The organism is Vibrio sp. TRT 2004 (assembly GCF_050113735.1).
In the GTDB taxonomy this organism is placed as follows: Bacteria; Pseudomonadota; Gammaproteobacteria; order Enterobacterales; family Vibrionaceae; genus Vibrio.
In genome coordinates, this window is record NZ_JBNJOH010000028.1 from 1 (window position 1) to 54251 (window position 54251).

Sequence of the window (54251 nt, forward strand, 5' to 3'; positions counted from 1 at the left end):
ACTCCGAATACATTAGCGCAAACCAACTCCGTTATTACTAAATTGTAGTTGCAATAACGGGGCGGACCATACATTTTCTATCTCGGGTATTCAGTTTTCACCACCCTGCCCCACAAAGTTTGATTCAACTCAGCAACGACAATGCCAATAGGCTTCAACAATCTTGGATCAAAAACGATAAAGCGATTGAACAGACACTAAATGTTCTTTTTACTCTCGACTTAAAAACAATGAGTCACGCCACGCAGCGTCTTTGGCTGGCTCCACTTTATCAGCAGTTAGCTGAGCGAGGAGCGCTTCACTGCCTGTTTAGTAGCGAACAAACCTCGTTTAGCCAGCAACTGACTCGTTATCTTGCCCAATCTCCGAGTGACACTCACCCATTAGAAGAAGTCGCTAGTCACTTTGCGATTAGTCGAGCGACCTTTATGCGCCGACTCAAAAAAGAAGGCACCCAATATCGCGATGTGCTTACCGAAGTGAGGCTCAATCACGCACTCAATTTAATGCAAACAAGAAACTGGAGTGTCCTCCAACTCGCTTATATGTGTGGCTATCAATCTGAACAACGTTTTACGCAACGATTTAGATCTAAGTTCGGTTTAACGCCGGCAGACTATATGCAGACCGTAAACAGCGATATGTCTCACACCGCTCAAGCAAAGGTGCATTAGAATGACAAAGTCGGCATTGGGGTTGGTAGTCGTGGCTTGTTGGATTCTGACCGCCTGTCAATCTGACCGCCCAAGCGTTTTCTTCGATGACTATCTTACTCGGGTGGTACGGGTTCAAAATGCGCCCCAAGTGGAGAGCACATTGGAAGACTATGTCAATCTACCTCGCAAGCGCGACCTATATATTGAGATACCCTCGATATCTATTGGGCTGCTCGATAGCTATCAACTGCGTCAGTGTGGCTTATTTAACTTGATTGCTGAGCGAAACTCCGTACTGGGTAAAGTCGTTGATGAGTTTCGCAACTACGATTATCAAAATGCACTATTGGATGGCTTGTCACGTTGTATTAATAGTCCGCAACTTGATCCAGAATTACAGCAAGTGCTGGCAGAGATAGGGGCACACAAACGCGCACAGTTGGCATTGCATCAGTGGAACTTGCTCTTTACTAGTGAAGCGATGCAAAAACAGTTACAAGGAAGTCAGTGGTTAGAGGCTAATCTTGGTCAAACGGTATCTGAGGTCAATGAAGCGCTAACTAGACTCAATCTCGCCTTCCATCAATCCGAAGAGAAAACCATCGACGTTCAAGAAACACTGGAGAAAAATAACATCGTTGGCAATCTAAACTACTCTCTTGTCATGGCGACCAGTAAGCTCAATCTGGTCACGCTGCAGCTTACCGAATATGATCATAGTGTTCTCTGCCAGCCCAACCGCAATACTACAAAATACCAGTACTTAAACAATGTCTTCGAACAGCAGTATGTCGTCAAAGTCCAACCTTATATGGCTCAGCTCGACCGCTATTATCAGAACCTATCCGCAAACTTGACTCTGTTTGCTCCTCAACCTGATATTCACAATTATGTTTATCCGTTAGCGCAAAACCATCAAGCTTTTCGGTTAGCCATACGCCGCCACGTTGACTACTGGCAGCAGCTCTTTAAACGCTGTGGTCGTCAGCTCGGCTAACCGGACTTAGGCGCCGTTTTCGTCGCAGGTTTTTTGCGATATCGAGCGTTTTTGCGTTTGTAGGCAGGGCGCTCTACTTGCGGTAAGTGACGTAGAGATTGCGGAACGTCACCACTACGAACTTGAGCCATCAGGTCATCAATTCGTTTCTGTAGCGCCTGCATAAACGGCAGATATGCCTGATTGCGATCAGCCATACCTTGCAACTGGTGCTCCCAGTTTGCCGTCATGTCTGGGAATGTAGAGTCACTCGGCAACGCGTGGATCAAACCGCGACCCGCTGGCGTACTGAGAATCGACTTACCCTGTCGTTGCAGTAACTGGCGCTTAAACAGCGTATCAAGAATCCCTGCACGTGTGGCTTCTGTGCCTAAGCCATCGGTTTCTTTAAGAATCTTCTTTAGCTCTTTATCTGCGACAAAACGGGCAATACCCGTCATGGCTTGTAGCAGCGTCGCTTCCGTAAAGTGCTTCGGCGGCTCAGTTTGGCGATCTTTAATTTCACCCTCACGGCAAGTGAGTACACTACCTTCAGGCAGTGGTGGAACCGTATCTACCCCAGAATCTTCATCATCCACTTTGCCCAGCAACTCTTTCCAGCCAGCGGACACCAACTGACGACCTTTAGCAATAAAGGTTCCTCCAACAATATCAAACACCAATTTCGCTTCGGCGTAGACTGCCGCTGGGTAAAACTGCATTAGATATTGTCTTGCGATCTGTTGATAGATCTTCATCTCGTTCGCAGAAAGCGCATTGTGTGAGGCTTTCTTTGGCGTCGGAATAATCGCATGGTGAGCGTCGACTTTTTTATCATTCCACGCTTTTGATTTAAGGCTAAGGTTTGCACCCTTTACCGCCTCACCAAGCTCCTTGGCATTGTTAGCGACAGCGTCACAAACACTACTAGCTTGACCATAGTGCTCAAGCGGCAAGTAACGGCAGTCAGAGCGGGGATAAGTAATCAACTTGTGTTTTTCGTACAGCGATTGACAGGTATCCAGAACCTGCTGAGCACTCATACCAAAACGTTTTGCTGCGTCAATTTGTAGTGCTGAAAGCGAATATGGCAGGGGCGCTGATTGCTTGGTCTGTTTCTGCTCAGACTCAACCACTTTGGCTGGTTGATTCGCTATTCGCTGAGCAACATTTTCGACCAACTTGCGGTTTAATACCCGCCCTTCTTCATCTTGCCACGGTTTACACGCTTCACTTGGCTTCCAACGCGCTCGGATATCAAACGGATGCGAGCCATCTTGGTAGGGAATCAGTGCGTGCAATGTGAAGTAGTCACGAGGGATGAAGTTCTCGATCTCTTCGTCACGACGTACAACCAGTCCAAGTACTGGCGTCTGCACTCGACCGACAGACAGTACCCCCTGATAGCCAGCCTTTTGACCAAGCAAGGTATACGCTCGAGACATATTCATACCGTAAAGCCAGTCTGCACGGGAGCGAGCTAATGCGGAGATTGACAGTGGAATAAAGTCACGATTACTGCGCATTTGGTTCAAAGCGCGTTTCACTGCAGGTAAGTTGAGGTCGCTGATCAACAGACGTTGGGTCGCATCCTTCTTCGATTTGCTTACTTTGCAATAATCGAGAACCTCGTCCACCAGCAGTTGCCCTTCTCGATCTGGGTCGCCAGCGTGGATTATCTGACTCGATTCTTTAAGCAATTTTCGGACGACGGTTAACTGTTTGCTGGCAGACTTTCGTGGTCTTAATTGCCACTGTTCCGGCACAATCGGAAGATCTGCCAGATTCCATTTTTTATAGCGTTCGTCATACGCATCAGGCTCTACCTGTTCAAGCAAGTGACCGATGCACCAAGTCACCACATCACCGCTACCACAGCGAATAAATCCTTGCTCGTTTTTTTTAGGGCCCGGCAGTGCCGCAGCAATCGCGCGACCTAGGCTGGGTTTTTCAGCGATAAACAGACGTGACATAAAGTAGGACTAGCTAAAAACAATAAGGGCCACATTATCGAATGTGGCCCTTATAAATCAAGAAAAACTGTAAATTTAAACAGTATTATTCTTCGTCAGACGCTGCACGCTCAGCCGCTTCTTTTACTAGAGGCTGAAGTTCACCTTTCTGGAACATTTCAATGATAATGTCACAACCACCGATAAGCTCGCCTTCAATCCATAGTTGAGGGAAAGTTGGCCACTGTGCGTAAGCTGGTAGCTCTGCACGGATATCAGGGTTTTGAAGAATGTCTACGTACGCAAACTTCTCGCCACAAGCCATCAGCGCTTGTGCCGCTTGTGAAGAGAAACCGCAGCTAGGTAGTTTAGGAGAACCCTTCATGTATAGAAGGATAGAGTTTTCTGCGATTTGCTGTTTAATTTTATCGATAGTTTCCATTGCTTCCTCTTAATGGAGTTACTGCAAATATTCTGGACATTCTAAACCATTAGCGCAGAATAAAAAGCCTATATTATCTATGGTTATTTACAAGGTTATGCTTTTGAGACTTGCTGAGCTTAACTAATAAAGAAATTTCATATAGAAAATGTCACCCTGCGCTTTTAATAAAGTAAAAACTTGCTAAACTAGAGCGCAAGTCAGCAAATTGATCATGGTTGGTGATTCACTGACCATGACTAATAAATAACACTGGAAGCAATCGAGAGGGGCAACCCTTTCTCATCAATGGAGAATTGAGCAATGGCATTTGAACTACCAGCTCTTCCTTACGCGAAAGACGCACTAGAACCACACATCTCAGCAGAAACTCTAGATTTCCACCACGGTAAGCACCACAACACTTACGTTGTAAAGCTTAACGGCCTAATCCCAGGCACTGAGTTTGAAGGCAAAACTCTAGAAGAAATCGTTAAGACTTCTACTGGCGGTGTTTTCAACAACGCAGCTCAAATCTGGAACCACACTTTCTACTGGCACTGTCTAGCGCCTAACGCAGGTGGTGAACCAACAGGTGCAGTTGCAGATGCAATCAACGCTGCATTCGGTTCTTTCGAAGAGTTCAAAGCAAAATTCACAGATTCTGCTATCAACAACTTCGGTTCTTCTTGGACTTGGCTTGTTAAGAAAGCAGACGGCTCTCTAGAGATCGTAAACACATCTAATGCAGCGACTCCTCTAACAGAAGAAGGCACAACACCACTTCTAACTGTTGACCTATGGGAACACGCTTACTACATCGATTACCGTAACCTACGTCCAGACTACATGAACGGTTTCTGGGCACTGGTTAACTGGGACTTCGTTGCAGAGAACCTAGCAAAATAATCCATCTTCCCTAGGATTAAAATTTAGTCATATTAAAAGCCAGCATTTCGCTGGCTTTTTTGCTTTTCTCACTATGATTTTCCTAAAGTTTTTCGAAGCTAAGTCGCTATAAAAGCAACACTCGAGAGGCATTATGCAGATTCATACTTTAGACAAAGCAGCAATTATCAACGAACTTCAGTTCGGTAATGGGATCAACCATGCCGTACACGAAGGTCGTCGTGCAGACTTTGCGCTAATTCTGTCAATGTTCTCTGATGACGTTCGCGACAACACGCCGACGGAAAAAATTGACCAAGTGGACACCAGTGAGCAAGCGTTACGCAAACGCTTCGAGTTGCAAGGCCCACAACAATTGCGTTCAGATCAAAGCTCCTATGAACTTTCTGCCCAGCAAGCATCTCTCTTTCATAGCTCCGGTTTACCGAGTGCAAAACTGTGTCATTACTTAAAACCTGACGCTCTGACCTATCTGCCAGAAGAGACTCATGACTTGCCAGAAGAGGTCTACCATAACCTGTCGGGTCATCAGCGAAGGCTGCTCAGTGAAAAAGAACCTAAGTCTTTGATGCCTATCGATCTTTATAACCAATTAATCAAAGCTCAGCGTACTTTCCAAATTCAAGCACAAGCTTAGCACCATCATTCTACTTCACAGTTTTTTGTCTTAAATGTGCTACTCCACTAGCAAGATCCCACCAATGTGTGAATAGTGCCAAAGAATCGTAAATAACCTTCCATCTCACTAAGGTTATTTGACCTTATTCACAACTAAGTCACAGTTAATCTACCATGATATGTGGACACCTTTTTGCGCGTACATTGCTTATGGGGGGAAGCCAATGGATATAAAAAAAGCTGTCGTTTTAATCACATCAGCAGGTTCTCAGATCGGGAGTACTCTTGCGTATCACTTCACCTCGCTTGGGGCGACCGTGGTTTTGTGTGATGTAAACAATCCACAATTAAAACAGACCTATCGTCTGTGCAGTGAGATCTCCGACAATGTATTCCAGTTCACGATTCAAGATCATTCACTAAGCTCAATTCAAGACCTGTTCGGTTTTATGGATAGCTCCGTCAAACGCTCACCAGATGTGTTAATTAATGCATTGACGGCAGAAGCCATGCCACACATTTTTGATCAACAAGCCAGTGCATTGTTTACCCAAAAGCTCTCCCTAATGGCAGCAACCATGTTCAGTTTTGGTCAAGCAACCGCAGAACGCATGCGACAAGAGAAGAAAAATGGCGTGATTGTTAATGTCATTGCACATCCGGAATATCAGGATTTATCAGGTTTTGACAATGCCACCTCGATGGTCGTTGGCTTCACCCAAAGCTGGGCTCGTGAACTAACGCCATTTAATATTCGAGTTGCTGGTGTTGTACCTGCTCTTGAGCATGACGATACCCATTGGGCGGAAGTACAAGATGAGTTGATTCGGAACACAGAATATATTGTCTCTAATGACTACTTTAGTGGTCGTGTGATGGCTGCTTAGAGTGCTCACCACCAAGTATTGAAAATGGTGAGCGACAGTTGTTTATAGAGAATCTAGAATTTTCTCAGACGCTTCTTCAATGAGATCCAACACCAACTCAAATCCGCTATCACCGCCATAGTATGGATCTGGAATTTCATCGTAGCTTGAATTGGTATAGCTTAAAAATAGTCGAATCTTGTTCTGAAAATGGGCCGGACACTGGGAAATAAGATCCGCTTTATTGTCTCTGTCTGCAGCAAGAATGAGGTCAAAAGCTTCAAAATCACTGCTAACAATTTTCCTTGAGCGAATGCCTTTAAATGAATAGCCGCGTTTCTCTCCCGCCTCTTTGGAACGCGCATCTGGTGGATTGCCTTGGTGATAACCAATTGTACCTGCGGAATCAACTTCAACGTCAATACCTCGCTGGCTTGCCTTAGCTCTCAATATAGCTTCACCAGTTGGTGAACGACATATGTTTCCCATACATACGACGAGTATTCTCTTCGCCATCGACCTACCCTCCTCGCTAGCTATTAGTTGTCCATAAAACTGGTAGGTGTTTGCATCAACTTGAATCGGTTATCATATCCACAAAGTGACTTAATAAAAAAGGAATAACCATGGTCTCTGAGAGCAACAAAGAAGCACGTCACAAAGCAAGGCAACAAAAAGTAAAACAAGAGGTCGATGCGAAAGTCGCGGCAGCTCAGGAAGAGAAAGGCTTGTTGTTGGTGATTACTGGCAATGGCAAAGGAAAATCCACTTCTGGATTTGGTACGATTGCACGAGCAGTAGGCCATGGCCTCAAATGTTCCGTTGCTCAGTTTATTAAAGGGACATGGGACAATGGTGAGCGTAATCTTCTTGAAAAGCTCGGCGTTGAGTTCCAAGTAATGGCTACTGGCTTTACATGGGAAACACAGAATAAAGCAGCCGATACAGAAGCAGCGCAAATCGTCTGGCAGGAGTGTAAACGAATGCTTAAAGATGAGTCGATCAACGTTATCCTGTTTGACGAACTGACCTACATGGTTAGTTACGGCTACATAGACTTAGATGAGGTTGTCGACGCACTGACTAACCGTCCTAAGATGCAATCTGTAGTGATCACAGGACGCGCCGCTCATCGTACATTGATCGAGCTTGCAGATACGGTATCCGAAGTGAAAAACGTCAAACATGCTTTTGAGTCAGGTGTAAAAGCCCTCAAAGGCGTCGACTGGTAACCTAGACAAGCACCTAGATGTAAGACTCTAGGTGCTTGAAATACAAAGCTACTCGACAATGAAACGACCTAATAGCTCCTTTTGATCCTCAGATAAACGAGCAAGTTCGTCAGAAGCTTCAAAACAATGTTCAATGCTTTCGCTGTTATCTGTTACGAGCCCAGATAGAAGCGTAATGTTCTCTGAAATAGATTCCGTCACCTGCACCTGCTCTGACGAAGCCGCCGAGACTAGCGTATTTTGTTCAGAAATTTTTTGCACAGAGGAGTCGATATCCATAAAAGCATTCAAAACTTGCTGGGAAATGTCTTCACTCTCTTTTAGCAACTCTAAATTATCTTGAATCTGTCTATAGACCGTTTCAGCTTGATCTTGAAGCGCCCCAATAACACTCTGAATCTCTGATGTTGATTCTTGTGTTCTAACCGCTAAGCTTCTCACTTCATCTGCTACAACAGCAAAACCTCTTCCTTGCTCTCCGGCTCGAGCTGCCTCTATCGCTGCATTGAGAGCCAGCAAGTTCGTTTGTTCTGAAATACCATTGATGACTTCTACTACTTGACCAATATTGCTCGAATGTTCCTTCAGCGCCATCATCACTTGGGCAGAGCCATGAATAGAACCTGAGATCTTCAATCCAATTTCTTGAGAGCAATCAACTCGGCTTCGACCCAGTGAAATATGTTGCTGCGCTTTTTTCGATGCTTCCTCTGCAAGAGATGCGTTGCTATTTACCTCTTTAGCGGTACAAGACAACTCCGTAATTGAAACGCTAATTTGATTAAACTGCTCTCGCTCTTGTATCGCATTATCTTTTGATTGTTGCATCACCGATGATAGCTCAGTCGCAGATGAAGCCACATTAAGACCATTCGAATTCATCGTTTTGATAATTTTAGAAACGGATTCTGATAGCTGATTAATAGACTTCGACAAAAGGCCTATTTCATTGTTACCTTCATACAAACTAACAACAGTAAAATCTCCACTTGCCATTTTTTGCAAAGCTAAAACAATGTTATTAATAGATTTGGACAGACCATTTGAAATATACCAAGAGAAAATCAAAGCGACAATAAATATGATAGATATTTCTATATAGCTATCAATGGTAAGTTCCTTTACATCTTGCTTTGATTGTTTAAATTCATTTCTAATACTGGCATTCATCTCATCAGAAAAATCTGCAAGTGATGTAATCAGTTCCAATGCCAACATATCAGATTTTTGCAAGTACAAGTCAAGCTCGTCACTATCCGTCGAGTATTTCCTCTTATAGTTTACCAGCTCTTTTACATGTTCATAGTAATTATTAAACTTGTTTTTTCGAGCAGCGGTGGTTGCCTTACCATCATCAATGAAGCCCTTTTCAAGGTTTTGGTGCCATTCAGCCAATGACTTTAAAAACTCACTCTCAAGCTCCTTACGCGTTGATGCTTTAAGAAATAATAACCAGATCTCATAGGTTGGCTGTATTTCGTTGTCATTAATTGCATTTATGGAGGTGAGTGCTGAGTGAGAAATCTCAGACAAAGTGACTATCTCGTCGTTCATTTGTCCTTGCTTAAGGATATATAATGAAGAAAATGAAATTAATATAGCGACAAAAGAAATATTTAACTTACTTTTTATACCTAATCCACGAAAGAAACTTCTCATTTATTACACCAAATATTCGTACACATGTACGCCTTATTAAACACGGTTGAATTACTTAACATGATAACAACAATAAACGAACGAATCTGTAGGATAATACCGAAATCAATGTAGGAACTATCACTTAGAACCTATCCCAAAAGGATTTCATTCCCACAGAGATTTATTCCAAACAATGCGACCACAAGCAAAAATAGCTCTATTAGATTGTTATTATTTAAGTTTATTCACGACAAGTAATGGCACTCTCAATAGATACGAGGATGAATGTACTCATGTCTTCGTTGTAATATCACGGGTACTGTTGCGAGGACAACTTTATGATAAAGATAACATTGATGAGATATGCGTGGCATTCTAATTTAATTGACTTAGGTTAGAACACCAAGCCAACAACCTGACCAGAATAACCTTACAATTGTAAAAAAGGGCTTCTAATAAATTAGAAGCCCTTTTTTTATATAACAAAATGCCAGGTGTTAGTTAAACAAGCCTTTAATTAAGCTGTTAACCGCTTCCTTGGTTTTTTCATCTTTGATTTTGTCACCTAATTTCTCATCGAGCTTTTTCAGACCACGATCAATTTCTTTTTCCGCTTTCTGTTTCAGCACATCATCGAACACGAGCTTGAACTTAGGCTCAGACCAGTGACCAGATATATTGATAGGAATGGTAACGTCTTTGAGTTCATCAATGTCCTTGCCACCTTGCCCTTCTAAAGAGCCAACAATCGATGTACTGACGGTAAAATCAACCGTTTCATTGAGGTAATTGGCACTGCCTGTACCACGAATGCGCAGCAATGGTGATTGCATGGTCAAATCGTTAGTCGACACATTGCCCTTGTTAAGCTTAAGTGTTGCTTTCATCGCACTGAAGTCAGTTTTTTGCACTTGATCAACGGACTCAACTTTTTCGCCTTTGATCTTTGCATAGTTCTCACGAATTAACTGAGCGACGTTAATACCATTAACTGCACCATCTTCGAAGTTAATCACCACATTGCCGACTAAGTTCTTCTTAATGCCAGTTGGCGTCAGGCTAGTACCTTTTACGTCAACATCAATGTTACCCGTCCCTTCTAAGGTCTCATTGTTAGCTACATCCTTCAGTAAAGGCAGCACTTTAACACCTTTGATGCGTTTTATAGCCGTATAGCTGGCTGGTGATTTACGTGCATCTAAACGTGCAGTTGCACTAATTGAGCCCTCATACAAATTGGACGTAAACGAAGTCAGTTCAGCAACACCACGATTCACAGAGAAGCTTGCTTTAACATTCTGCATTTTGGCATTACTCGCTTTGAATTTGTCGATACTAATATCACCTTCTATATCCAACGTTTTTAATGCCGTTAAATCAGGTTCAACCTCTTCAACAGGTTTCTTAGGCGATATTTCAGATGGTTTCTGTTCAGATTTTTGTGCTGGAGAAGAAGCTTGTTTCTGCTCTTCAGCTGGCTGATGAAGGCCTAAAAACTCATCTAAATCAATATTAGGGCTGTGCAACGCAAAACGAATTTTTGGAATCTCCACGAGCGTCACATCCGCTTTGCCGTCAAATTGCAGTGCGTTGGCAGTTAATTTCTCTAGTACAAAGCTTAGGTGACTTTTAACTAGGTCAAACGATAGGTCTGATGCCATATCCACTTTCATCGGCGATTGTGGCAAAGTCTCGCCTTTGAATTGTGCATCTAGTATCAATTTGTTCATTAATACTTTGGTAATCGCCTGATCAACAGTTAACGAAGCAGAACCTTTCATATCAATATCAAGGCCAGCCGCATTACCTATGACTGAGTAGGTTAACGCATTGGCTTTATCAAACTCGAACGTCTCTAGGCCGAGCTTAACACTATCAATGCGAGTGGCAGGATCACTCATGCTTGCCTCGAGATTTATATTGCGCAGAGCGTATTGCGTGAAACCTGTAGCCAGTTTGAATTCAGCATCACCTTTAGCACTGAACTTCTGCTGATTGTTTTCACCTTTGGCAGCAAACTCGACTGTGGTCCATTTTTCTGCGGCAAATTCAGACAGATTTAGTGATACATCGTAAAGTTTAGTAAACGAGCCTGCCTGTTTATCCTGAACATCAACCGAAGCGTTAGAGATTGTGACACCCGCTACATTGATACTCCAAGCCGGCGCGGAACTTGGGGTTTCTGAGCTCTGCTCGGCTGGTTCAGAAGCAACATCAGTTGTCGGCGCTGAAGTGGCGGTATCTGCCTGAGCGTTTTGTGCCTGAGTAAGAGCATCAATATTTCGCGTACCATCTTTTAGCGTTTCTAATGAGAACGCAGCACCATCCAGTGTGATGTTGCCAATTTCGAGCTGTTTGTTAAACAAAGGCATGACAGAGACATCAATTCCTACCGTATCGACTTTAAACATATTCAGCTGTTCAAAACCTTGCGGGTTACGCAATTCAGTCTGACCTAGCTCAAAGCCAATCGATGGGAAAAACTGCCAGCTAATATCACCGTCGATGACCAGATCTAACCCAGTTTGAGTTTTGGCTTGTTCGACAATTAGTGGTTTAAATTGGTTGGGGTTAACGAGGGTAACCAACGCGATAATCGCACCAAGAATAGCAATTACAGGGATGGCTATTATTAGTAATAGTTTCTTCATCAGCAGTATCCTTGCTTGGTGAGCACACCAAAAAAAAGAGGCAAGCTCCAAGTATAAATGATCGTGGCAGAATATCAGACGACCATAAAAAGAAAGTGGCACTAAAAGTGCCACTTATCTCATAAAAAATAAAGTCTTAAGCGATTATTCGGTATTAAGCTTTCAAAAGTTTTGCAATGTGAGCTTTTAGCACATCAATCGCGATACGGTTTTTACCGCCACGAGGTACAATAATGTCTGCATATTGCTTTGATGGCTCGATAAACTGCATAAACATTGGGCGAACGGTTTCTTGGTACTGTTTAAGCACTGAATCCATTGTGCGGCCGCGCTCTTCTACATCACGTTTTACACGACGTAGCAGACAGATATCCAACGGCGTATCCATAAATACCGTCGCGTGCATCAGGTCACGTAGACGAGGATCGGTCAGAAGAAGGATACCTTCAAGGATAATGACTTTCTTAGGCGTCATTGTTGTGGTGTTTTCTGTACGGGTGTGCTTAGTGTAGCTGTACTCAGGTACTTCTACTGCTTGTCCCTTAACTAACTGCTCTAGGTGTTGGCACAGCAGATCATGATCGAGTGCGCTTGGGTGGTCATAGTTGGTTTTTACACGCTCATCCATACTCAGATGGCCTTGGTCGTTGTAATAGCAATCTTCCGTAATCACACCAATTTGATGATCGCCCACTTTCGCACGTAATTCGTTGTAGATAGTGCTAGCGATTAAACTTTTTCCAGAAGCAGACGCGCCAGCAATACCGACGATGACGCATTGATTATTATCAGACATTATTCTTGCACCCGATGAATTAGATTGGTGTCATATGCTAATACTAGCAGTGCTCATCGAACCGAGCTCTGTGTATTAGGACAAATTTAGATAAACCGCCTGATTATAGGGAGTTAAGAGGTGAGTTGCCAGTCGCTATTAAGCCGATTTACGTAAATGGAATAAAAGTTTTCAGCGCAATCGATTACACGGAATAAGAATTAAAAAGAGCGCTAAATGAACGCTCTTTTTTTGACCACACTACCGATTATTCGACCATGGTAAACAGTATTGAATCGGGTTTTGCTTTGCCCTGCCAGTACAATCTCGAGCTTACTGCTTCCGCCAAAGTGAGATATTGTCTTCCATGCTCAGACTCAGGTCGAGCAGCGACTGTCGGCTCGCCTCGGTCGATATCTTCTCGCATTTGAATGTGTAGAGGGATTTGAGCTAACAAGTCTAAGCCATACTCATTGGACATTTTTTCTGCACCACCAGCACCAAAGATGTGCTCTTTTTCGCCACAGTGACTACAGATGTGGTAACTCATGTTTTCGACAATGCCAACCACAGGAACGTCTACTTTTTGAAACATGGCTGCACCTTTACGCGCATCGGCCAACGCTAGGTCTTGCGGTGTCGTGACGATAACCGCCCCCGTGACTGGGACTTGCTGGGCAAGCGTTAACTGGATATCCCCCGTACCTGGCGGCATATCGATAACTAAGTAATCTAGCTCAGGCCATTCGGTTTCATTGAGAAGTTGAGCCAACGCTTTCGCCGCCATAGGGCCACGCCAAATAGCCGCTTCATCTTTTGAAACCAAGTAACCGATTGAATGTGTGTAAATACCATGGGCAACAATCGGCTGCATCCACTTGCCATCTCTAACTTCTGGCTGAGCCTCTGTCTGCCCTAGCATAAGAGGAACCGATGGGCCATAGATGTCTGCATCAAGCAATCCGACCTTTGCACCAGATTTTGACAGCGCAAGTGCAAGGTTTACCGATGTCGTCGATTTACCTACTCCACCTTTTGCTGACGTAACAGCAATAACATTTTTTACCCCTTTCACCTGTGAGGCCACGTGTGTTTCAAGGGCTTTTGGTGCAACAAGAATGTCATACGAAAACGACGCCACCTCACCTTTCGATTGAGCAGCCGCTATCCAGTCAGTCAGCTCCTCAACTAAACCGTTAGCTGCAAAAGGAATTTCTATCTTAAAGCCCGCCGCTTCGACACTAACGATCTTGGCTACTGACGCCCACTGTGGCGCTAAGCTTGAATGCTCAAATTGGTTTAACCAATCACAAAAATCTTGCTTTGAACTGAATTGACGCATAGGTCCTCCTTATGCATCTAATCGTAACACTCTGTCAGCCTAGACTGAACCATGAAAAAACTAGGGTATTCCTGTAACTGGTACCTTGGAGTCACTGGTTGGATAAGGTAGTATTACTCTCTATTTTTTTATACATCCTAAGAAGCGAATATTAAGTATGGCAAACGATCCAAGAACTCTTGATCCAAGGAAACTGCTGGTCACTTGTGCCCTTCCGTACGCTAACGGTTCGATTCACCTAGGTCACATGCTTGAGCACATTCAAGCTGACATCTGGGTTCGCTACCAACGCCTACGCGGCAACACTGTAAACTTCATCTGTGCTGACGATGCTCACGGCACGCCAATCATGCTAAAAGCACAACAGATGGGTATGACGCCAGAAGAGATGATCGCTGCAGTAAGTGAAGAGCACCAAAAAGACTTCGCTGGCTTCGATATTAGCTTTGATAACTACCACAGCACTCATTCAGAAGAGAACCGTGAGCTTGCATCTCACATCTATCTGGAACTGAAAAAAAATGGCTTTATCTCTAGCCGTACTATCTCTCAGCTTTTCGATCCTGAAAAAGAGATGTTCCTTCCAGACCGTTTCGTGAAAGGTACTTGCCCTAAGTGTAAATCAGAAGATCAATACGGCGACAACTGTGACAACTGTGGTGAGACATACAGCCCTACTGAACTGATTGATCCTAAATCAGCAGTATCTGGTGCAACACCTGTAATGAAAGATTCTGAACACTTCTTCTTCGACCTACCTCAGTTTGAAAGCATGCTACAAGAGTGGACTCGCTCTGGTTCGCTACAAGCTGAAACTGCAAACAAGATGCAAGAGTGGTTCGAATCTGGTCTTCAACAATGGGATATCTCGCGTGATGCGCCTTACTTTGGCTTCGAGATCCCAGGTGAGAAAGACAAATTCTTCTATGTTTGGCTAGACGCGCCTGTTGGCTACATGGCTTCATTCAAGAATCTATGTAACAAACGTGACGACCTAGACTTCGATGAGTACTGGAAAAAAGACAGCACGACCGAGCTATACCACTTCATCGGTAAAGACATCGTGTATTTCCACTCTCTATTCTGGCCAGCAATGCTAGAAGGCAGTGGTTTCCGTAAACCAAATAACGTATTCGTACACGGCTACGTAACGGTTAACGGTGCAAAAATGTCTAAGTCGAAAGGCACATTCATCAAGGCAGCGACTTACCTAGAGCACCTAGATCCTGAATGTCTGCGTTACTACTATGCAGCGAAACTCAACAGCCGTATCGACGATCTGGATCTTAACCTTGAAGACTTCACTCAACGCGTTAATGCTGACGTAGTTAATAAGATTGTGAACCTTGCTTCTCGTAACGCTGGCTTCATTTCTAAACGTTTTGAAGGCAAGCTATCGGCAAACTTCGCTGAACCTGAGCTATACAACGAGTTTGCGGCGGCGGCAGATCGTATCGCAGAACTTTACGAAACTCGTGAGTTTGGTCGTGCTATTCGTGAAATCACCGCACTAGCAGATAAAGCGAACCAGTATGTTGACGAGAAAGCACCGTGGGTAGTGGCGAAAGAAGAAGGTAAAGACCAAGAGCTACAAGACATCTGTTCTGTCGGTATTAACCTATTCCGCGTACTGATGACATACCTCAAGCCAGTGATGCCAGAACTTGCTGCGCGCACTGAAGCATTCCTGAACGAAGAACTGACTTGGGATGGCATTGCGACGCCACTGACCGCTCATGAAATCACGAAGTTCAAGGCACTATTCAACCGCATCGATCCTAAAAAAGTTGAAGATATGGTTGAAGCGTCTAAGCAAGATGCTGCCGCTGAAGTAGCAGCGAAAGAGAAAGCAGAAGCTGAAAAGAACCAAGCTAGCCAAACAGAACTCGACAAAGATCCAATCGCTGACGAGATTGAATTTGACGCTTTCGCTGCAGTGGATATGCGTATCGCACGTATTATCTCATGTGAAGAAGTGCCAAAAGCAGACAAGCTACTCAAGTTCCAGCTTGATATCGGCGGTGAAACTCGTCAGGTTTTCTCGGGCATTAAATCGGCTTACAAACCTGAAGAACTGGAAGGTAAGCTAACCGTAATGGTAGCAAACCTAAAACCTCGCAAAATGAAGTTTGGTATGTCTGAAGGTATGATCCTAGCCGCTGGCCCTGGTGGCAGCGAATTGTGGATCCTTGAACCACACGAAGGCGCTCAGCCTGGCATGCGCGTCATGTAAACTGAATAAATCGTCTAACTCAGAGCCCTACTCATCGAGTGGGGCTTTTTTATGTCCCTCACATTATCAGTGCTTTATGCACCAAATCGGTTCAAAATAATTCAACAACAAAATTTAAGTGATTGAATTTTAAGAAAATTAGAATTGGCACCATATCTGCTCTACCACTTTGTAGGTAAACATTAACAAGGAGTAAGTTATGTTTGTGCTTTTTTCACTAATCTTGTCCCTGGCGATTCTTGCAACCCTATTTCACCATTCAAAGAAACGTCATTCCGGTCTTGAACGAAAATTCGAGATTTTAGTTCTGCTGCGCCAACTGTTGCTGCTTAGCCGACAACATAGAGCCATCACACATCAAGCATTGACTAGCCAAGATTTTGAGCGCCAACAAAACACACTGGCGGGCATTTTCGATTCGATGATGGACCACTCCAATACACTTATCGCTACAGCCCAGTTCGAAAACAAGCCAATGTATCGAATTCTGCAATTAAAGCTCAAATCTCTGCACCAAGAGTGGCAACACCGAACAGTGGCACGGAATCAGATTATTCACGGCAAAACCATTCGCCACTGTATGTTTTTAATGGATGAAATCGCGATTGCATGGCTGATTGAATCTGGCCGAGAAGACATTAGTGACGAATATCATATGAACTGGCAGCAGGTACTCGATAGTATGGAGACGCTCACCCAACTAAGAATATCAATTCAGGATCTTGACCACCCTGAAGGTATGATGCGAGTGAAATACTACTGCGATAAAACTCGACGCAAACTGAGCCAACTTTCATTGATTAGCCCACTTTCTGTTGCGTCACCGTTGAGCTCCAAGGCAATGCACACACTGACAGAACTCAATGCCAATGATGCACTAGAGATGACCAGTGACGAGCTGTACCAACTAACCACTGACATATCCTTGGTTATCTCGCAAGTGTATGACCAAATGTTGTCTGACATGACTGAAAGTCTCTATCTGCCGTTACCTAAAATCGCATTTAGTTAACGCCAAGTGCTAAGCCGTCAACACGACACTCAACAATGGGTAGCAAGCACGCTACCCATTTCTATTTCTTGAGTATTTCTTGAGAGGACAGACGCCTCAAGACTTGTCGTAAGGCCAATAAACAGATTAATGGTATCCCATATCGTCTTATGGACCACATCGAACTTATCGCCATTAGTGCCCATTAGTGGAGGGAGTACCCTTTTTGGAGAGCATTTGTGGAGAAGAGTTGCTTGCAAAACAAACATTCCCTGTCGTAACAACAAAAATTATTCACTTTCTTTTGTTCATCCAGCTATTGATTGCAAAGATTGATGCTTTTACTATCACTTTGCTTCTTGATGATAGCCAATCCGAGTACATCACAGCAGATTTGTGGCAAGGCGATAGAGCAACTATCCAAGAGTGACTTTGACTGCGCTTTGCGCATTTTTTGACGCTCCATGTTTCTTTGTCATCACATTGAAACATGCCTATAACTTGTTGGAGACTGGCTATGGCTGCTGCTCACTCTGTTTTAGATTTTCAATCTTATTCTGCTGGTGCTCTATCTGCACCAGAATCTCAACTTATTCAATCCTCGGTAGAGCAATTTGGCGCACCACTGCTGCTGCTAGATTGTGATATTGTTCGCCAACAATATCGTGCCCTAAGCAACGCACTACCTAATGTCACTTTGCATTTTGCGCTTAAGCCACTGCCACACCCAGCTGTTGTACAGACACTATTGGCTGAAGGAGCCAGTTTTGACTTAGCAACCAGTGGTGAAGTTGACCTAGTGGCAGAGCAAGGTGTACCAGCAGAGCGTACTATCCATACTCACCCAATCAAGCGTGACCGTGATATTCGTGACGCACTGGCGTATGGTTGCCGTGTTTTTGTTGTCGACAACATTAACGAGTTAGAAAAATTCATCGCCTACCGTGACGAAGTGGAATTGCTCGTGCGCCTGAGCTTTCGTAACTCAGAAGCATTCGCGGATCTTTCGAAGAAGTTTGGCTGTACTCCTCAACAAGCGCTAGAGCTAATTGCGCAAGCTCAAGAGTGGAATATTCGTATTAAGGGGCTCTCGTTCCACGTTGGGTCACAAACCATGAATCCACAGAAATACGTTGACGCAATCGACACCTGTAAGCACCTCATGGAGCAAGTTGTTGAGCATGGTTTACCTGCGTTAAGTACTCTTGACATCGGTGGCGGATTCCCTGTGAGTTATAACACTCAGGTAATGCCGATTGAACTGTTTTGCCAGCCGATCAATGCGGCTTTAAACCAGCTACCAGAAACGGTTCAGGTTATTGCCGAACCAGGGCGCTTTATTGTTGCTCAAGCGATGACGGGTGTTGCATCAGTGATGGGACAAGCAGAGCGTGATGGACAGATTTGGTACTACCTAGATGATGGTATCTACGGTTCATTCAGTGGTTTGATGTTTGATGATGCTAAATACCCTCTCACGACGATAAAACAGGATGGAGAGTGGCTACCGAGTATTCTTGCTGGCCCTACATGCGATAGCATTGATGTGATTGCGGAAAACATCATGCTGCCAAAACTGAGCAATGGTGACTTAATTGTCAGCCGCATGATGGGCGCTTACACGAGTGCCACAGCAACTGACTTTAACTTCTTCAAGCGTGCACAAACCATTCTGCTCAATGAAGAAGCAACCGAGCAAGCTCGCTTGCTTGGTTAAAAACAAACAAATCCGGCGCGTAACCGATAATCCGAAATAAATAAAAAGGCCCTGAGTATCAACGCAGGGCCTTATCTATTCGGTCACTGTAATCTTTACAGCATCTTACGTGCAGCTTCAACTACCACTTTGATTGAACGAGCTTCTGTCTCTTTTAGAGTTGAATGATCCGGGATTTCTTTCTGAGTACGGTTGATGATTACACCCGCTACACAGCCAGCTTTAAGACCAGAACTTGCACACATAGTAAGAAGTGTTGCAGATTCCATTTCAAAGTTGAGAACGCCCATCTCTTGCCACTCTTTCATAGAGCCTTGGAAGCGCTTAACAACACGACCAGAGAAAGTATCGTAACGCTCTTGGCCTGGGTAGAATGTGTCGCTTGATGCCGTTACGCCCATATGAACCGTAGCGCCACTTTCTTCAACCGCTGCTTTCATTGCTGTCGCAACTTCAAAGTCTGCTACCGCTGGAAATTCCATTGGAGCAAAGTGCAAACTTGCACCATCAAGACGAACAGAACCTGTAGAGACAATCATGTCACCCACGTTAACGTGTGGTTGAATTGCACCAGTCGTGCCTACGCGTAGGAAGGTACGAACGCCAAGTTGCGCTAATTCTTCAACTGCAATAGAAGTAGAAGGGCCACCAATACCAGTTGAACATACGACAACAGGCTTGCCATCAAGCTCAGCACGGTAAAGTGTGTATTCACGGTGGCTAGCAAGGAAAACTGGGTTCTCCATTTCTTCTGCAATTTTTTGAACGCGTGCTGGGTCACCAGGAATGATCGCTAATGTTGCGCCAGCGAGATCAGATTCAGTAACACCAAGGTGGAATACAGCTTGAGACATAGGGGACTCCTTATTGTGGCGAAATTTGGTTGATTAAATTTTACCATTCGCTCTATAAATTCATCGGGTACAGAACATACTGTAACCAACTACCAAGAGCTTTATAGTGACACTGATCACAACAATGATCGCAACAAAAATGAACATTGCAAACAAAATCGTTTTCGATCACAATTTTTAGCAAATCCAATTTGTCAGTTGCATAAAAAATAGCCCTTACATCATAAATGTAAGGGCTATTTATTGTTCTATCCACTAATCGAGTTGGGACTTAAACTTTAACAGTCGCAACGCATTGAGTGTCACTATCGCTGTCGCGCCACTATCAGCCAGTACCGCCACCCACAAACCCGTTAAGCCGAGCAAGCTGGTAATAAGGAAGACACCTTTCAAACCGAGTGCCAAAGCGATATTTTGACGAATTATGCCTAACGTTGATCTCGATAACTCAATCATTCCAGCAAGCTCAGTCAAGCGGTTATGAGTCAAAGCTGCATCGGCCGTTTCTAGTGCTACATCAGTACCCCCCCCCATGGCAATACCAATACTTGACGCTTTCATCGCTGGAGCATCGTTAATACCGTCTCCAACCATGGCGACATTATCGACCGCCGATAGCTGTTCAACGTAACTCACCTTATCTTGTGGCAGCAGACCAGCCTGGTAGTCAATACCGATCATTGAGCTAATAGCCCTTGCACTGCGAGGGTTGTCACCCGTCAACATGATAGAGCGAACACCCAATTTTTGTAACGCTTTAACCGCTTGTGCCGAATCATCTCGCAAGGTATCTTGCCACGCAATTACCCCCATTACTCTTGCTTGATTTTCAATCGCGACCACAACGGTTTTACCTTGCTGCTCTAACCCTTCAATCTGCGTCAGCCAATTTTCACTAAGTGGAAGAGTCACTTTACTTGGTGCTGTAACCTGATATTCAACATTATCAACGACACCTCGAACACCACTGCCAACCAAAGCTTGCTTATCTTTGGCTTCAGGAATGTCAATGCCCATGAGTTTGGCTTTGTTCACTAGAGACACCGCCAATGGATGACTTGAGCCAACTTCAATAGCAGCAATTTTCTCCATTAAGGTCATTTCGGTCCATTCACCAAAGGCAATAAGATCGGTCACTTCTGGTTTACCTTTGGTTAAGGTACCCGTTTTATCGAAGGCGACTGTGTCGATTTTTCCAAGCTGCTCTAAGGCTGCCCCACCTTTGATCAACGCCCCACGCCTTGCTGCCGCCGCAAGCCCAGACGTAATCGCTGCCGGTGTAGATATAACCAAAGCACAGGGACAGGCAATAAGCAGTAATGCCAAACCTCGATAGACCCAAGTTTCCCAAGGTTGAGCAAACAGAAGCGGAGGCGTGATGATGACAAGTAGTGACACCAACATCATCAAAGGGGTATACCAACGACTGAACTTATCCAAGAAACGTTCTAATGGTGCTTTACGCGATTCCGCCTCTTCGATGAGGTGGAGAATACGATCAATAGCGTTTTCACCCTGTTTGGAGGTAATGGTCAGTCGAACAACTTTATCCACGACAACCGCGCCAGCCATGACAGATTCATCTTGGTATCGTTCAACAGGCACAGATTCGCCTGTTAAAGCACTTTCATCGAAGCTAGCGACCTCTGCCAGTAACTTGCCATCAGCAGGAAGACGGGAACCGGGTGACACTTCAATCACATCGCCAGGAAGCAACTGACTTGCTGATACCTCAACACGTTTACCATCGATGATTTGGATTGCATTTTCAGGAACTAGCTCCATCAATGCCTGCACACCACTTCGTGCCCTTGAGGCAGCAAACGCTTCTAACCGCTCGCCAATGAGAAACAAGAGTAATACCATCGCCGCTTCGATAGTCTCCCCCAAATAGAGAGCACCAAGTGCCGCAACGCTCATCAGGGTTTCAATAGCGAAAGGGGTACCCGAACGAGCAAGGGCGATCGCCTTTTTACTGATTGGATAAAGACCTGCAAGACAGGTGAAGATAAACATCCACTCACTGATGAGCGGAAATGAGGGGCTGATGAGTGCGGCGACCGCCATAGCAGAGGCTATCGCAATGATTTGACTGTTCTGAATAAATACCGACTTCCAGCCCTGTGAACGTTTTTTGTCTTCACGCGTGCTAGCGCTAGAAAATGTAAATCCGCTATCAATGACGGCTTGCTCAACTAACTGAATGACACTAGCGCTATCGGTTTTAATGATGAGCTTTTCGGTCGCAAACAGTACCTTGGCTTCAGCAACACCACTTACTCGGTTTACTGCGGTCTCAATTTTTCTTGCGCAAGATGGACAATCCATCCCTTCAATTATCCAGCTTTGAGTAAAACGTGTAGAAAGACTGGGCTCCCCCTCATCTTCACTAGGGTCTGAGCCGCTGCTACAACTGTTCGAGCTGCAACAGCCCGCTTCTGTAGTTTCGACACCGACAATTTTAATTGACGAAATATTTGGGCTAGCGCAAGAACCAGATTGGCTTGGAACTGGTGCCATTTTGGTTGATTGGCATGCTTTGTGTTTTGTGCACATATGTTTATCTCCGTTCACTGTACACTCGAAGTGTAAACCTTAGAGCTAGCTCCAAGGTCAACCTTTTTCTCGATTTTGTTGTGTAACATCTGTGGTTGCGGCAACATCATCAATGAGCACAGCATCATGACTACAGAAAGGTTGACTGTTCACACTGGTAATAGCGGGATCAGAGGTCGCATGTTCAAGACACGCCGAACGCATCAAATCATTAATATGCTTACGAAGCACCACGATGGCGATCAAACCAAAAACAACTGTGCCAAGCGCTTGACCATAAAGTACGCCCAGCGCACCAAACCACATTGCCCCTAAGTGGACAAAGGGCAGCGTCCCCAACGTTGCTTTACCAAGATTGAGAAAAACAGCACAGTAAATTGAGCGAAAACGGACGCCTGCGCCGGCCCCGACATCACGAGTATGTGACGCATGGTTGACCCCTGAACAAACTTAGCACTCTGATCAGACATACGCTTCCCTTTTGAGCTTGATGGAAAAACAACAAGAGGTGCACGTGGCACCTCTTATTATTTTCATGTTCTAACTGTTATACAGGATGTTTAAAGCAATCCTCAATATTTTTGCCTATCGCTCTGAGCACATCTCGTCGCGTAATGATGCCGACCAGTTTACCCGCGTCAATGACAGGATAGACTTTCGGACGCCCTACCTTCATCATCTCTGCCAACTCAATAATCGATGTATCAGACGTAACGGATAGCACTTCGCGATGCATACAATCTGCAACAATGTGACTGTCCTGACAGTAGTAACTCACATTAATGAGTTTATCGAGTAGATCTTGCCCAGAAAGAAAACCGATGACCTCTTTCTGCTCGTTAATAACTGGACCACCTAGATAGCGTGAATTCATTACCTTGTCGAGAGCTGCCGTCAATGACATCTCTGGGGTAAAGGTTACCGCTTGCAGGGTCATGTAGTCTTTTACTTTTAATGATTCCATCTGTGTCTCCTTGCGTGCAAGCTTTGCTGTATATTGTAATTGTTGTCTAATTTCTTGATTTTACTAAATGGAAATCAACAATTTTTGCAATAGGCTAAGTCTATTAAACCTCACGCCACCACTTACAATGCTTCTGAACATCCGTATTCGCTCGCCATCCGCCTATCAAATGCCCTGCAAATGACATGCTATGACTAGAAAATATTTAATCCAACAACCACAGTTTCAGATCTTGCCAGAGAGACTCTTTCGCTGTTGTAATAAACAATAAAAAAGCTTCCCTAAGGAAGCTTTCATTCTCGCAACTCGCTCTGTCACTATTTCTGCTGCCAGCGTTCAGCAGCTTTGGCGTCAGAGTCTCTTGACTCGACCCAACGCGTGGTATCTGTGGTGCGTTCTTTTTTCCAAAAGGGGGCTTTGGTTTTAAGATAATCCATCACAAACTCACACGCATCGAAGGCCGCGCCACGGTGCGCGCTCGACACACCAACAAACACGATTTGATCACCGATATCCAAATCTCCAACACGGTGAATGACTCGGATATTTAAAAGTGGCCAACGTCGCTCTGCTTCATCACAGATTTCACCTAGTGCCTTTTCAGTCATACCAGGATAATGCTCGAGCGATAAGCCAGTAACATTATCGCCAAGGTTTATATCACGAACCTTACCAACAAACGTCACCACAGCACCTGCTGAAGTACCATCCGATAACGCCTGATATTCATCACTGAGAGAAAAATCTTCAAACTGAACCGATACACGACTGTCCATGTTTATCCCCCAGTAACTGGCGGGAAGAACGCCACTTCGTCACCAGATTGAATCGGATGATCCAAAGGTACAATCGATTGATTAACCGCGGCCAGCAGTTTACCCGGCTCCAGAGCTAAGTCCCACTTACCTTCTTGCTGAACGAGATGCGCGCGAATAGCTTCAACAGTAGCAAAGTCACCCTCTAGCTCGAGTTCATCCTTGCCAACAAGTTCACGCGTCTGTGCAAAAAAAAGAACTTTAATCATTGTTCCACCTTAAAGTGACCCGATTTGCCACCTGTTTTTTCCAGCAAGCGAACCTGTCCAATGACCATGTCTTTCTGTACCGCTTTACACATGTCGTAAATAGTCAGTGCCGCGACCGATGCAGCAGTCAACGCTTCCATCTCAACGCCAGTTTTGCCTGACAACTTACATACAGATTCAATTCGTACCATATTTTCTGCTTCAATCGCTTCTAGCTGTACTTCAACCTTAGAAAGCAATAGAGGGTGGCACAGTGGAATCAGATCCCACGTTTTCTTCGCGGCTTGAATCCCTGCGATTCGCGCCGTAGCAAATACATCACCTTTATGATGCTGACCAGAGACAATCAGCTCTAGAGTTTCAGCGGCCATGTGGACAAAAGCTTCTGCACGAGCTTCACGCACTGTTTCTGCCTTAGCCGATACATCAACCATGTTTGCTTCACCGGAAGCGTTAATATGAGTCAACTCGCTCATTGTTCGCTCCAAAAATTATACCGATAGGTGAGGCATAAAGTTACAAGGACGGTGGCTAGCGTCTAGCTGCTGCTTGATGATCTTAGTCCAACCCGTGCGGCAAGCGCCTGTCGAACCAGGCATCGCAAAAATAACCGTGTGGTTAGCAAAACCGGCGATCGCGCGTGATTGAATGGTTGACGTGCCAATCTCTTCGTATGAAACCATACGGAACAATTCACCAAAACCTTCAACTTCTTTGTCGAATAATGGCTTCAGTGCTTCTGGCGTACTGTCACGAGAAGTAAAGCCTGTACCACCAGTAATCATAATCGCTTGAACATTTTCATCCGCAATCCACTGTGAAACGATAGCGCGGATTTTGTACATATCATCGATAACAATCTGCTTATCAACCACGTTATGACCTGCTTCTTTAGCGTTTTCAACTAAGAAGCCGCCTGACGTATCGTTTTCTTCAGTACGAGTATCCGAAACGGTTAAAACTGCGATGTTTGCTGGTTGGAATTTGCTTTCTGCGTGACCCATTTGTTCACCTTTATTTTTCAAAGTAATGTTCGCACCCTGCTGTCACTGAAGTGCGTTATATGTTTGTTGACGTGTATTAGCCGCCAATTGAGGCCAAGTGCGGGGTCATACCTGAATTTCCATCGTGAAGGAAGTGGCTGACCGACTTGGTTTGCAGCTGTGCTTGGATTCGTTCAATTAGCTCGGTTTCTTGCGTATCTTGCTGAAGTAAGTCGCGTAACTCGATGCCATGATCACCAAATAGGCACAAGTGAAGCTTACCCGTTGCCGATACTCGCAAACGATTACAGCTTTCACAGAAGTCTTTTTCATACGGCATAATCAAGCCGATTTCGCCTTGGTAATCAGGGTGGACAAAGACTTGCGCCGGACCGTCGTTTTTATCACGGACTTTAAGTAACCAACCATTTGCAATCAGTTGATTACGAATCGCAACGCCTGAAACATGGTGGCGCTTAAATAATTCATCCATTTCACCGGTTTTCATTAATTCGATAAAACGTAATTGAATCGGTCTGTCTTTAATCCAGTTTAGAAAGGCAGGTAACTCGTGAGCATTGAGATCTTTCATCAACACAACATTTACTTTGACCTGCTCGTAGCCCACTTCAAACGCACGATCAATTCCTGCCATAACCTGAGTGAACTTGTTCTCACCGGTGATCTGATGAAACATGCGAGGATCTAAGCTATCAACACTCACATTGACGTGAGTAAGACCAGCTTGCTTCCACTCAGCGACCTGCTTCTCCATACGATAGCCATTGGTCGTAGTTGCAACTTTTTGAATACCGTCAGTCGAGGCGATGGTATGAATTATGTCGGTGAAATCTTTGCGTAAGCTCGGCTCACCACCAGTGATACGAACTTTTGACGTGCCACAATCAGCAAACGCGCGTACGACACGCTTAATCTCTGGTAAGGCTAGAAAAGACGAGTTTTTTTGCCCGGAAGGTTGATAACCATCAGGCAGGCAGTATGTGCATTTAAAGTTACAGACATCTGTAACAGAAAGACGCAAGTAGTAAAACTTGCGATGAAATCTATCTTCGAATTGTTGCGCCACGGAACACCTTTCCAAACACGGGAGGCATAATCATTTCCAATTATGCCCTTGTGACAACGCGTCACTGGCTCAAAACGCTTATTCAGTATGAACTTAGCTTTGTGAGCTCGGAGTTATGGCAACTACCCCTATATTGGGTAGTAGCTTTACATTAAAATACTTAATAATTGTACGTGATTCTACCCTCTAAACGAAAAAATCATGCTTAGAGCCCAAATTACCTATTATTGAGTATTTGATGTTAATGCAATAATCTAAATTGTAGTTGGTTATGAATAAAATAGAAGCTCAGCATGACAGTTTACGCTAGCAAGAAAGTCGTCGCAGTCGGTGGAGGCCATGGCCTTGGTCGCATGCTTGCGGCGCTAAAAGATTTTGGCAGCAACGCCACGGGTATCGTTGCAACCACAGATAATGGTGGTTCGACAGGACGGATCCGCCATTGTCAGGGAGGAATAGCTTGGGGAGATACACGTAACTGTATCAACCAGTTGATTACCGATCCTTCCATCAGTTCAATGATGTTTGAATATCGATTTAAAGGCGCGGGCGAACTCGATGGCCATAATCTCGGCAACCTGATGCTAACGGCACTTGACAACCTTTCCGTTCGTCCATTAGACGCCACAAATCTTATACGCAATATGCTGAAAGTCGATGTGAATATCATTCCTATGTCGGAACATCCTTCAGATCTAAAGGCATTGGCACCGAACGGTCGCTGGGTGACCGGAGAAACCAGTGTTGACGAGATGCCGGATAAACTTCTCAGGCTGGATTTGGAACCCGAAGTGCCCGCCACAAAAGAAGGTGTTATCGCACTAGAACAGGCCGATGCTATTATTCTCGGCCCAGGTAGCTTTTTGACCAGTATCATGCCGCCATTACTGCTGCCGGAGATTGGTCGTGCTATTGCCAATAACCGTAAGGCAAAATTGGTCTTCGTAGAAAACCTCTCTGCCGAACACGGCCCTGCAGGAAAAATGACACTTCAAGAGAAGCTCGAATGGTGTGAGCGCTCATGCCAAGGTCGACGAATTGACGTAGTGCTGGGTGAAGAGCCTCATCCAGAACTTGAAGAGTGGAACTGCGTCACGACGCCGTTAGCATCACCAAACCGTGATTGGCGCCATGATCGAAGCAAACTCCAGCAAGCAATAGAGTACTTACTGTGTGAGTAATTGTTGGTATCTCTGCTCAGTTTGATTGAGCAGAGATAGCATTTTGTCTTTGTGATCAGCAAGCTCAAGCGTCGCGCCCGTCTTTCCTCGCGCATCAAGTTCAATCGAGTAAGCACACAACGCTTCTGCCCCAAAACTTGCGGCGCTGCTCTTTAAAGCGTGGCTGATTTCCTTGAGATACGCCTGCTGCCCTTCTCCTTCTTGTTGAGATAAGGTCTCAATATACATAGCAAGCTCGTTCAAAAATATCTCTAGCAACACTGGCACGTTTTCAGGGCCAATCTCACTCGCCAGCCTGTCAATCTTACTTTGGTTCAAAATATCCACTATTGCACTTCCTTCGCGTTCCAAGCCTGTAGCTTACGGTAGATAGTCGACGGACTGACATCTAAATAACCAGCGGCTTTGGGAATATTGCCATCACACGCTTTAATGGCTTGCTCTATCGCATTTTTCTCGGTTAACCATAGAGGGAAGATATCTTGTACCGAGACCGTTTCGCTTTGCGCTAATGGGACTCTAATCTCATTGGTCGCAGGCTTATTCAACGGTGGTGGCAACATCTCTAACAATATTTCCCTGCCGTTGTTGAGCACTACAACGTTGCGCAATACGTTCTGTAACTGACGCACGTTACCAGGCCATTCGTAGCGAGCAAAACGTTCAACAACATCCGGTGCTAACCGGACAAAATCTTTCCCCTCTTCCTTAGACATAAAGCCCAATAGAGAGTACGCAATCTCAATGATATCATCACCACGTTCTCTCAAAGGAGGTAGATGAAGTGGGATAACGTAGAGGCGGTAGTACAAGTCTTCGCGAAAACGCCCTTCCTCCACCTCTTTCCAAGGGTCGCGGTTCGTTGCGCATACAAAACGTACATCGACACTTTTCATCTTAGAAGATCCGACCTTTTGGAAGGTACCTGTCTGGATGAATCTCAACAGTTTCGTTTGCAACTCTAGATCCATCTCACACAACTCATCGAGGAATAGCGTACCTCCATCTGCCAACTCAGCCGCACCTTGTCGGTCAGTCGCAGCACCAGTAAATGCCCCTTTAACATGACCAAACAACTCACTTTCAATCAGATCTTTCGGGATTGCAGCACAGTTAATCGCTATAAAAGGTTTATCCCCACGTTTGCTTGTCGCGTGAATCGCTTCTGCACACACTTCTTTACCGGTGCCACTTTCGCCAGTTATAAAGATGCTCGCCTTACTCGCCGCTGCGGAATCTATGGTTCGATAGACCGCTTGCATGGTTTGGCTACTGCCAATAAAACCTTGATAACCTTGGCTTGAAAGACTGTCACCTTCGTTCTTTAACTTATTCGCTTTGCGTAAAGCATTGTTCACGGTGACACGCAAACGGTCCGCTTCACAGGGCTTAATCAAAAAATCCTGAGCGCCATGGCGCATTGCTTCAACCGCAGTATCAATTGAACCGTGTGCAGTCATAAAGATAACTGGAACATCTGGGTTCTTCTCTTTGACCGCATGAAGTACATCCATGCCTGTCATATCAGGCAAACGTAGGTCAAGAAGGATCAAATCAGGGGTTCGAAAGTTGAGACTTTCGATAGCATCACGCCCAGTGCCGACGATGTTGATGTCGATCTGAAGTGGAGTAAGATATGAGCGGTAGAGTGCGGCGACGGAAGCCGTATCCTCTACCATAAGCAGATATTTTGATTTTTGTGTTTGAGTATTATGTTGCATAACCTAGCCATGGTTTGTTTGCATCTTGTACAATCATTGCATTGCGCTTTGCAATTTGCAATTCAAATACCCAAAAATGACCTATTTGAGTGAAATATGGCTCATTTTGACCGCAAAAATTTTGGCACACTATATGCTATCAATTTCAATGACCCTAACGGGTCACCTAGCCAACTGACGTTGTTAGTGAATTTTATATTCACAAATTACAGCCAATAGATTAACGATTTCTATTGGCTATTTTTTTAGTCCTGCACCAACCAATTAGCTGTTAGTAATAAACTTTTGTCTTAACCGATCTATCTGATCACGCATCTCCGCCGCCCGTTCAAACTCCAGATCTTGAGCATGTTGATACATCTGCGCTTCAAGCTTCGCGATCTCTTTATCAAGCTGCTGAGGTGTCATTACATCGTAGCTTTGTGAGGACTCAGCCACTTTAGACAACGGCACGGTTTTGCTCACTCGCTGCTTCTTGCTCTTAGCAATATCACCCAGTTCCATAATGTCTTTGACATTACGCTTAAGCGCTTGAGGCTCAATACCCATTTTCTGGTTGTACTCTTGCTGCTTCTCTCGACGACGGTTGGTCTCATCCATCGCCTTTTCCATCGATTTAGTGATCCGATCCGCATACAAAATCGCTTTGCCAGCAACATTTCGCGCTGCACGACCTATGGTCTGAATCAGTGAGCGCTCGGAGCGTAAGAAGCCTTCTTTATCCGCATCTAAAATCGCCACTAAAGAGACTTCAGGCATATCAAGACCTTCTCGCAATAAGTTGATACCGACAAGCACATCAAACTCACCAAGACGTAAATCACGAATGATTTCTACCCGTTCTACAGTATCAATATCTGAGTGAAGGTAGCGAACCTTTACATCATGCTCAGTGAGGTACTCTGTGAGATCCTCAGCCATACGTTTAGTTAACGTCGTCACAAGTACTCGTTCATCCTTGGCTGAACGAATACGAATTTCTGAGAGAAGATCATCAACCTGAGTTGCAACCGGACGAACCTCCAACTCGGGATCAAGCAAACCCGTTGGACGCACTACCTGATCGGCCACTTCGCCATCCGACTTCTCCAGCTCATAGTTACCAGGAGTCGCAGAAACAAAGATAGTTTGGGGAGCCAAAGATTCAAACTCTTCGAACTTCAGTGGGCGGTTGTCCAGTGCGGAAGGTAAACGAAAGCCAAATTCCACCAGCGTTTCTTTTCTAGAGCGATCACCTTTAAACATTGCGCCTATTTGCGGCACAGTCACATGGGACTCATCAATGATGAGCAGGCCATCGTGAGGTAAGTAGTCAAAGAGCGTCGGAGGCGGCTCGCCTTCTTTGCGGCCACTAAGATAACGGGAATAGTTTTCGATACCTGAGCAAAACCCAAGCTCATTCATCATCTCAATGTCAAACTGGGTACGCTGGGAAATACGCTGCTCTTCTAGCAATTTATTATTTTCTAGTAAATATTTTTTGCGCCCTTCCAGCTCGACCTTAATCTCTTCGATGGCATCAAGAATTCGATCTCTCGGCGTAACATAGTGGGTTTTGGGATAGATGGTATATCGCGCTAAGTCACGTTGCTTGACCGCCCCAGTAAGCGGGTCGAAGACACTGATACAGTCAATCTCGTCATCAAACATCTCGATACGCACTGCGTCCTGATCCGATTCTGCCGGAAAAATATCAATCACTTCCCCACGGACTCGAAACTGACCTCGCTCAAATGCGACATCATTACGACTGTACTGAAGCTCCGCTAAACGACGCAGGATATCCCTCTGATCCATCATGTCTCCACGACGAATGTGAAGCATCATCTTTAGATAAGACTCAGGATCACCCAAACCATAGATCGCAGAGACTGATGCTACAATGATGGCATCTTTACGCTCTAACAGCGCTTTTGTTGCTGAGAGACGCATCTGCTCAATATGAGCATTGACGGAAGCATCTTTTTCAATAAACGTATCTGTCGTTGGAACGTAAGCCTCTGGCTGGTAATAATCGTAGTAAGAGACAAAGAACTCAACAGCATTGTTAGGGAAAAAGGATTTCATTTCGCCATACAACTGGGCGGCCAACGTTTTATTCGGGGCAAGTAAAATAGCGGGACGTTGCGCCGTCGCAATAACATTAGCTAACGTAAATGTCTTACCCGACCCTGTCACACCCAGCAAAGTTTGGTGAGCTAAACCCGCATCTAGCCCATCTAGCAACTGGCTGATCGCAGTCGGCTGATCACCAGAAGGCTGATAATCAGACACTAAATCAAATACTTTACTCATGACGCATCTCTGTCCTTGGCTGAGGGAAGGCTTCTATTGTGTCTGTATATATATACAGACTCAAGAGCCGATTATAAAATTAATCGCTGTTTTGCTTAAAGTCGTACCTTATGGCTAGATCATTCACTTCAATCCTGATATTATTCTTCGCCCTGCTAGAGATCTCCCTCTTAAAATCCCGAATAAATACTCACAGCTTATTCACATTTTTTGCCATTTTTGCATTCAACCCACAATTACAGCCGAGATTTTCACGTCGGTAATCTAAGTGAATAAATTCTAAAAATCCTTATTTAGTAAGCCATTAGATCCAATGCTCTCTGAGTATCAATTCCATCAAGCTTGCATAAATCTGACTTACTCAAAATTAACACACACACTTATCCACAATTTTGGTGGATAAGTAAATATAGCCCTTGGTGGATAAGGGCTACAGAAAAGTAAAGACTTTTTTCTACATTTTAATTCACTTATTTTGCCGTTTGATAGTTGACACCTGAATAGGTGCTCGCTAACATTCGCAGCACAAAATGCAATTCCCCCTTAGTTCAGTTGGTAGAACGGCGGACTGTTAATCCGTATGTCGCAGGTTCGAGTCCCGCAGGGGGAGCCAAATTCAAGAAGAAAGACGTCCTAGGACGTCTTTCTTTGTATCTAAAGCTAGCTATTTCAAGGGATTGCGTTCTCTTAACGTCTTTTCCTGACTCGTACTGGCTTAGAAGTTTAGGTACACAAATAGGTACATTGTCCGTATGTTCCAATTTACGGTGTACCAATCATGGCAAGAACGACTAAATCTTTAACAGACAAACAAATCTCTAACGCTAAACCACAAAATAAAGAGTACACGCTCTTTGATGGTAACGGTCTTCGTCTACGTGTAAAACCAAACGGTACAAAGACATGGCTATTCAACTATACACGTCTACATAACGGTAAACGCGCCAACATGACGTTTGGTAGCTACCCTAGCCTTTCCCTTAATAATGCCAGAAAGAAGGCTCTAGGCGCTATAGAAACACTGCAAGCAGGCATTGACCCACAAGTCAAACTCAAAAACCAACAAACAATAGAGCAACAGCGCTTACTATCTACATTCGCTGAAGTCACAAACAGTTGGTTAACGGTAAAGAGCGCAACCATCAGTGAAAAAACAAAGGTCAACCTTCAGCGAGCTTTAAATCTTCATCTGCTACCGAAGCTTGGCAACACTCCTATCACTGAGCTTACTGCACCTCTAGTGATAAATACCCTTCAACCACTTCAGGCTAAAGGACACCTAGAAACACTGAAAAAGATCTGCCAACGTGTGAACAAAATTATGAGTTTTGCTCAGAATAAGGGACTTATTGAGTACAACCCTTTAGCCAAAATCAGTTCTGCGTTCTTGAAACCTACCGTCACCAATATGAAATCAATAAGTGCCGACGAACTTCCTGAGTTAATGAGAACCCTAGGACGGGCCAGTATCATGTATACCACTCGATGTATGATTGAATGGCAACTGCATACCATGACCCGACCTATTGAGACAGCGCAAGCTCGTTGGGATGAAATTGATTGGGATGAAAAAAATAAATGGTGGAAGCGAATACATATTCGCTTCCTATAAAGACCCGATGAGGCCGAGTAACAGCCAAACGGCTAACATCGCCCTTAAACGTATGGGCCTTAAAGACCGTTTGGTTTCCCATGGTCTAAGAGCTCTGGCTAGCACTACGCTAAATGAAACTAAACTCTTTCATAATGATGTCATTGAACTAGCACTAGCTCACGTGGACAAAAACCAAATTCGTGGTATTTACAACTGGGCTTTATATCTTAACCAACGTAGAGAAATGTTACGCTGGTGGAGTAACTACATCGAAGAGGCTTCGAAGGGGAACTTTTCCATTTGTGCAACTAGCTAGTCAATAACATTCATCGTGAATTAGGCTGCCAACATCGCTGACAACCTAATTTGTATAGGTATCAGAATTATAACAATATTAACTATTTATGAATTAACTATTTGTGAATGTACTTCTCTTTCTCTGTCATACTCCAAACTCAAAAAAGTAGGCAGAGATACCTATTTCTTAGGTCAGATTGTCGTGTTTCGCTAGCTCCATCCGTCTCATATTTGATCACTAGGTTTCTAAGCTGCCTGTGCGGCAGTGAACAAAAGCGTGATGATTACGTTGGCGTTTCTAATTTTCTAAGCTGCCTATACGGCAGTGAACTCGATCAAATCATCACTCGTACATTCTGGTCGTTTCTAAGCTGCCTATACGGCAGTGAACACGTACTAGATAACTGCCTGAATGACCATCGTTTTCTAAGCTGCCTATACGGCAGTGAACTTACAGACTTAGGCTGACGGACTTTCTTGTTTTTTCTAAGCTGCCTGTGCGGCAGTGAACTAGCGGCTCTCAAGACGCTTACCGATTACACATTTCTAAGCTGCCTGTGCGGCAGTGAACCAGGAACGGTTTGGAGGCGTTCGCACTCTATATTTCTAAGCTGCCTGTGCGGCAGTGAACTTTTAGAACCGTTTAGTATCTTCTCAATCCAATTTCTAAGCTGCCTGTGCGGCAGTGAACAAATTCTTGCGCCATCTCACCACTTCCATTTTTTTCTAAGCTGCCTGTGCGGCAGTGAACAAATACAACATAAATCTTTGCATCATTCTTGATTTCTAAGCTGCCTGTGCGGCAGTGAACAAAACGTTATCGGCGAAATGATGGATGCTACATTTCTAAGCTGCCTGTGCGGCAGTGAACTGGCTTACGCCAGCATTAAAAGCCTTGCAAACTTTCTAAGCTGCCTGTGCGGCAGTGAACTCAAAGCCCGAATCAATCGCCCCACTCTCTTCTTTCTAAGCTGCCTGTGCGGCAGTGAACGACTACTTAAAGACGGATGCTTTGCAGTTAGATTTCTAAGCTGCCTGTGCGGCAGTGAACATTGGGATATTGACTGGTCTAGCATTGACTTGTTTCTAAGCTGCCTGTGCGGCAGTGAACACAAGGCGAGAAAAGGAAATCCGAATTCAATCTTTCTAAGCTGCCTGTGCGGCAGTGAACTACAAGAATACATGGAAGAACATGCGCAAGTTTTTCTAAGCTGCCTGTGCGGCAGTGAACCACAGTAAGTGAGTAATAAAGTGAAAGCTGAATTTCTAAGCTGCCTGTGCGGCAGTGAACGAAGGGCAAGTTTACTCAGCAGGCTCTCAGGCTTTCTAAGCTGCCTGTGCGGCAGTGAACTTAGGTTGCCAATTGGAATGCCTGTTCCGGTTTTTCTAAGCTGCCTGTGCGGCAGTGAACTTGAAGCCGAGTACCCAATTCAAATTAACTCTTTTCTAAGCTGCCTGTGCGGCAGTGAACAAGGTAAGGTTAAATTTAAGGCGTTTAAAAATTTTCTAAGCTGCCTGTGCGGCAGTGAACGGTGGTTGCAATGATGAGAGTAATTCGCCACATTTCTAAGCTGCCTGTGCGGCAGTGAACTTAGTATTGTACTGCGATGCCAAGCAAAAGATTTTCTAAGCTGCCTGTGCGGCAGTGAACGAGTGCTAGATTTGCCGACATCAATCCCTATTTTTCTAAGCTGCCTGTGCGGCAGTGAACTTAAGGATGGAAGGCTAATGCTTGTGCCAGCGTTTCTAAGCTGCCTGTGCGGCAGTGAACGATCGAAAACTCGTTGATAAAGTTGTCTTGGTTTTCTAAGCTGCCTGTGCGGCAGTGAACCACATAGAGGGGCGTTTCCGACTCTTCAAGGTTTTCTAAGCTGCCTGTGCGGCAGTGAACTGCCCGCGCGTCGAACTGGAGCAACGAGCCGTTTTCTAAGCTGCCTGTGCGGCAGTGAACTTTAGATTGGTGTCGTAGTTATCCGGATAAACTTTCTAAGCTGCCTGTGCGGCAGTGAACTTAAACGCCTTAAATTTAACCTTGCCACCAAATTTCTAAGCTGCCTGTGCGGCAGTGAACGCGTCTACGATGGCTCTGATTACGTTTTTGTATTTCTAAGCTGCCTGTGCGGCAGTGAACGAGGCGGACCTACGCGAGGCGGACCTATACGATTTCTAAGCTGCCTGTGCGGCAGTGAACAATAGAATAAACCAATAAAAATAAGCTGCAACAGGCTATTAGGATAAAAATTGTCATTTTACCTTGTTAAAAACCGCCTGCTGCAACCATTTGTATTTAAAGCACATTTTTAAAGAGTAAAAATAAAGGGTAAAACTACCTTTTTTCGTTCAATTTAAAAGTGCGGTACGGTCGCCAATACTGACTGCCCATGCGTTTTGCTGCTCAAACCATAGCAATCAAAGCTCCCATCTTGTGATGTGCTTTGCTGCTGCATCTCAATAAACAGCGGGAACTTGCTGTTTTTATCTGGTGAGCGCTGCTTGGTTTGCTGGCTATGCAAGTAAATAAAGGGCAAAGAGCACAATGCTGTCGGCTTGCTTTGTTGCAAATCCGCTAGACATTCCACCAGCGATTTACCGGATTTTGCTGCCCATAGTTCGGCTTTTTGCTGCATATCCCGCTCTATTCGTTCGGGCGATTTCACCTGCTTGCGTACAAAGCTTACGTAAGTCACATCGTTTGGTACGGGTTTTACCCCTTTGATGTGCACATAGTCTTCTAGCCGAGTTAGCCAGCGGTGGATATCCAACTTTTCCAATGTCGCTTGCTCTTTTGCAAAGAGACGCAACTTACTGCCAAGCGGAAACTGCGCTTGACGATAATCAGGAAAACCGACCGCAACCAAAGATTGGTTACTAGCCACTTTGTGCTCCACCAAAGCAATATGCACCTGTTGAAAGACGTTTTGCCAGAGAAAGCCCAAGGCAATGTCGGCATCTGGCAATAGAGTGATCTCTTGGTAGTAGTTCATGACAACTCCTTATTCACCAAACACACCACCGCGGATCAACATCGCCATGACATAATGTTGCGACTCCAACGATGGTGTTTTCCCTTTTAGTAGCCACGCATCTAACAAGTTATAAAAATCCGTTTTTTCCTTTGGCTGGCGATATGCTGCGCCACGATTCGTGACTGAGCCGTAAGGTTCTACGGCAATCGCGCCTATTTCATCAGCTTGCGGATGCCATGTATCAATGGTTCTTAGGGCATTGCCAATTTTTTGCGAGTGCATTGCTGCCTGACCGTCAAGTTGATATAAAAACTTGCTCTTATCACCTTTACCTGCCCCCATTACTAACTCTTGTGAAGGGAAAACCGTTTGACCTTGCCCTAATTGGCTATAAGCCTCGACTTTGATCAATGCATGACGCTCAATCAAACCTTGCTGAATAATTTGAGCTAACTCGTTCAGTTTTTCACCGCTGTCAAAGTCTCTTAAACTAAACTCGTAGCTATCGAAGCTAAATTGCTTTTCACCCACGCTCACGACAACTTTAACTTGCTCAGCGCCAACGCGATTACGCCATAAAAAGCGCCCATTTGCGATATTGTGGGCATAGCGCTTTGCCAGCTCTTTAAATTCCGTTTCTATTTGGTACTGCTTTACGATCTCACCGAGTGCCGCTTGGTAAGCAGGGTTATTACAGGTAGACGGCACATGTAAACCACTTAATATACGTAGGGTGAAAACTAATTTAAGCGTGTCGCAATTATGAGGTAATGCGGCGACATCAACGGTTTGTAAATTCGCTTTTGATACTTCGGCATCTAATTTTGCAGGGTCATTGGCCGTTGCCGCCTTTAGACGGTTAGAAATCGTGCCTCGAACGGCTTTTTCACCCACGAGAATAGGCAGCCAAGTGGCTTCATTCATATTGCCCGCAAACATTAGTGCATCAGAAGGGAGTAATTTCGCTTCAAAAGCCAATACCGAAGGCGTTGTTAGTTTTACGTCTGCCATAGTTAAATCTCCATATTCTTAAAAATCATCTGGGTTAAACGCCGCTTCGCTATCGATGAAGTCAGGCTCAATGATGGGTTGTATAAAGTTATTTGTGGTCGCAATGTACCAAGGGTGATTGTCCACGTAATGCCATAGTGCAGTTTCGATGCTTTGCAGGCGGTGTACGCTTAGCCACTCCCCCACACTGTATGTTGTTTCAGCAAAAGTCACAGGTACAGTGTTGTCTCGGACGTTGGCCACTTCGCCAGATGCATATAAGGGGGAAATGGCACAATATCCTGTAGCAATTGGTACTAGATAGCCCGGCTTTGGCTTGGCTACATAGCTCCATTGCGCTTTGATAGCTGTCGCCTCTATATCGCGATTTTCTTCAAATTGTTCGGATTCAGTTTGACTGGCACGATAGGTTAACTGAGCAAAATCGCACCATGCATCGAATAAACAAGCATCATCTTGTTCCGCTTTTAATTGCTCATAGTGCTCAGCAAGATAGTCATGGCGATCGATAAGCACAAACCCCGGCATTAAACGGCGCACTGCATAGGCTTGCTTTTCTTCGGTATTTAACAGCTCGCAAGATTCAAAGCCGAGTATTTGCCCACCTGCCAACCTTAAGGTTGGGATCAACTGATTAAGCTGAGCTTTAAGCTCGGCTTCTGTGAGTGTGTCGCCTGCCACTAGCCCTTTGACTTCAACCAATAAAGACACTTGCATGTTCATGCGGCCTTCTTCATTAATCGGGGCCGTTTTACCTTGGTGAGAAAGCGGGTTACGTGTTAGTGCAAAAACAAAATCTCCCCACCCTTTGGGTTGACGAGCATGGACTTGATTTTTGTGACTCACTACCACGACACCACCTAAATGAACATTCAAGATTGACGGTAACTTCCTAGAAAGGGCATGTGCGAAACCTAAAAAGTTGGTGATTGCTGGAAAACCATAGGTAAGCCCTGCAATGGCGTTAGCGTTTTGCACATTGAGCTTTTTGATTAATACATATTGGCTCATTTTATTGACCTCCCCATTTTGGCGTGTGCCGTTCAAACGCTTTTAACTGCTGAAAACACAATTTTTTGAAGTAGTGATGCTCTTTGTCTCCTAGGATATAGACATCTTTGTTTTCTAACTTTCTCAGCAACCAAGTGGCAAAATCGTTGGCAACTTCCTCTAACCATTCACCTTTTTCGCGCTCTGCTTGAAACGCAGGGTGACGATTAAATACATCAAGCCACAAACGATGTGCTTTTTTCATTTTGGCTGAAGGCTCTGTCGACCAGCCTGTTATTTCGGTTTGGTTTTGTAGTAAAGCAGCACGTTCAAACATGGTGTCTAATATGGGCTGTGTGTACCAGAAGTCACGCTTGTAACGGGTTTTAAAGTTACGGTCACTGTCCTTTGAGTTGGCTAAAAATGCTTTAAACTCTTTAATGTGTTGCGCAGTTTGATAACTGAACTCTCGATTAAAAAAGCTAGTGTGTTGCGCTGGTGATGTGATCTGGTCTTGGTACGTAGGCGGCGCACAATTGAGTAAAAAACTTTGCCCATAACGCTCGCTATTTAACTGCGAGATATTTTGTGGCTTTGAGCCTCCAAAATTCTGAATAGCAGTCGCGACAAAACTGACAGAATCTTGTGGGTGATAATGCCCTTTTTTACGCGCTTCTTTTATTGCTTTAGCTTCATCGCCAAAACGGGTTTGAGTAATTGCATTATGCAGTTTATGGGCAAGCGCTGAAGAGGTTAATGGCACTAATAAGTGATATGCCTGTGCATCTTGGTTACCTTGCTTCACTGGGTAATAAAGCTGCTTGGTTAAAGTATGCCCGGCGAGTTTTGCATCGCCCAGCGCTTCGTTAAAGCCCGATTGCCATTCGTTTAACAACCACTCATCTTGGGTAAACGGTTTTAAAGCACTAAGGTGATTCGCTTGTAATTGTGTTACTAAACTTTCGCCTTTTACTTCTATCTTTAACAATTTTGCCACATCAAGAGCAGCCGCATTACCTACCGCATCAATGGTTTTTGTTTTAAGGCAACTTGTTGTTACGTAACTGCTATTCACCTCATACTGTGTCACTAATATGCTGCTAGCTTTAGCATCACTGTGAGTAAATTTTGCAGCGTGAGTTGCCAAACTGATTTGCTTGGCACGTTTTGCTGCATCAGTTAACCAGATAGCAGGTTTAAACGCCTCTTCAATTGGCGTTGCTTGCTCTGCATAATCGGCTTTAGCTTTTGCTATCTCAACCGGATCGTCGCTTTTATCGAGCACTTTGTTTAAGGCTTTTAAAAGTGGCTCGAGCTTAGTTTGCTTGCGTTGCTCGATATAATCGGCAATGGCATCGCTCAAGGTGTTGTCCATTCGTCTTCCTTCGTTGTTATATCCTGATAAATACCCAGTTGTGGGTGCCAACTCCAGGTAATAGATTGTTCATTTTGTTCTGCCCGCAAACTCACTTCGCCGAGTTGTTCACTGGCCCGTTGTAAGGTTGAATTAAGTGCATTAGCGTAATGCTGGTAAGTATCGAGCACACTGTGTGAAAACCACCAATGACACCCTTGTGCTAAAGGGGGGTTATCTTGTGTAAAACGCGTTTCTTTGCTGACGTAACAATACGGTTTTTTGCTGGTATCAAGTTGGCTCCAACATAGCGCCTCATCTTCGACGCGCAAAACAAACGCTTCTTGTGGCTGCGATTGTCTGAATTCCGTTTGGCGAATAAATTCGGCATTCCAGTGGGCATCATGTGGGTGAGTTGAGCGCCACCAAAGGTTGGCTTCTTTGTCGTTGCGGTAAAACTGCTTTTGATAATTATCTCCGCCTATCTTTTCTAACGTAAATCTAAGCGCTCTATGCTCTTGTACCAAAAAGTTCGTCACTTTATTGGCTTGTTTACCAGTGCTGTGGACGTCAAACATAAAATCTCCACCCTTGAAATTAGGCTCAGTGATTCGCGATATCGCCGATATATTTTCAAGCTCCGTATCCAGCAAATGATTAAGATCGTGCTCAGCAAGCGGCAAGGCTTTACTTTCAAAACCGGGTTTACAATAGGCCGTTGATTCACCATTCAGAGCGCGAATATTCTGATTCAGCACATACAAATTATTATCGCTTGGCACTTGTTGGCGGTGGCGTTGAATACGGCCTGCCAGTTGGATCAATGATCGCATTGAGCTTGGCTCAGCTATTGCCCAGTCATAATCGTGGTCACGTCCAACTTCTACTACCGACGTACCCATGACCACAAAAACTAAGTTATTTGCTTTGCTGGCTTTTAATGCCTTGTTAATTTCTGGCTGCTGCCAAAGATCACTCTCATTATGTCGTGACAATATATTATCGAGGCGTGTTTCTTTATAAGAGCGAAGTGCCAAAGGATATTGAGAATGGTACACACAATAATATATTTCATGATCTGGCATGGCTGGCATCGCAAGCAGTGCTTTTGCCATGGTGACCATCGGATTAATGTTTGCCAGTCGCACGACCCCTAGCGACACCTTTTTACCACATGGGCTTTGTGTATGGTGCGCAGCGTGTAGTCGATGCATGTTGGTGTAAATCGTCTGAGCGACTTGTTGATACACGGAACTCGCTTTAGCTGGCTCTAGTTTAATAATCTGGCCTTTCCTCAACACTTTCTGCTGTTTTTGCAGTTTTGCAATGCGTTTATCTACATAGATTTTGTGTTGCTCAAGGTAACTGTCTTTGTCACTGATTTCTTTTGTTATACTCGAAAACTCGTCAATCCATGCGCACACCACAGAGCCATTTTGATTGTCGCCAAACTGCGCTTGATTAAACTGTTGCCTTCCACTTTGATAGGCATCAAATAGATTTTTAATCAATGCTGGTGGCAAGGTAGCCGATGACAGTAGCACTCGAGAGCCAAGCATCCCCGCCCAGTTCACCAACCGGCATAGTGCTGGTAAATCTTCTAAACCAAAGTCATCTGGCTCGTCGAGCACTAAATCGGAGGTTAACAAACGTAGCATAGGTGCGATCTGCTTACCGCCACGCTTACTTTCAGTCGCTGGCATTAAATGATCTATCGTACTGACAACAACAGGAGCACTAACTAGCTGCTCTAGCTTGGGGCTACTACTTAGCCAATGCTTGAGCCGACCATCGTAAATTTGACCTTGGTAGCTAACATAAAGGTCAGCAAATAAGTCATCCGCCGATTCACTCCCAGACCCAACGATTTCTTGTTCTTTGCTTAACTGATGAAGGGTTTTTACCGCTTGAGAGCCAACAAGTACCGCCAATTCATCATCGCCTAATTTTAAAAGATCTCTGTAGGCATCTCCCGTTTGTAAAGTGAGCGTTCTCAATCCCAATGCTACTGAAAATCGGCAACCCTCCCTTTCGTCAGCCAAAGCGTACATGATACGAGCATTTGCAATGGTTTTACCGCAGCCAGTTGACGCCATATTGACTCCAAAAAAACCTCTTTTTTCGGATTCTTTTGCAACCGTTTTAATTTCGCCAAACGCTTTATCTTGCCAACGATACTTTGCTTGTTCGGCACTTTTAGTAAACAACCTGTGTTGCGTAATAGCGGGCAAAGTCATTTTAAGCGCTGGTAAATTTTGAATAAAACGCTGCGTATTAGACGCTACGCCAATGTTGTGTTCATCAAGCTGTTGCTTCGCCGAACTTTTTCCCGAGCTTGCTGTTTTATCTGTGTTTGCAATAGGTTGGTAATTTATGTCACGCCATGCCGTTTTACATTTTTCAATAGGCAATGATGAATAATAGTGGTCTGCCAGCATCAAACTCATTCGCGCAATATGGGAAACAAAGCTTTGGCCTAACCAATCTGAGTTCTTAGCGCTAAAAATCGGATTTTTTAGTGCTCTTATCGCCAGTTTTTGTGCCTTATTTTGCCAAGTACGGCTTAATAAAGGTGTGCCAAATTTAAACAGCCAGTTTTGCGTAACCGCTTCTGCACTGTAAACATTTAGATCAAGGGCATTCGCTGAATTCCAATGGCTGGAAGCGCATGTGTTTAACCATTGATCCATTTGTTCTATTCGTGATTCGCAACGGTGATCTAAGGGCAGTCTGTGGTGTGACACCACTAACCAAGCGACAAGCTTTGCCAAAGGCGATAAATGCTCAAACACACGTTGTTGCTTTTCGTGATCCTTGCACAGGTTTCTGAGCATAGATTGCTCTAACTCTGCCGCTTTTGTAGCAGAAAGCGTTGCCAATTCTGTGAGCCAAGCTTCATCTGCTTTACCTTTGACAAGGGCTTCAAATAACCTCAGTGATACCCATTCATGGCGATACGGTTCACCTTTTTGCTTGGTTTTTCCGGCTAGTTTAGCTTGAAATAAGTTGTTGGCTTTACCGAAGTCATGAAACAAACCTGCTATGCTTGCTGCCAGCAATATGACTTCATTAAGCTGCCACCCTTGTTCCCATTCTTTGTGTTCAAGATTTAGCGCGGTTCTATTGACTGGTACCACACCTTCCAAAGTAAATTTCCGCCTATTACCCACTACCCACAAAAACTGGCTGCGCGAACGGGAGCGGATCCAGTGACAACTAACAGCAGTGCTGCGGCTGGCGGTTTGGCGAAGCATTTTTTTCACCGTGAGTAACCCTTCTTCGGTAATGAGGGTTTGCCAGGTGTTATCGCCAATGCGGTTGGCGAAGGCATCCAGTACACGGCGGGTTTTCTTGAGGGCGTTTTTCTCGCATTGACTGACAAAGGTGACTATCATTTTGTTAATTCCAAATCAACTCAGCAAGCGCTTAATTTCATTGACAACCTTCAACAACATTAAACATGTTAATGTATTCTCTGGCTTCAACATCAACGTCTTTAGCCGAAAAGCTAATATCCCTACATAATTTTTGATAAGGCAATAAATACTGATCAATCTTTTCATTAAAACACCGTACGTTTCAAAGTTCACAAAACATACAATACAGAACCACCAGAAAAAAATCAACCTAATAAGTACTTATATATAAATTTGATTATTTGCCTTTGTTAATCCAGATAGGTACTATCTCTTCACTGCTATGTAGCAGCTTAGAAATAATATGTACTCAGACTCCACTACCATGCAGGTAGCCAGGTGCGGCATTAAGCCGCGCCACTCTTTTCAAGCGCGATGTTTTTCACTGTGTCAAACATGAAGTCGAGCGCTTTGTGTTCGATGAAGGCTTGCAGAATTTGTTGGCGAAACTCTTGTTCGCTGGCGTTCTCTTTGGCGCAAACAAAAGCCCACGGCAGCACAATGGCATCTTTGATTAAGTCCGCGACATCAAATACCAAAGCACCACGGCGGGTTTTGCCATGCATGACGGCAAAACCGTGCGGAATGCCCAGCACCCACAGGCAGCTTGCCGCAAGCCCGTAGGCTAAATAGTTGCCGTGATTGAGAAAATCGTTGGCTTTGTCGGTGCATTTTTTATCCGGCTGATGCTGACGCGTAAAGCCTTCTTTGCCTGTGTTATTGGCGGCGTACTTGTACAGAGCTTTGGTGAGTTGCGCTTCAGTGAGGAGCAGATCGGCTGGTTTACTCGCGGCTTCAGTACGTTGGTGAAAGGTATCAAGGGATTGCTTGATGACTTCATCTTGTAGATTAAATTTCTCATGGGTTAATTCTCGATCGGAGCGCCAAACACGCTGCAAATAATCAATCCGTGCGTTTTGAAATTGTTTGGCGGCGGCCAAGCGCTTTTCATCATCAAACCAGAATGAGAGCCAGCCTTGTAAGTATTCTGTTGGGCGATATTCGCTCTGTGGCGTGAACCATTCCACCTCGCAAGCCATGTGCAATGGCGTACCGCCGCCGCCACAAAATCCGACCAATACGCCAGCCTGTGAGAGCATGCGCATTGCGGCTTGAGTAATGGAGGTGCCGTTGCCGAGCATGAGTACGGTAGTATTGGCAATCGGAATATTGAAGTAGAGGTTTTCTTTGTCGGCTTCGGTCAAATAGAGCACGCGGCCATCTTTTTGCATCACACGGCAATATTCCAAGTAATACATATTGGCGCGCTTTGAGTGTAGGATGACTTTAAGATCGGAGGATGAGAGATCGTCCATAACTTGCTCCATGTTTCACGGTTATGCATACACTTTATGTGATTGTTGCTAAAGCTCAATCCTGCACATTTATTCAGGTAAAGTGACTTTACCTAAGCGTCCCTTGCCCTCGCTTTAACGTTCAAATAACCAGGGTTTGACGTCACGTGGGTTAAGCAAAATCAGTTGTTGGGCTTCTGGCGTGCCTTCGAGATAGTGGGTTTTTACTTGCATCTCTTTGAGTAGGTAATCGACCAATGCAGCGCGCGTGGTTATGCGCAGTTGTCCGTTTTCCATTTGGTAATCGTGGGCGATGACTTCTTTTTGCTCGTCATTTAAACGTGGATCAGGGGCGAAAATTAATACCACCTGCGTATTCCAAACCAGATCATCCTCTTTGGTGTGCTCAGAAGCATCGAGTAACTCAACATCACCGCGGCAGCGGCTTAAGACCAAATCGCGATAGCCCTGCGATTTTTCACAATAACCACGAACATGCCAACGCAAACCAGTTTTAACCAATGTATGGGGGTGGAAAATTCGCCCTTCCCATTCGGGATTGGACAGTGACACATAGCCAAGCTCAAGGCGTTTTTGCTGACGAATCGCTGCCGTTAGCGCTGCAATCACCTGTGGTGCAACATAACGCTGTGGAACGGAGCTGTGCTCACCCAGTACTGCATTGAATGATGACTGAGGTGCATAAAACTGACCCGTGCTGAACCACTGCAAATAATGCTCAAGCGAGTGTTTGGGGGCTTCAAAGAGATATTGCGCGCTAAATTGATAAGGACCAGACACCATCTTCTTTAACCGTTCAGGATGTTGCTCTTGGTAGGCTCGGATATCCTGATAGGCTTGTTGGCGGGTAATCGAAAACTGATCGACCAGATCTTTGTTACGAACATAGCCTTGCCACACGGCAAGCATTTCTAAAAATCGATGCCGTTCTTGAAGAGTGTGTATGGTCAAGCTGTATATACCTATCGTCTAACAATGAGCATAACGTAGCATAATCAATAAGATGTGTTCATGATTATTTCGACATTACACATCGAAAATCACAATAATGGAATGAGGGATATCGAGCAAGGAATGTATTTCAAAGTATAACTTTGAAAACGACTGCAACTTTGCTCCAAAGCCATAATGGAGAATTTTAGAGTGGCACAACTTTTACTGAAGCATTCGAAACTGGATGCACCATTCGTTGAGTTAGAATTGGTCTTAAAAGGAGGTAGAAGGTAAGCTTCGTTCCTTGCCGACTGGCTAAAGCGAATCTAGCCATTATTAAACGTTTCTATATCTTCCCCTATCGTTAGCGGAAAACATGCTTTGCTATTGGTCGAGGTCATGAGGCTAGGTGAAGTATGATATCAATCGGCTGGTCACCAATATTTCTATTGGTGTGCCAATTAAAACTTGACTAAGCTTGGTTACAGGATTAAATCCCTTCTATACAAAGACTTATTGTCGCATTTAATCGCAAATGGATATTGAAATGAATGCAGTCTACCTATTGACCAAGGTCAGTGCCAAACCATCACGTCGGGTGTTAAAGAAAGCGGTTCTTTTTGCTCTGGCATCCAACAAGTCCTTGCGTATCTACGCTGAAGACTACAGGCGCAGTGAGGAGCACACCTTTCTAGACTTTCTCCTTCACTCTGAAGAAAGTTCTGTTCGTTACGATGATTACTTTATGCAGTGGTGTGATTCTGTCTTAGAGCAAATCGAAGAGATTCGAGCAGAGTATGAACTGGCCGCACTCGAAGTAAATTTCGAACTACTTTCGGGCAGTAACTGGGAGAAGCAACTCACTCACCAATGTCAGGGATACAACGATCTGTTTCTTATTGATTACGCCAAAGGCGTACTGGCACCACAGATACTTAGAAAGCTCTCTAGTCAAAGTAACGACATACTACTGCTGACCGAAAAAAAATGGTCACAGAAATTGAAGCTCGCCACCGCTATTGACCCACTTCATCGTGGGGACAAAAACGCCGAAATTGATAAAGCGATTATCAACCGCAGTATAGATATTGGCTCTAGACTCAACGCCAGTACCACCCTCGTCTATTGTCAGTATGTCGCACCTTATCTATATCGTTACTCAAAAGAGATTCTCTCCAACCAAAAGCTAGCGATACAAGAATTTCTCAATCTCAATAAGTTTTATCAGCTTCCTTTGCGACTGATTGAAGCGAACCCAGAAGAAGGTTTGCCTAATGCGGCAAACTCACTCGACGCTTCTATTTTGGCAATGGGGGCGTGTAAACGGACCGCGTTGTCTCGCTATTGGTCTGGTAGCACCGTGGATGTTTTGATAGCCAACCCGCCATGTGATTTATTGCTTATCACCAAGTAGACAACCTAAAGCACGATGGCAAAGCCTACGGATTAACCATAGCGATCATTGCTATCAATACGATTAAAAAACGCCAAAAGAGCATGGTAACTCTTTTGGCGTCAACTCCGTTTAGGCTTTTTTCGACTCTCTAACGATGGTGAGGGCACCATCTAGATGTATATCACGTTGTGGGTAAGCGATTGTTATGTCGTGCTGTTTGAACCTCTTACCAATTTATCCCTCAGAGTCCAGTTAATCACCGTATTTTCAAGCAGTTTACTATTAGGAATCAGCATATGAACCCCATCAACACGTCGAATTCGTGTCGAGCGAGTGTTAATTTGTTCCACTGTTCCTTTTGCCCCTTCAACCTCCAGAAAGTCACCAATACGAATCGGTTTTTCACCTATCAATATCCAACCACTGATAAAGTTGTTAATGATATTCTGCGCACCAAAACCAAATCCAATCGCTATAGCACCGGAAAGAAAGGCAAATGCGGTGATAGGAATGTTCAGCATTGATAACGTGGTAAGGAAAATAACACCAAGTGCGAAAACAAAGAGCACTCGCTCGATTAAGTGCACTATATTTGGGTCCTTACCCGATGATGTTAGTTTTGCACGAACGCCTTTTATGAGTAACTTAGAGACCCATAAACTGACCACAACCCAAGTGGGTACCGCCAGAATAGCCCATAGTGTCACTGGTTGATCGTTAAAGGTAAAAAGTGTCATTTCCAACCAAGAAATTACCCTTTCCAACATACTCATCCCTCTTAGTACATCAACTATTTGTTTTGTCGTTATCTATATCATGAACTCATGATTATCGCTGCGGGGTATTGGTATGCGCCATAACAACTTTTGCTTTGGCGCAATCAAGCACACTGGCCGACAGCTTCTTTATTATCGTTGCGTTTGTCTTTACTAGCTTGGCTGGTGTTAATCTTTTTTACCGAATCAATGGTGACCACTTCTTCTGCGGTAACGTTTTTCGAGTTACCTAGGAATACACCGCCTTTTTGAATCGTAAACTCTCCCGAAGAAACCTCACCTTCTAGGCGACCGTCACCCAGTATCTCAACACTCTTGGTGTACACTTTGCCACGAAAATGGCCATTAACGACCAAACGATCCGCTTTCACTGAACCTTCAACCGAACCAGTTGCGCTGATAGTCACGGTTTGGTCTGTCTCAATACTGCCTGTGACTCGGCCATCTATTTGGATATTACAAGTAAGTTTGAGTTCTCCGCTGATGTCGGCTCCGTCAGCGATGACAGTCTGTGTGAGGTGGCGATTCGATTCTCTATTTTGTTTACTAAATAATCCCATTCTATGTCCTTATTCGATTCAAAAATCGCGGCAAAGTTATTCATATCCCATTGAGTAAATGGCAGTGGGTCAAGGGCGCGTCCTACCATACGGATCTCATAATGGAGATGGTAGCCCGTCGACAGGCCAGTATTTCCAGACAAACCAATCAGGTCGCCTTTTTTAACGTATTCTCCAGGCTTCACTTTGAAAGCTTTTAAATGGGAATACGATGACGTAAAACCAAATGAGTGAATGATGCGCAGAAAGTTACCTGAGCCCTGATTACTCTTGCGTGTCAACTCAACAACACCATCAGCAGGTGCGTAAATTGGCGTACCAATGTTGACGGCATAATCTATACCACGGTGCATAGAACGCGTCTTTTTCACTGGATGAGTACGCGTGCCAAATTTAGACGACAGGTAACCAGTTTTGACTGGCTTGCCGCTGGGAATTAATTGCAATATCTGGTGACGAGCAGCGGTGCTGAGTGCGGCGAGATCCGCGCGCTCACGCAATTCTAACTCTTCATCCGGCAGTGACATCGCTTTCTCTATTCCACTCAGTTTCTGCTCGACATACACCAGCTCTTTCTTGAGCGACTCAGCATCTTGAAGCTGTTGTTTCAATTGTTGCTCTTTAGCAACCAATTGCTGCTCAAGCCGCTGGGTTTTATCTGCCAGCTGCTGCGCTTGATATTGAGAGTCTGCAGCATTAGTTAGTTGTATCACCAGTACAGTGACCAGAGCGCAAAACACCAGCGCAGCGAATAATAGGCTGAGTTTGATGCGACGAATAGTTTGCGGCGATAGGTTTAGGAATTGAGTTCCCGTTACACTAGAGACCGCCACTGTAAAATTACTGGATTTCATAACGTCAAAAATACAAGGGGTTACATTCATTTGTTCTCAAGGCTGGCAATTCTAGCAATCTAATTCCTCTAAATCAGATTGGAAGGGCAAATTCGTTGACTCGATTCCAGTCTTATGAAATCCGCTTAATATCAGATTTAAACTTGTCGCCTATTGGCAAGCATAGCTCCGATACTGTGCCAAGTTTATTGCTATACCGCTTTTCTACGACACTAAATTTTCACCAATTTCAGCTTTATCATTTTAATACGATACGTATAATCCCTGCTCAATTTCTTACATACAAAGTAAAGAGTATCTGCATGTCTAAGCTGTTTTTTAAAGGTCGAATCGAAACTCGACAAAATCACGTACTGTCAGGCTACAACGTTAATCGTGCCATCAAAGCAGGTACTGAAGAAGCACCGATCAATATCGTTGTTCCGACAGAGTTACGCAAACAAGAAATCGAGACCATCACTCAGGAGCATTCGATTGTCGCTAACATCACTGTAGATGAAAGCCAAGAGGAAAATACGATCGAGCTAGACACGCTCCTGAACAAGGCAAAAACAACGGTTTTCGAAAAAAAACCAAACAGAAACGACCCTTGTAGGTGTGGTAGTGGCAAAAAATACAAGAAGTGCTGCGCTTAGATTGCTAATACCGCCCTCACACGGCGGTATAACGCTTATCAACCTCCAACCTGACCTATTTCGCCCTTACACAACGAACTCTCCTTGGTGTTAACGTGTTTTACAATCACAAAGTAGACCAAGAGCCGCAGGTTAGGTACTCTCGATTCAATGCGTTGCTTTAATGTACATAAAATGAATCCCTCTTAAATTGATCATTATATTTTGAGAGCGTTAGTTATAAATTTATCCACTTCTTCGTAAAACTTAGCTGGTTCATTTTGAACCCAGTGATTAGCCCCTTCGAATGAAACATTATTTAATGTAGATATGAATTTTGTAGCGCGTTCACACCCACTTAAACTCTGTGTCCCCCAAAAATAAACTTTTGGTATCGACAAGTTTTCATAAATTTGACCCCAACTAACGACCCCACGCATATCTTGTGTTGCGTGCTGAGCATAAATTTCGCTAGCTGTATTACCTAGGGTGACTGGGTCACAACGCCTAACAGATGACAGATACTTAATACCCGCTCCGTGACTCCAAGACATAGAAAAACGTTGTGAAAAGCCTGCACCTTTCACCCACCTAACAAACTCATCACTGCTCAACTCAGCGTATTGTTCAGCAATAATCTGGGACAAAATTATATTTTCTTCGTGTACCCCACCTTCGGCATTAATAAAACCACGTACAATACCTTTCGTATCATATTTGCAAACCAAGGTAGACGTATCGCCTCCCCAAGAGTGTCCAAGAAGAAAACAATCATGAATCTTTAATTGCTCAAGCGCTTTTAATATGCGCTTTGCTTGAGTTTCCGTAGAGTGAGAGGTAACTGAAGCAGGAGAATAACCGTAACCACATAGATCAAACATTATCAGGTTGTAATTCGGCAGCCAGTCGAAAGCATCCGCAAAACAGAGATGCGATTCTCCTAAACCGTGAATCAACACAAGCGTTTCTTGAGACTCTTTGAGTTCTGTAGACAAACAATAAAGTTGGTCACCATCGATATCTAACCATTTTTCTTCTAACACATTAGCCTCGTACTTCTAACAACTGAGTTGAGATTTATCATAACCAATTCAGCCCGAAACGAAAGATGGAATTGAAGATAAATATAACGAATGACATGGACTCCCCCTCCCCTAATCACTCTGTAAACTCGATTTTTTGCCTTTACGCCAGCAATTTACCCACAAATGATTCAATATCCCGTATAATTTTTACTCAACAATAGAAAACCTTATCTTTCGTTGGTTGTTATTGGACGAGCAAAGCAGGATAATGTCGGGATCGGAATTTCAACACTATATAATTATGACCGAATATCTTTTGTTGTTGGTTGGCACTGTGCTGGTCAACAACTTTGTACTGGTGAAGTTTCTGGGTTTATGTCCATTCATGGGCGTGTCGAAAAAGCTAGAAACAGCAATTGGAATGGGGTTAGCGACTACGTTCGTTTTAACCTTAGCGTCAGTGTGTGCGTATCTCGTGGAGAGCTACATCCTTGATCCGCTCAATCTTCAATACCTAAGAACCATGAGTTTCATTCTGGTTATTGCAGTCGTTGTGCAGTTCACAGAGATGGTGGTGCACAAAACCAGCCCAACACTTTATCGCCTGCTTGGTATCTTTTTACCCCTAATCACCACCAACTGTGCAGTGTTAGGTGTCGCTCTGTTAAACATCAATGAAAACCACAACTTTATTGAATCGATCATTTACGGCTTTGGTGCTGCGGTTGGTTTCTCACTGGTTCTGATTTTGTTTGCCTCTATGCGTGAGCGAATTGCAGCGGCCGATGTACCTATGCCTTTCAAAGGTGCCTCGATCGCAATGATTACCGCAGGACTGATGTCGCTTGCCTTCATGGGCTTTACAGGTTTGGTGAAGTTGTAATGAGCTCAATATTAATCGCGATTATAGCCATTGCTGTGCTGGCGGCGGTATTTGGTGCCGTGCTTGGTTTTGCTTCGATTCGCTTCAAAGTAGAAGCCGATCCTATTGTCGATCAAATCGATAGCATTCTCCCTCAAACCCAGTGTGGTCAGTGTGGTTACCCTGGCTGTCGCCCTTACGCGGAAGCCATCGCCAATGGTGATGACATCAACAAATGTCCTCCAGGCGGCCAAGCGACAATAGAAAAACTGGCTGATTTAATGGGGGTGGAAGCGACAGACTCTGCTCATGACCTTGAGAATGCGGTAAAAACCGTCGCCTTTATCCATGAAGATATGTGTATCGGCTGTACTAAGTGTATTCAGGCGTGCCCTGTTGACGCGATTGTCGGCGGCACAAAAGCGCTGCACACAGTCATTAAGGATGAATGCACTGGCTGTGACCTTTGTGTCGCACCGTGCCCAACTGACTGTATTGAAATGATCCCTGTAGAAACGACTACAGCGAGCTGGAAGTGGCAGATGGACGCCATTCCTGTTGTTGATATTACCGATTCTGCGCCAGCGCAGAAAAGTGTGAATTAAGGACTGGCATGTTGTCACTAATCGAAAAAATAAAATCAGGTGCACTTTGGAGCTTCCCTGGTGGTGTGCACCCAGCGGAAAACAAAGCTCAATCGGTCTCGCTGCCGCTGAGTCGCGCATCTGTTCCGGCACAAATTATCCTGCCTATCAAACAGCATATCGGTAAGCCGGGCAACCTTGCAGTTGAGGTTGGAGCTAAGGTTCTCAAAGGGCAGCCACTCACCAAGTATGACTCCAGCTTTATGTTACCTGTTCACGCGCCAACCTCAGGTACTGTGGTGGCGATTGAACCACGAACCACCGCGCATCCGTCGGGTTTAAGCGAAGTTTGTATCGTTATCGAACCGGACTTCACAGACCAATGGCAAGAACGCGAGGCTTGGCCTGATTTCGCTCAGCGAACGCCAGATGAACTGATTGAAAAGATCCGTCAGGCGGGTGTTTCCGGCATGGGTGGCGCAGGTTTCCCAACGGCTAAGAAAATTCAATCTGGACTTGCTCGTACTGAAATCTTAATCATCAATGCCGCTGAATGTGAACCTTACATTACCGCCGATGATGTACTGATGCGTGAGCATGCAGATGAAATCATCAAAGGCATTGAAATTGTTGAACATATTCTAAAGCCAAAACTGACCGTGATCGGGATTGAGGATAATAAACCTCAAGCGGTTGAGGCCCTTCAGCAAGCCGCCGAAGATAAAGATATTGTCATCCGTGTTATTCCGACCAAATACCCTTCTGGTGGTGAGAAACAGTTAATCAAGATTCTGACCAATAAAGAAGTTCCTAATGGTGGTATCCCAGCAGATATCGGTATCTTGGTACAAAACGTAGGTTCACTTCAGGCTATCAAACGAGCCATTTGTGATGGTGAAGCATTGGTTGAGCGTGTAGTGACGTTAACTGGTGATACCTTCAAGCAGCCTAGAAACGTCTGGGCTTTGATTGGAACGCCAGTTCAGGCTTTGTTAGATGAATTTGGCTACAAAGCTGATAAGAAGCTGCCACGCTTGATCATGGGTGGACCGATGATGGGCTTTACCTTGCCTCATGCACAGGTTCCTATCACTAAGACATCGAACTGTATTCTGGCACCAACGCGCAAAGAAATTTCGCCAAATCAATATGAGATGGCGTGTATTCGTTGTGGTCAGTGTGCGGAAGCTTGTCCTGCCTCACTTCTTCCTCAGCAATTGGTCTGGCACGCCAAGGCGGAAGAGTACGACAAGTGTGAAGAGCAAAATATTAAGGATTGTATTGAATGTGGTGCTTGTGCTTTTGTCTGCCCAAGTGAAATACCTCTGGTTCAATATTACCGCCAAGCTAAAGCCGAAATTCGTACTCGCAAAGAAGAATCTGAAGCGGCCGAACGCGCCAGAATTCGCTTTGAAGAGAAGAAGGCTCGTCTTGAAAGAGACAAAGCTCAACGTGAAAATCGCTTCAAGAAAGCGGCTGAAGATCGTCGTAAAGAGATGAAAAACAGCGGCGAAGATGATGCCATTGCGGCGGCCATTGCTCGCGTAAAAGCTCAGAAATCTGCTGACGCTGAAGAAGGTCAAGCGGTCAAACCTGCTGTTGCCGCTGCCATTGCCAAAGCGAAAGCTAAGCAAGCTGCCGCCCAACAACAAGGTAAATCTGAGCCAGACAACAGCGAAATGGCAAAACTGCGTGAAGAGCGTAAACGTCAAGCCCGCGAACGCAAAGCCGAGAAATCGCAACACGTCGAGGGCGCATCAGAAGATAAAAAGGATGCCGTTGCGGCCGCTATCGCTCGTGCTAAAGCACGTAAGGCGCAGCAAGACAGTGGCGAAGCTGACAAACCTGCACAAGATGAATCTGCTGATGCTGGCGATGCGAAGAAAGCCGCCGTTGCGGCCGCTATCGCTCGTGCTAAAGCACGTAAGGCGCAGCAAGACAATGGCGAAGCTGACAAACCTGCGCAAGATGAATCTGCTGATGCTGGCGATGCGAAGAAAGCCGCTGTTGCGGCCGCTATCGCTCGTGCTAAAGCACGTAAGGCGCAGCAAGACAGTG

At 44.7% G+C, this 54251-nt stretch carries 46 protein-coding genes, 1 tRNA gene, 2 pseudogenes, 1 CRISPR repeat array and 1 riboswitch; of the genes and pseudogenes, 18 read left to right on the plus strand and 31 right to left on the minus strand.

Going from position 1 to position 54251, the window contains the following annotated elements:
- Nucleotides 1–230 precede the first annotated feature (230 nt).
- Together ACQEXR_RS12305 and ACQEXR_RS12310 are read left to right on the plus strand one after the other, a co-directional pair.
- Nucleotides 231–674: a helix-turn-helix transcriptional regulator gene (locus ACQEXR_RS12305; RefSeq protein WP_427020434.1), complete on the plus strand. Its 444-nt coding sequence runs from the start codon at nt 231–233 to the stop codon at nt 672–674.
- A gap of 1 nt (nt 675) precedes the next feature.
- Nucleotides 676–1653 (plus strand): DUF3080 domain-containing protein, encoded by a 978-nt coding sequence (locus tag ACQEXR_RS12310; RefSeq protein WP_427020435.1) that lies wholly within the window; start codon nt 676–678, stop codon nt 1651–1653.
- On the opposite strand, the gene ACQEXR_RS12315 is transcribed toward ACQEXR_RS12310, so the two are convergent.
- On the minus strand, nt 1650–3605 hold the full coding sequence (locus ACQEXR_RS12315) for a DNA topoisomerase III (RefSeq protein ID WP_427020436.1): 1956 nt from the start codon (nt 3603–3605) through the stop codon (nt 1650–1652). The two genes, ACQEXR_RS12310 and ACQEXR_RS12315, sit on opposite strands and share 4 nt — an antisense overlap.
- 85 nt (nt 3606–3690) lie before the next feature.
- The gene (locus tag ACQEXR_RS12320; RefSeq protein ID WP_138973587.1) at nt 3691–4026 is read right to left on the minus strand and encodes a Grx4 family monothiol glutaredoxin; all 336 of its coding nucleotides are present in this window, start codon (nt 4024–4026) and stop codon (nt 3691–3693) included.
- Between the two features lie 303 nt (nt 4027–4329).
- Between ACQEXR_RS12320 and sodB the strand changes: the two genes are divergently transcribed.
- The 3 genes from sodB (at nt 4330) to ACQEXR_RS12335 (ending at nt 6419) form a co-directional block, all read left to right on the plus strand.
- Entirely contained in the window at nt 4330–4914 is a 585-nt protein-coding gene (gene sodB, locus ACQEXR_RS12325; protein WP_069446954.1) for a superoxide dismutase [Fe], read from the plus strand.
- A 133-nt stretch (nt 4915–5047) separates the two neighbouring features.
- A complete protein-coding gene (locus tag ACQEXR_RS12330; RefSeq protein WP_138973589.1) occupies nt 5048–5551 on the plus strand; it encodes a VC2046/SO_2500 family protein in 504 nt (167 codons plus the stop codon).
- Between the two features lie 205 nt (nt 5552–5756).
- Nucleotides 5757–6419, plus strand: a complete 663-nt coding sequence (locus ACQEXR_RS12335; RefSeq protein WP_426953124.1) for an SDR family oxidoreductase — start codon at nt 5757–5759, stop codon at nt 6417–6419.
- 42 nt (nt 6420–6461) lie between these two features.
- Here ACQEXR_RS12335 and ACQEXR_RS12340 read toward each other — a convergent pair whose 3' ends face one another.
- Nucleotides 6462–6914, minus strand: a complete 453-nt coding sequence (locus tag ACQEXR_RS12340) for a low molecular weight protein-tyrosine-phosphatase (RefSeq protein ID WP_427020437.1) — start codon at nt 6912–6914, stop codon at nt 6462–6464.
- Between the two features lie 110 nt (nt 6915–7024).
- Here ACQEXR_RS12340 and cobO point away from each other — a divergent pair, with 110 nt between their 5' ends.
- Nucleotides 7025–7630, plus strand: coding sequence for a cob(I)yrinic acid a,c-diamide adenosyltransferase (gene cobO / locus ACQEXR_RS12345; RefSeq protein ID WP_138973591.1), 606 nt, complete (start codon nt 7025–7027; stop codon nt 7628–7630).
- Between the two features lie 48 nt (nt 7631–7678).
- Here the strand turns inward: cobO and ACQEXR_RS12350 are convergent, their stop codons facing one another.
- The 4 genes from ACQEXR_RS12350 to apbC all read right to left on the minus strand — a co-directional run bounded on the left by ACQEXR_RS12350 (nt 7679) and on the right by apbC (nt 14039).
- The gene (locus ACQEXR_RS12350) at nt 7679–9289 is read right to left on the minus strand and encodes a methyl-accepting chemotaxis protein (protein WP_426953125.1); all 1611 of its coding nucleotides are present in this window, start codon (nt 9287–9289) and stop codon (nt 7679–7681) included.
- Nucleotides 9290–9768: 479 nt separating this feature from the next.
- On the minus strand, nt 9769–11922 hold the full coding sequence (locus tag ACQEXR_RS12355; protein ID WP_426953126.1) for an AsmA family protein: 2154 nt from the start codon (nt 11920–11922) through the stop codon (nt 9769–9771).
- A gap of 154 nt (nt 11923–12076) precedes the next feature.
- Nucleotides 12077–12718, minus strand: a complete 642-nt coding sequence (gene udk, locus ACQEXR_RS12360; RefSeq protein ID WP_331417382.1) for a uridine kinase — start codon at nt 12716–12718, stop codon at nt 12077–12079.
- A 247-nt stretch (nt 12719–12965) separates the two neighbouring features.
- Entirely contained in the window at nt 12966–14039 is a 1074-nt protein-coding gene (gene apbC, locus ACQEXR_RS12365; protein WP_138973595.1) for an iron-sulfur cluster carrier protein ApbC, read from the minus strand.
- Nucleotides 14040–14196: 157 nt separating this feature from the next.
- On the opposite strand from apbC, the gene metG reads away from it, so the two are divergent.
- The 4 genes from metG (at nt 14197) to ACQEXR_RS12385 (ending at nt 18980) form a co-directional block, all read left to right on the plus strand.
- The gene (gene metG / locus ACQEXR_RS12370; protein ID WP_138973596.1) at nt 14197–16272 is read left to right on the plus strand and encodes a methionine--tRNA ligase; all 2076 of its coding nucleotides are present in this window, start codon (nt 14197–14199) and stop codon (nt 16270–16272) included.
- A 199-nt stretch (nt 16273–16471) separates the two neighbouring features.
- Entirely contained in the window at nt 16472–17284 is an 813-nt protein-coding gene (locus ACQEXR_RS12375) for a hypothetical protein (protein WP_426953127.1), read from the plus strand.
- Nucleotides 17285–17489: 205 nt separating this feature from the next.
- Complete coding sequence (locus tag ACQEXR_RS12380) at nt 17490–17693, plus strand: hypothetical protein (protein ID WP_331417379.1); 204 nt, start codon at nt 17490–17492, stop codon at nt 17691–17693.
- 87 nt (nt 17694–17780) lie between these two features.
- Nucleotides 17781–18980 carry a type III PLP-dependent enzyme gene (locus tag ACQEXR_RS12385; protein WP_426953128.1) on the plus strand — a complete coding sequence of 400 codons (1200 nt, stop codon included), beginning with the start codon at nt 17781–17783 and terminating at the stop codon, nt 18978–18980.
- Between the two features lie 95 nt (nt 18981–19075).
- On the opposite strand, the gene udp is transcribed toward ACQEXR_RS12385, so the two are convergent.
- From udp to moaA, 10 genes and pseudogenes are all read right to left on the minus strand, one after another.
- Nucleotides 19076–19834: a uridine phosphorylase gene (gene udp / locus ACQEXR_RS12390; RefSeq protein ID WP_045953819.1), complete on the minus strand. Its 759-nt coding sequence runs from the start codon at nt 19832–19834 to the stop codon at nt 19076–19078.
- 255 nt (nt 19835–20089) lie between these two features.
- On the minus strand, nt 20090–22390 hold the full coding sequence (locus ACQEXR_RS12395) for a zinc/cadmium/mercury/lead-transporting ATPase (RefSeq protein WP_427020438.1): 2301 nt from the start codon (nt 22388–22390) through the stop codon (nt 20090–20092).
- Nucleotides 22391–22447: 57 nt separating this feature from the next.
- Nucleotides 22448–22750: pseudogene (locus ACQEXR_RS12400) on the minus strand (MATE family efflux transporter); the annotation flags it as partial.
- Nucleotides 22702–22860, minus strand: coding sequence for a hypothetical protein (locus ACQEXR_RS12405; RefSeq protein ID WP_426953140.1), 159 nt, complete (start codon nt 22858–22860; stop codon nt 22702–22704). The pseudogene ACQEXR_RS12400 and the gene ACQEXR_RS12405, both read right to left, overlap by 49 nt.
- Nucleotides 22861–22937: 77 nt before the next feature.
- Complete coding sequence (locus ACQEXR_RS12410; RefSeq protein WP_138973601.1) at nt 22938–23354, minus strand: CBS domain-containing protein; 417 nt, start codon at nt 23352–23354, stop codon at nt 22938–22940.
- A 317-nt stretch (nt 23355–23671) separates the two neighbouring features.
- On the minus strand, nt 23672–24130 hold the full coding sequence (gene moaE, locus ACQEXR_RS12415; RefSeq protein ID WP_138973602.1) for a molybdopterin synthase catalytic subunit MoaE: 459 nt from the start codon (nt 24128–24130) through the stop codon (nt 23672–23674).
- 2 nt (nt 24131–24132) lie between these two features.
- Nucleotides 24133–24378, minus strand: coding sequence for a molybdopterin synthase sulfur carrier subunit (gene moaD / locus ACQEXR_RS12420; RefSeq protein WP_138973603.1), 246 nt, complete (start codon nt 24376–24378; stop codon nt 24133–24135).
- On the minus strand, nt 24375–24854 hold the full coding sequence (moaC, locus tag ACQEXR_RS12425; RefSeq protein ID WP_331427593.1) for a cyclic pyranopterin monophosphate synthase MoaC: 480 nt from the start codon (nt 24852–24854) through the stop codon (nt 24375–24377). The genes moaD and moaC overlap by 4 nt, the downstream gene beginning before the upstream one ends.
- A 15-nt stretch (nt 24855–24869) precedes the next feature.
- The gene (gene moaB / locus ACQEXR_RS12430; protein WP_138973605.1) at nt 24870–25382 is read right to left on the minus strand and encodes a molybdenum cofactor biosynthesis protein B; all 513 of its coding nucleotides are present in this window, start codon (nt 25380–25382) and stop codon (nt 24870–24872) included.
- Between the two features lie 76 nt (nt 25383–25458).
- Complete coding sequence (gene moaA / locus ACQEXR_RS12435; protein ID WP_426953130.1) at nt 25459–26448, minus strand: GTP 3',8-cyclase MoaA; 990 nt, start codon at nt 26446–26448, stop codon at nt 25459–25461.
- Nucleotides 26437–26573: riboswitch (molybdenum cofactor riboswitch) on the minus strand. Its footprint overlaps the gene before it by 12 nt.
- Nucleotides 26574–26741: 168 nt before the next feature.
- Between moaA and ACQEXR_RS12440 the strand changes: the two genes are divergently transcribed.
- The gene (locus tag ACQEXR_RS12440; RefSeq protein ID WP_138973607.1) at nt 26742–27629 is read left to right on the plus strand and encodes a YvcK family protein; all 888 of its coding nucleotides are present in this window, start codon (nt 26742–26744) and stop codon (nt 27627–27629) included.
- On the opposite strand, the gene luxU is transcribed toward ACQEXR_RS12440, so the two are convergent.
- The 3 genes from luxU to uvrB form a co-directional block, all read right to left on the minus strand.
- Nucleotides 27615–27956 carry a quorum-sensing phosphorelay protein LuxU gene (gene luxU, locus ACQEXR_RS12445; protein WP_331417371.1) on the minus strand — a complete coding sequence of 114 codons (342 nt, stop codon included), beginning with the start codon at nt 27954–27956 and terminating at the stop codon, nt 27615–27617. The two genes, ACQEXR_RS12440 and luxU, sit on opposite strands and share 15 nt — an antisense overlap.
- Nucleotides 27956–29350 (minus strand): quorum-sensing sigma-54 dependent transcriptional regulator LuxO, encoded by a 1395-nt coding sequence (gene luxO, locus ACQEXR_RS12450; RefSeq protein WP_331417370.1) that lies wholly within the window; start codon nt 29348–29350, stop codon nt 27956–27958. Before luxO ends, luxU begins: the two co-directional genes overlap by 1 nt.
- 264 nt (nt 29351–29614) lie before the next feature.
- Nucleotides 29615–31645, minus strand: a complete 2031-nt coding sequence (uvrB, locus tag ACQEXR_RS12455; RefSeq protein WP_427020439.1) for an excinuclease ABC subunit UvrB — start codon at nt 31643–31645, stop codon at nt 29615–29617.
- A gap of 537 nt (nt 31646–32182) precedes the next feature.
- On the opposite strand from uvrB, the gene ACQEXR_RS12460 reads away from it, so the two are divergent.
- Nucleotides 32183–32258, plus strand: a tRNA-Asn gene (locus ACQEXR_RS12460).
- A gap of 165 nt (nt 32259–32423) precedes the next feature.
- Nucleotides 32424–33555: pseudogene (locus ACQEXR_RS12465) on the plus strand (integrase arm-type DNA-binding domain-containing protein).
- A 224-nt stretch (nt 33556–33779) separates the two neighbouring features.
- Nucleotides 33780–35727: a CRISPR direct-repeat array (repeat unit 28 nt; unit sequence TTTCTAAGCTGCCTGTGCGGCAGTGAAC).
- 154 nt (nt 35728–35881) lie between these two features.
- Here ACQEXR_RS12465 and cas6f read toward each other — a convergent pair.
- The 7 genes from cas6f to ACQEXR_RS12500 all read right to left on the minus strand — a co-directional run bounded on the left by cas6f (nt 35882) and on the right by ACQEXR_RS12500 (nt 45540).
- Nucleotides 35882–36520, minus strand: coding sequence for a type I-F CRISPR-associated endoribonuclease Cas6/Csy4 (gene cas6f, locus ACQEXR_RS12470; protein ID WP_427020440.1), 639 nt, complete (start codon nt 36518–36520; stop codon nt 35882–35884).
- Nucleotides 36521–36529: 9 nt separating this feature from the next.
- Entirely contained in the window at nt 36530–37513 is a 984-nt protein-coding gene (gene csy3 / locus ACQEXR_RS12475) for a type I-F CRISPR-associated protein Csy3 (protein ID WP_331417367.1), read from the minus strand.
- 18 nt (nt 37514–37531) lie between these two features.
- On the minus strand, nt 37532–38524 hold the full coding sequence (gene csy2 / locus ACQEXR_RS12480) for a type I-F CRISPR-associated protein Csy2 (RefSeq protein WP_331417366.1): 993 nt from the start codon (nt 38522–38524) through the stop codon (nt 37532–37534).
- 1 nt (nt 38525) lies between these two features.
- Nucleotides 38526–39878 (minus strand): type I-F CRISPR-associated protein Csy1, encoded by a 1353-nt coding sequence (gene csy1, locus ACQEXR_RS12485; protein ID WP_427020441.1) that lies wholly within the window; start codon nt 39876–39878, stop codon nt 38526–38528.
- Nucleotides 39863–43252 carry a type I-F CRISPR-associated helicase Cas3f gene (gene cas3f / locus ACQEXR_RS12490; RefSeq protein ID WP_427020442.1) on the minus strand — a complete coding sequence of 1130 codons (3390 nt, stop codon included), beginning with the start codon at nt 43250–43252 and terminating at the stop codon, nt 39863–39865. The genes csy1 and cas3f overlap by 16 nt, the downstream gene beginning before the upstream one ends.
- 368 nt (nt 43253–43620) lie before the next feature.
- Nucleotides 43621–44589 carry a type I-F CRISPR-associated endonuclease Cas1f gene (cas1f, locus tag ACQEXR_RS12495; protein WP_427020443.1) on the minus strand — a complete coding sequence of 323 codons (969 nt, stop codon included), beginning with the start codon at nt 44587–44589 and terminating at the stop codon, nt 43621–43623.
- Nucleotides 44590–44703: 114 nt separating this feature from the next.
- A complete protein-coding gene (locus tag ACQEXR_RS12500; protein WP_427020444.1) occupies nt 44704–45540 on the minus strand; it encodes a WYL domain-containing protein in 837 nt (278 codons plus the stop codon).
- A 529-nt stretch (nt 45541–46069) separates the two neighbouring features.
- Here ACQEXR_RS12500 and ACQEXR_RS12505 point away from each other — a divergent pair.
- Complete coding sequence (locus ACQEXR_RS12505) at nt 46070–46936, plus strand: universal stress protein (RefSeq protein WP_427020445.1); 867 nt, start codon at nt 46070–46072, stop codon at nt 46934–46936.
- Nucleotides 46937–47121: 185 nt separating this feature from the next.
- Here the strand turns inward: ACQEXR_RS12505 and ACQEXR_RS12510 are convergent, their stop codons facing one another.
- From ACQEXR_RS12510 to ACQEXR_RS12520, 3 genes are all read right to left on the minus strand, one after another.
- Entirely contained in the window at nt 47122–47685 is a 564-nt protein-coding gene (locus ACQEXR_RS12510) for a mechanosensitive ion channel family protein (RefSeq protein WP_427020446.1), read from the minus strand.
- Between the two features lie 113 nt (nt 47686–47798).
- A complete protein-coding gene (locus ACQEXR_RS12515; protein WP_427020447.1) occupies nt 47799–48254 on the minus strand; it encodes a bactofilin family protein in 456 nt (151 codons plus the stop codon).
- On the minus strand, nt 48140–49138 hold the full coding sequence (locus ACQEXR_RS12520; RefSeq protein WP_427020448.1) for a M23 family metallopeptidase: 999 nt from the start codon (nt 49136–49138) through the stop codon (nt 48140–48142). The genes ACQEXR_RS12515 and ACQEXR_RS12520 overlap by 115 nt, the downstream gene beginning before the upstream one ends.
- Nucleotides 49139–49410: 272 nt before the next feature.
- Here ACQEXR_RS12520 and ACQEXR_RS12525 point away from each other — a divergent pair, with 272 nt between their 5' ends.
- Nucleotides 49411–49743, plus strand: coding sequence for a PBPRA1643 family SWIM/SEC-C metal-binding motif protein (locus tag ACQEXR_RS12525; RefSeq protein WP_427020449.1), 333 nt, complete (start codon nt 49411–49413; stop codon nt 49741–49743).
- Between the two features lie 197 nt (nt 49744–49940).
- Here the strand turns inward: ACQEXR_RS12525 and ACQEXR_RS12530 are convergent, their stop codons facing one another.
- Nucleotides 49941–50765 carry an alpha/beta fold hydrolase gene (locus ACQEXR_RS12530; RefSeq protein ID WP_426953136.1) on the minus strand — a complete coding sequence of 275 codons (825 nt, stop codon included), beginning with the start codon at nt 50763–50765 and terminating at the stop codon, nt 49941–49943.
- Between the two features lie 283 nt (nt 50766–51048).
- Between ACQEXR_RS12530 and rsxA the strand changes: the two genes are divergently transcribed.
- From rsxA to rsxC, 3 genes are all read left to right on the plus strand, one after another.
- Nucleotides 51049–51630, plus strand: coding sequence for an electron transport complex subunit RsxA (rsxA, locus tag ACQEXR_RS12535; RefSeq protein WP_006878603.1), 582 nt, complete (start codon nt 51049–51051; stop codon nt 51628–51630).
- Entirely contained in the window at nt 51630–52214 is a 585-nt protein-coding gene (rsxB, locus tag ACQEXR_RS12540; protein WP_138973624.1) for an electron transport complex subunit RsxB, read from the plus strand. Before rsxA ends, rsxB begins: the two co-directional genes overlap by 1 nt.
- 8 nt (nt 52215–52222) lie before the next feature.
- Nucleotides 52223–54251, plus strand: a 2029-nt coding sequence (gene rsxC, locus ACQEXR_RS12545) for an electron transport complex subunit RsxC (protein ID WP_427020450.1), incomplete at its 3' end; no start/stop codon positions are given.

Coding starts and splice junctions, on each gene's coding strand:
- ACQEXR_RS12305 (WP_427020434.1), top strand. CDS start 231: ATGAGTCACGCCACGCAGCGTCTTTGGCTGGCTCCACTTTATCAGCAG.
- cas6f (WP_427020440.1), bottom strand. CDS start 36,520: ATGAACTACTACCAAGAGATCACTCTATTGCCAGATGCCGACATTGCC.
- csy1 (WP_427020441.1), bottom strand. CDS start 39,878: ATGGACAACACCTTGAGCGATGCCATTGCCGATTATATCGAGCAACGC.
- udk (WP_331417382.1), bottom strand. CDS start 12,718: ATGTCTGATAATAATCAATGCGTCATCGTCGGTATTGCTGGCGCGTCT.
- luxO (WP_331417370.1), bottom strand. CDS start 29,350: ATGCAACATAATACTCAAACACAAAAATCAAAATATCTGCTTATGGTA.
- ACQEXR_RS12525 (WP_427020449.1), top strand. CDS start 49,411: ATGTCTAAGCTGTTTTTTAAAGGTCGAATCGAAACTCGACAAAATCAC.
- ACQEXR_RS12350 (WP_426953125.1), bottom strand. CDS start 9,289: ATGAGAAGTTTCTTTCGTGGATTAGGTATAAAAAGTAAGTTAAATATT.
- sodB (WP_069446954.1), top strand. CDS start 4,330: ATGGCATTTGAACTACCAGCTCTTCCTTACGCGAAAGACGCACTAGAA.
- moaD (WP_138973603.1), bottom strand. CDS start 24,378: ATGATTAAAGTTCTTTTTTTTGCACAGACGCGTGAACTTGTTGGCAAG.
- moaE (WP_138973602.1), bottom strand. CDS start 24,130: ATGGACAGTCGTGTATCGGTTCAGTTTGAAGATTTTTCTCTCAGTGAT.
- ACQEXR_RS12375 (WP_426953127.1), top strand. CDS start 16,472: ATGTTTGTGCTTTTTTCACTAATCTTGTCCCTGGCGATTCTTGCAACC.
- moaB (WP_138973605.1), bottom strand. CDS start 25,382: ATGGGTCACGCAGAAAGCAAATTCCAACCAGCAAACATCGCAGTTTTA.
- ACQEXR_RS12335 (WP_426953124.1), top strand. CDS start 5,757: ATGGATATAAAAAAAGCTGTCGTTTTAATCACATCAGCAGGTTCTCAG.
- ACQEXR_RS12330 (WP_138973589.1), top strand. CDS start 5,048: ATGCAGATTCATACTTTAGACAAAGCAGCAATTATCAACGAACTTCAG.
- ACQEXR_RS12385 (WP_426953128.1), top strand. CDS start 17,781: ATGGCTGCTGCTCACTCTGTTTTAGATTTTCAATCTTATTCTGCTGGT.
- ACQEXR_RS12355 (WP_426953126.1), bottom strand. CDS start 11,922: ATGAAGAAACTATTACTAATAATAGCCATCCCTGTAATTGCTATTCTT.
- cobO (WP_138973591.1), top strand. CDS start 7,025: ATGGTCTCTGAGAGCAACAAAGAAGCACGTCACAAAGCAAGGCAACAA.
- ACQEXR_RS12520 (WP_427020448.1), bottom strand. CDS start 49,138: ATGAATGTAACCCCTTGTATTTTTGACGTTATGAAATCCAGTAATTTT.
- ACQEXR_RS12405 (WP_426953140.1), bottom strand. CDS start 22,860: ATGTCTGATCAGAGTGCTAAGTTTGTTCAGGGGTCAACCATGCGTCAC.
- ACQEXR_RS12340 (WP_427020437.1), bottom strand. CDS start 6,914: ATGGCGAAGAGAATACTCGTCGTATGTATGGGAAACATATGTCGTTCA.
- ACQEXR_RS12320 (WP_138973587.1), bottom strand. CDS start 4,026: ATGGAAACTATCGATAAAATTAAACAGCAAATCGCAGAAAACTCTATC.
- ACQEXR_RS12510 (WP_427020446.1), bottom strand. CDS start 47,685: ATGTTGGAAAGGGTAATTTCTTGGTTGGAAATGACACTTTTTACCTTT.
- ACQEXR_RS12505 (WP_427020445.1), top strand. CDS start 46,070: ATGAATGCAGTCTACCTATTGACCAAGGTCAGTGCCAAACCATCACGT.
- ACQEXR_RS12440 (WP_138973607.1), top strand. CDS start 26,742: ATGACAGTTTACGCTAGCAAGAAAGTCGTCGCAGTCGGTGGAGGCCAT.
- rsxA (WP_006878603.1), top strand. CDS start 51,049: ATGACCGAATATCTTTTGTTGTTGGTTGGCACTGTGCTGGTCAACAAC.
- ACQEXR_RS12310 (WP_427020435.1), top strand. CDS start 676: ATGACAAAGTCGGCATTGGGGTTGGTAGTCGTGGCTTGTTGGATTCTG.
- rsxB (WP_138973624.1), top strand. CDS start 51,630: ATGAGCTCAATATTAATCGCGATTATAGCCATTGCTGTGCTGGCGGCG.
- cas1f (WP_427020443.1), bottom strand. CDS start 44,589: ATGGACGATCTCTCATCCTCCGATCTTAAAGTCATCCTACACTCAAAG.
- apbC (WP_138973595.1), bottom strand. CDS start 14,039: ATGCGTCAATTCAGTTCAAAGCAAGATTTTTGTGATTGGTTAAACCAA.
- cas3f (WP_427020442.1), bottom strand. CDS start 43,252: ATGATAGTCACCTTTGTCAGTCAATGCGAGAAAAACGCCCTCAAGAAA.
- uvrB (WP_427020439.1), bottom strand. CDS start 31,645: ATGAGTAAAGTATTTGATTTAGTGTCTGATTATCAGCCTTCTGGTGAT.
- csy3 (WP_331417367.1), bottom strand. CDS start 37,513: ATGGCAGACGTAAAACTAACAACGCCTTCGGTATTGGCTTTTGAAGCG.
- csy2 (WP_331417366.1), bottom strand. CDS start 38,524: ATGAGCCAATATGTATTAATCAAAAAGCTCAATGTGCAAAACGCTAAC.
- ACQEXR_RS12410 (WP_138973601.1), bottom strand. CDS start 23,354: ATGGAATCATTAAAAGTAAAAGACTACATGACCCTGCAAGCGGTAACC.
- ACQEXR_RS12315 (WP_427020436.1), bottom strand. CDS start 3,605: ATGTCACGTCTGTTTATCGCTGAAAAACCCAGCCTAGGTCGCGCGATT.
- metG (WP_138973596.1), top strand. CDS start 14,197: ATGGCAAACGATCCAAGAACTCTTGATCCAAGGAAACTGCTGGTCACT.
- ACQEXR_RS12515 (WP_427020447.1), bottom strand. CDS start 48,254: ATGGGATTATTTAGTAAACAAAATAGAGAATCGAATCGCCACCTCACA.
- ACQEXR_RS12395 (WP_427020438.1), bottom strand. CDS start 22,390: ATGTGCACAAAACACAAAGCATGCCAATCAACCAAAATGGCACCAGTT.
- udp (WP_045953819.1), bottom strand. CDS start 19,834: ATGTCTCAAGCTGTATTCCACCTTGGTGTTACTGAATCTGATCTCGCT.
- moaC (WP_331427593.1), bottom strand. CDS start 24,854: ATGAGCGAGTTGACTCATATTAACGCTTCCGGTGAAGCAAACATGGTT.